60 protein-coding genes (2 of these 60 only partly in view) are annotated in these 55,177 nt (G+C 59.9%); 24 read left to right on the forward strand and 36 right to left on the reverse strand.

The genetic code is table 11. From position 1 onward, the window contains the following. Positions 1–622, forward strand: partial view of a bifunctional alpha,alpha-trehalose-phosphate synthase (UDP-forming)/trehalose-phosphatase gene (locus tag MCUTH_RS04070; protein WP_066955910.1) — the end only. Its footprint begins 1,637 nt before the window's first position; only the last 622 of its 2,259 coding nucleotides appear in the window; its start codon lies beyond the left edge, outside the window; its stop codon occupies positions 620–622. On the opposite strand, the gene sepS is transcribed toward MCUTH_RS04070, so the two are convergent. The 8 genes from sepS to MCUTH_RS04110 form a co-directional block, all read right to left on the reverse strand. Continuing rightward, positions 597–2,192, reverse strand: coding sequence for an O-phosphoserine--tRNA ligase (gene sepS / locus MCUTH_RS04075; RefSeq protein WP_066955911.1), 1,596 nt, complete (start codon positions 2,190–2,192; stop codon positions 597–599). The two genes, MCUTH_RS04070 and sepS, sit on opposite strands and share 26 nt — an antisense overlap. Beyond that, entirely contained in the window at positions 2,189–3,082 is an 894-nt protein-coding gene (gene twy1, locus MCUTH_RS04080) for a 4-demethylwyosine synthase TYW1 (RefSeq protein ID WP_066955920.1), read from the reverse strand. Before twy1 ends, sepS begins: the two co-directional genes overlap by 4 nt. Then, positions 3,063–4,727, reverse strand: a complete 1,665-nt coding sequence (gene argS / locus MCUTH_RS04085) for an arginine--tRNA ligase (protein WP_066956912.1) — start codon at positions 4,725–4,727, stop codon at positions 3,063–3,065. The genes twy1 and argS overlap by 20 nt, the downstream gene beginning before the upstream one ends. A gap of 2 nt (positions 4,728–4,729) precedes the next feature. After that, entirely contained in the window at positions 4,730–6,001 is a 1,272-nt protein-coding gene (gene prf1, locus MCUTH_RS04090; protein WP_066955923.1) for a peptide chain release factor aRF-1, read from the reverse strand. A 107-nt stretch (positions 6,002–6,108) separates the two neighbouring features. Next, on the reverse strand, positions 6,109–6,606 hold the full coding sequence (locus MCUTH_RS04095) for an NUDIX hydrolase (RefSeq protein ID WP_318010067.1): 498 nt from the start codon (positions 6,604–6,606) through the stop codon (positions 6,109–6,111). Then, positions 6,606–7,274: a 7-cyano-7-deazaguanine synthase QueC gene (queC, locus tag MCUTH_RS04100; protein WP_066955929.1), complete on the reverse strand. Its 669-nt coding sequence runs from the start codon at positions 7,272–7,274 to the stop codon at positions 6,606–6,608. Before queC ends, MCUTH_RS04095 begins: the two co-directional genes overlap by 1 nt. Next, on the reverse strand, positions 7,271–7,879 hold the full coding sequence (locus MCUTH_RS04105) for a 7-carboxy-7-deazaguanine synthase QueE (protein ID WP_066955931.1): 609 nt from the start codon (positions 7,877–7,879) through the stop codon (positions 7,271–7,273). Before MCUTH_RS04105 ends, queC begins: the two co-directional genes overlap by 4 nt. After that, positions 7,866–8,279 carry a 6-pyruvoyl trahydropterin synthase family protein gene (locus MCUTH_RS04110; RefSeq protein WP_066956915.1) on the reverse strand — a complete coding sequence of 138 codons (414 nt, stop codon included), beginning with the start codon at positions 8,277–8,279 and terminating at the stop codon, positions 7,866–7,868. The genes MCUTH_RS04105 and MCUTH_RS04110 overlap by 14 nt, the downstream gene beginning before the upstream one ends. 173 nt (positions 8,280–8,452) lie before the next feature. Here MCUTH_RS04110 and MCUTH_RS04115 point away from each other — a divergent pair, with 173 nt between their 5' ends. Genes MCUTH_RS04115 through MCUTH_RS04125 form a run of 3 tightly spaced genes read left to right on the forward strand, consistent with a single transcriptional unit; the run spans position 8,453 to position 11,691 of the window. Continuing rightward, positions 8,453–8,881 carry a 30S ribosomal protein S12 gene (locus tag MCUTH_RS04115; protein WP_066955933.1) on the forward strand — a complete coding sequence of 143 codons (429 nt, stop codon included), beginning with the start codon at positions 8,453–8,455 and terminating at the stop codon, positions 8,879–8,881. A 5-nt stretch (positions 8,882–8,886) separates the two neighbouring features. Then, the gene (locus MCUTH_RS04120) at positions 8,887–9,474 is read left to right on the forward strand and encodes a 30S ribosomal protein S7 (protein ID WP_066955936.1); all 588 of its coding nucleotides are present in this window, start codon (positions 8,887–8,889) and stop codon (positions 9,472–9,474) included. A 24-nt stretch (positions 9,475–9,498) separates the two neighbouring features. Then, positions 9,499–11,691 carry an elongation factor EF-2 gene (locus MCUTH_RS04125; protein WP_066955938.1) on the forward strand — a complete coding sequence of 731 codons (2,193 nt, stop codon included), beginning with the start codon at positions 9,499–9,501 and terminating at the stop codon, positions 11,689–11,691. Between the two features lie 87 nt (positions 11,692–11,778). Here MCUTH_RS04125 and MCUTH_RS04130 read toward each other — a convergent pair whose 3' ends face one another. The 3 genes from MCUTH_RS04130 to MCUTH_RS04140 form a co-directional block, all read right to left on the reverse strand. Continuing rightward, positions 11,779–12,675 (reverse strand): PD40 domain-containing protein, encoded by an 897-nt coding sequence (locus MCUTH_RS04130; RefSeq protein ID WP_066955940.1) that lies wholly within the window; start codon positions 12,673–12,675, stop codon positions 11,779–11,781. A gap of 305 nt (positions 12,676–12,980) precedes the next feature. Beyond that, positions 12,981–13,541 (reverse strand): hypothetical protein, encoded by a 561-nt coding sequence (locus MCUTH_RS04135; protein WP_066955942.1) that lies wholly within the window; start codon positions 13,539–13,541, stop codon positions 12,981–12,983. Between the two features lie 163 nt (positions 13,542–13,704). Next, on the reverse strand, positions 13,705–14,151 hold the full coding sequence (locus tag MCUTH_RS04140; RefSeq protein ID WP_066955944.1) for a protease inhibitor I42 family protein: 447 nt from the start codon (positions 14,149–14,151) through the stop codon (positions 13,705–13,707). Positions 14,152–14,375: 224 nt separating this feature from the next. Here MCUTH_RS04140 and MCUTH_RS04145 point away from each other — a divergent pair, with 224 nt between their 5' ends. Then, positions 14,376–14,969: a hypothetical protein gene (locus tag MCUTH_RS04145; RefSeq protein ID WP_150468672.1), complete on the forward strand. Its 594-nt coding sequence runs from the start codon at positions 14,376–14,378 to the stop codon at positions 14,967–14,969. A 3-nt stretch (positions 14,970–14,972) separates the two neighbouring features. On the opposite strand, the gene MCUTH_RS04150 is transcribed toward MCUTH_RS04145, so the two are convergent. The 5 genes from MCUTH_RS04150 to MCUTH_RS04165 all read right to left on the reverse strand — a co-directional run bounded on the left by MCUTH_RS04150 (position 14,973) and on the right by MCUTH_RS04165 (position 19,074). Continuing rightward, positions 14,973–15,548 carry a class I SAM-dependent methyltransferase gene (locus tag MCUTH_RS04150; RefSeq protein ID WP_066955949.1) on the reverse strand — a complete coding sequence of 192 codons (576 nt, stop codon included), beginning with the start codon at positions 15,546–15,548 and terminating at the stop codon, positions 14,973–14,975. A gap of 90 nt (positions 15,549–15,638) precedes the next feature. Then, positions 15,639–15,815 carry a DUF1059 domain-containing protein gene (locus tag MCUTH_RS11305; protein ID WP_083524756.1) on the reverse strand — a complete coding sequence of 59 codons (177 nt, stop codon included), beginning with the start codon at positions 15,813–15,815 and terminating at the stop codon, positions 15,639–15,641. A gap of 102 nt (positions 15,816–15,917) precedes the next feature. Further along, the gene (locus MCUTH_RS04155) at positions 15,918–16,598 is read right to left on the reverse strand and encodes an ABC transporter ATP-binding protein (RefSeq protein WP_066955952.1); all 681 of its coding nucleotides are present in this window, start codon (positions 16,596–16,598) and stop codon (positions 15,918–15,920) included. 4 nt (positions 16,599–16,602) lie between these two features. Further along, positions 16,603–17,805 carry an ABC transporter permease gene (locus MCUTH_RS04160; RefSeq protein ID WP_066955955.1) on the reverse strand — a complete coding sequence of 401 codons (1,203 nt, stop codon included), beginning with the start codon at positions 17,803–17,805 and terminating at the stop codon, positions 16,603–16,605. A gap of 6 nt (positions 17,806–17,811) precedes the next feature. After that, positions 17,812–19,074, reverse strand: coding sequence for a COG1361 S-layer family protein (locus MCUTH_RS04165; RefSeq protein WP_066955958.1), 1,263 nt, complete (start codon positions 19,072–19,074; stop codon positions 17,812–17,814). A gap of 434 nt (positions 19,075–19,508) precedes the next feature. On the opposite strand from MCUTH_RS04165, the gene MCUTH_RS04170 reads away from it, so the two are divergent. After that, positions 19,509–19,730: a hypothetical protein gene (locus tag MCUTH_RS04170; RefSeq protein ID WP_066955961.1), complete on the forward strand. Its 222-nt coding sequence runs from the start codon at positions 19,509–19,511 to the stop codon at positions 19,728–19,730. Between the two features lie 92 nt (positions 19,731–19,822). Continuing rightward, positions 19,823–20,500, forward strand: coding sequence for a 2'-5' RNA ligase family protein (locus MCUTH_RS04175; protein ID WP_066955964.1), 678 nt, complete (start codon positions 19,823–19,825; stop codon positions 20,498–20,500). Here MCUTH_RS04175 and MCUTH_RS04180 read toward each other — a convergent pair. Beyond that, positions 20,495–20,881, reverse strand: coding sequence for a hypothetical protein (locus MCUTH_RS04180; protein WP_066955966.1), 387 nt, complete (start codon positions 20,879–20,881; stop codon positions 20,495–20,497). The two genes, MCUTH_RS04175 and MCUTH_RS04180, sit on opposite strands and share 6 nt — an antisense overlap. Here MCUTH_RS04180 and MCUTH_RS04185 point away from each other — a divergent pair. The 5 genes from MCUTH_RS04185 (at position 20,880) to MCUTH_RS04205 (ending at position 24,925) form a co-directional block, all read left to right on the forward strand. Beyond that, complete coding sequence (locus tag MCUTH_RS04185; protein WP_066955973.1) at positions 20,880–21,233, forward strand: hypothetical protein; 354 nt, start codon at positions 20,880–20,882, stop codon at positions 21,231–21,233. The two genes, MCUTH_RS04180 and MCUTH_RS04185, sit on opposite strands and share 2 nt — an antisense overlap. Then, positions 21,230–22,843: a methyl-accepting chemotaxis protein gene (locus tag MCUTH_RS04190; protein ID WP_066955976.1), complete on the forward strand. Its 1,614-nt coding sequence runs from the start codon at positions 21,230–21,232 to the stop codon at positions 22,841–22,843. Before MCUTH_RS04185 ends, MCUTH_RS04190 begins: the two co-directional genes overlap by 4 nt. Positions 22,844–22,855: 12 nt before the next feature. After that, positions 22,856–23,329, forward strand: coding sequence for a chemotaxis protein CheW (locus tag MCUTH_RS04195; RefSeq protein WP_066955979.1), 474 nt, complete (start codon positions 22,856–22,858; stop codon positions 23,327–23,329). A gap of 195 nt (positions 23,330–23,524) precedes the next feature. Continuing rightward, positions 23,525–24,013: an SRPBCC domain-containing protein gene (locus MCUTH_RS04200; RefSeq protein WP_066956918.1), complete on the forward strand. Its 489-nt coding sequence runs from the start codon at positions 23,525–23,527 to the stop codon at positions 24,011–24,013. Between the two features lie 66 nt (positions 24,014–24,079). Then, a complete protein-coding gene (locus MCUTH_RS04205; protein WP_066955982.1) occupies positions 24,080–24,925 on the forward strand; it encodes an MBL fold metallo-hydrolase in 846 nt (281 codons plus the stop codon). On the opposite strand, the gene MCUTH_RS04210 is transcribed toward MCUTH_RS04205, so the two are convergent. The 3 genes from MCUTH_RS04210 to MCUTH_RS04220 form a co-directional block, all read right to left on the reverse strand. Next, a complete protein-coding gene (locus tag MCUTH_RS04210) occupies positions 24,922–27,768 on the reverse strand; it encodes a M1 family metallopeptidase (RefSeq protein ID WP_066955985.1) in 2,847 nt (948 codons plus the stop codon). The two genes, MCUTH_RS04205 and MCUTH_RS04210, sit on opposite strands and share 4 nt — an antisense overlap. Next, positions 27,768–28,298: a HEAT repeat domain-containing protein gene (locus MCUTH_RS04215; protein WP_066955988.1), complete on the reverse strand. Its 531-nt coding sequence runs from the start codon at positions 28,296–28,298 to the stop codon at positions 27,768–27,770. The genes MCUTH_RS04210 and MCUTH_RS04215 overlap by 1 nt, the downstream gene beginning before the upstream one ends. 109 nt (positions 28,299–28,407) lie before the next feature. After that, positions 28,408–28,755, reverse strand: coding sequence for a hypothetical protein (locus MCUTH_RS04220; protein WP_066955991.1), 348 nt, complete (start codon positions 28,753–28,755; stop codon positions 28,408–28,410). Between the two features lie 239 nt (positions 28,756–28,994). Here MCUTH_RS04220 and MCUTH_RS04225 point away from each other — a divergent pair, with 239 nt between their 5' ends. The 9 genes from MCUTH_RS04225 to speD all read left to right on the forward strand — a co-directional run bounded on the left by MCUTH_RS04225 (position 28,995) and on the right by speD (position 37,049). After that, on the forward strand, positions 28,995–29,480 hold the full coding sequence (locus MCUTH_RS04225) for a GTP-binding protein (RefSeq protein WP_066955994.1): 486 nt from the start codon (positions 28,995–28,997) through the stop codon (positions 29,478–29,480). 40 nt (positions 29,481–29,520) lie between these two features. Further along, positions 29,521–30,345 (forward strand): hypothetical protein, encoded by an 825-nt coding sequence (locus tag MCUTH_RS04230; protein ID WP_066956002.1) that lies wholly within the window; start codon positions 29,521–29,523, stop codon positions 30,343–30,345. A gap of 266 nt (positions 30,346–30,611) precedes the next feature. Continuing rightward, the gene (locus MCUTH_RS04235; protein WP_066956005.1) at positions 30,612–31,553 is read left to right on the forward strand and encodes a polyprenyl synthetase family protein; all 942 of its coding nucleotides are present in this window, start codon (positions 30,612–30,614) and stop codon (positions 31,551–31,553) included. A gap of 33 nt (positions 31,554–31,586) precedes the next feature. After that, complete coding sequence (locus tag MCUTH_RS04240) at positions 31,587–31,772, forward strand: 2-hydroxymuconate tautomerase (protein WP_066956008.1); 186 nt, start codon at positions 31,587–31,589, stop codon at positions 31,770–31,772. 42 nt (positions 31,773–31,814) lie between these two features. Continuing rightward, positions 31,815–32,162, forward strand: coding sequence for a hypothetical protein (locus MCUTH_RS04245; protein WP_066956014.1), 348 nt, complete (start codon positions 31,815–31,817; stop codon positions 32,160–32,162). 49 nt (positions 32,163–32,211) lie between these two features. Continuing rightward, complete coding sequence (locus tag MCUTH_RS04250) at positions 32,212–32,694, forward strand: DUF2124 domain-containing protein (protein WP_066956017.1); 483 nt, start codon at positions 32,212–32,214, stop codon at positions 32,692–32,694. A 266-nt stretch (positions 32,695–32,960) separates the two neighbouring features. Then, on the forward strand, positions 32,961–35,288 hold the full coding sequence (locus tag MCUTH_RS04255) for an ATP-binding protein (protein ID WP_066956019.1): 2,328 nt from the start codon (positions 32,961–32,963) through the stop codon (positions 35,286–35,288). 44 nt (positions 35,289–35,332) lie between these two features. Continuing rightward, positions 35,333–35,929: a DNA polymerase ligase N-terminal domain-containing protein gene (locus tag MCUTH_RS04260; RefSeq protein ID WP_066956921.1), complete on the forward strand. Its 597-nt coding sequence runs from the start codon at positions 35,333–35,335 to the stop codon at positions 35,927–35,929. Positions 35,930–36,602: 673 nt separating this feature from the next. Further along, a complete protein-coding gene (gene speD / locus MCUTH_RS04265) occupies positions 36,603–37,049 on the forward strand; it encodes an S-adenosylmethionine decarboxylase (protein ID WP_066956022.1) in 447 nt (148 codons plus the stop codon). 869 nt (positions 37,050–37,918) lie between these two features. Here the strand turns inward: speD and frhB are convergent. The 5 genes from frhB to mptA form a co-directional block, all read right to left on the reverse strand. After that, the gene (frhB, locus tag MCUTH_RS04270; protein WP_066956025.1) at positions 37,919–38,806 is read right to left on the reverse strand and encodes a coenzyme F420 hydrogenase subunit beta; all 888 of its coding nucleotides are present in this window, start codon (positions 38,804–38,806) and stop codon (positions 37,919–37,921) included. Between the two features lie 10 nt (positions 38,807–38,816). Continuing rightward, on the reverse strand, positions 38,817–39,578 hold the full coding sequence (frhG, locus tag MCUTH_RS04275) for a coenzyme F420 hydrogenase subunit gamma (protein WP_191092817.1): 762 nt from the start codon (positions 39,576–39,578) through the stop codon (positions 38,817–38,819). Between the two features lie 154 nt (positions 39,579–39,732). Continuing rightward, positions 39,733–40,296, reverse strand: a complete 564-nt coding sequence (frhD, locus tag MCUTH_RS04280) for a coenzyme F420-reducing hydrogenase, FrhD protein (protein WP_066956028.1) — start codon at positions 40,294–40,296, stop codon at positions 39,733–39,735. Between the two features lie 10 nt (positions 40,297–40,306). Further along, positions 40,307–41,674, reverse strand: a complete 1,368-nt coding sequence (gene frhA / locus MCUTH_RS04285) for a coenzyme F420 hydrogenase subunit alpha (RefSeq protein ID WP_066956032.1) — start codon at positions 41,672–41,674, stop codon at positions 40,307–40,309. 237 nt (positions 41,675–41,911) lie between these two features. Further along, complete coding sequence (gene mptA / locus MCUTH_RS04290; RefSeq protein WP_066956035.1) at positions 41,912–42,853, reverse strand: GTP cyclohydrolase MptA; 942 nt, start codon at positions 42,851–42,853, stop codon at positions 41,912–41,914. A gap of 127 nt (positions 42,854–42,980) precedes the next feature. On the opposite strand from mptA, the gene ilvC reads away from it, so the two are divergent. Together ilvC and MCUTH_RS04300 are read left to right on the forward strand one after the other, a co-directional pair. Then, positions 42,981–43,970, forward strand: a complete 990-nt coding sequence (ilvC, locus tag MCUTH_RS04295) for a ketol-acid reductoisomerase (RefSeq protein WP_066956038.1) — start codon at positions 42,981–42,983, stop codon at positions 43,968–43,970. Positions 43,971–44,025: 55 nt separating this feature from the next. Then, positions 44,026–44,517: a flavodoxin family protein gene (locus MCUTH_RS04300; protein ID WP_066956041.1), complete on the forward strand. Its 492-nt coding sequence runs from the start codon at positions 44,026–44,028 to the stop codon at positions 44,515–44,517. Here the strand turns inward: MCUTH_RS04300 and purL are convergent. Beyond that, entirely contained in the window at positions 44,514–46,583 is a 2,070-nt protein-coding gene (gene purL, locus MCUTH_RS04305) for a phosphoribosylformylglycinamidine synthase subunit PurL (protein WP_066956043.1), read from the reverse strand. The genes MCUTH_RS04300 and purL overlap by 4 nt on opposite strands. A gap of 95 nt (positions 46,584–46,678) precedes the next feature. Between purL and MCUTH_RS04310 the strand changes: the two genes are divergently transcribed. Further along, positions 46,679–47,296 carry a translation initiation factor IF-2 subunit beta gene (locus MCUTH_RS04310; protein WP_066956046.1) on the forward strand — a complete coding sequence of 206 codons (618 nt, stop codon included), beginning with the start codon at positions 46,679–46,681 and terminating at the stop codon, positions 47,294–47,296. On the opposite strand, the gene MCUTH_RS04315 is transcribed toward MCUTH_RS04310, so the two are convergent. The 10 genes from MCUTH_RS04315 to MCUTH_RS04355 all read right to left on the reverse strand — a co-directional run. Beyond that, the gene (locus MCUTH_RS04315) at positions 47,277–47,909 is read right to left on the reverse strand and encodes a class I SAM-dependent methyltransferase (RefSeq protein WP_066956048.1); all 633 of its coding nucleotides are present in this window, start codon (positions 47,907–47,909) and stop codon (positions 47,277–47,279) included. The genes MCUTH_RS04310 and MCUTH_RS04315 overlap by 20 nt on opposite strands. A gap of 8 nt (positions 47,910–47,917) precedes the next feature. Continuing rightward, complete coding sequence (locus MCUTH_RS04320; RefSeq protein WP_273258979.1) at positions 47,918–48,202, reverse strand: DNA-directed RNA polymerase subunit L; 285 nt, start codon at positions 48,200–48,202, stop codon at positions 47,918–47,920. A 127-nt stretch (positions 48,203–48,329) separates the two neighbouring features. Further along, positions 48,330–49,205: a hypothetical protein gene (locus MCUTH_RS11875; protein ID WP_191092818.1), complete on the reverse strand. Its 876-nt coding sequence runs from the start codon at positions 49,203–49,205 to the stop codon at positions 48,330–48,332. Positions 49,206–49,436: 231 nt separating this feature from the next. Continuing rightward, on the reverse strand, positions 49,437–50,267 hold the full coding sequence (locus MCUTH_RS04330) for a hypothetical protein (protein WP_066956050.1): 831 nt from the start codon (positions 50,265–50,267) through the stop codon (positions 49,437–49,439). Between the two features lie 456 nt (positions 50,268–50,723). Beyond that, the gene (locus MCUTH_RS12045) at positions 50,724–51,221 is read right to left on the reverse strand and encodes an ABC transporter permease subunit (protein ID WP_263478032.1); all 498 of its coding nucleotides are present in this window, start codon (positions 51,219–51,221) and stop codon (positions 50,724–50,726) included. After that, positions 51,137–51,739 (reverse strand): ABC transporter permease, encoded by a 603-nt coding sequence (locus MCUTH_RS12050; RefSeq protein WP_263478034.1) that lies wholly within the window; start codon positions 51,737–51,739, stop codon positions 51,137–51,139. Before MCUTH_RS12050 ends, MCUTH_RS12045 begins: the two co-directional genes overlap by 85 nt. 235 nt (positions 51,740–51,974) lie before the next feature. After that, positions 51,975–53,027, reverse strand: a complete 1,053-nt coding sequence (locus tag MCUTH_RS04340; RefSeq protein WP_066956052.1) for an ABC transporter permease — start codon at positions 53,025–53,027, stop codon at positions 51,975–51,977. 102 nt (positions 53,028–53,129) lie between these two features. Beyond that, positions 53,130–53,648 (reverse strand): hypothetical protein, encoded by a 519-nt coding sequence (locus MCUTH_RS04345; RefSeq protein ID WP_066956053.1) that lies wholly within the window; start codon positions 53,646–53,648, stop codon positions 53,130–53,132. Positions 53,649–54,001: 353 nt separating this feature from the next. Continuing rightward, complete coding sequence (locus tag MCUTH_RS04350; RefSeq protein ID WP_066956055.1) at positions 54,002–54,847, reverse strand: winged helix-turn-helix transcriptional regulator; 846 nt, start codon at positions 54,845–54,847, stop codon at positions 54,002–54,004. Between the two features lie 19 nt (positions 54,848–54,866). Next, on the reverse strand, positions 54,867–55,177 hold the 3' portion of the coding sequence (locus tag MCUTH_RS04355) for a peptidase (RefSeq protein WP_066956057.1). 142 nt of this gene lie beyond the right edge of the window; only the last 311 of its 453 coding nucleotides appear in the window; its start codon lies off the right edge, out of view; its stop codon occupies positions 54,867–54,869.

Raw genomic sequence — 55,177 nt, forward strand, 5'->3', positions numbered from 1 at the left:
GGATGCCTGGTTCGGGGCGATGGATATTGGGCTCATTGCCGAGCACGGGGTCTGGATAAAAGAGCGGTCCGGAGAGTGGCGGATGTCTGAGGCGCTCTCGGATGAGTGGAAGGCGGAGATTTACCCGCTCCTTGAGCTCTACACGGACCGCACGCCCGGCGCCTTCATCGAGGAGAAGGACTACTCCCTCGTCTGGCACTACCGGAGGACGGAGCCGCTGCTCGGTGCACAGCGGGCAAAGGATCTCAAAGACGATCTCCTGCACCTGACCTCCAACCTGAATGTCGGCGTTATGGAAGGCAACAAGGTCATCGAGATCAAGAACAACGTCGTCAACAAAGGGAGAGCGGCGCTGAACTGGGTCACCCAGCGGGCCTGGGACTTTATCCTCGCCATCGGCGACGATCGGACCGATGAAGACCTCTTTGAGGTGCTGCCGCCCGAAGCCTACTCGATCAAGGTCGGGCTCGCCCCGAGCAGGGCACGCTTCAACCTGGTTGAGCAGCGGGACGTGCTGCCGTTGCTCTGGAGGTGCATCGAGTGCGACAGGGACGGCGTGACCACAAAAAAGAAGAGACAGGGGCGGGAAAAGAGCCTTATTGAGTCGGTTGCCCCAGGATGACGGACCTGACCGTCAAAAAGACCGGTCCACGGAGGTCCACCTTTCTGTTGTGGTCGGTGATATACCGCATCGCGTACTCCTCGATGCGCAGGTTGATGTCCGAGGGGAGTTTTGACATCTTCACCTGGATATGGGCCTCCTCTCCGCACCGTGTGGCCTCCTCGATCCGGGCGGCGGCGAGGTTTGCAACGGCATCGAGATACGTGATGCCGGTGGAGACGCCCTCTGCCCTGACCTTCGCCCACTTCTCGGTGTCCGGGACCCCGAGCACCGAGCCGTCGTGGACGTAGACCTCGTTTGCACAGGCAGGGCCGCAGAGTTTCGTGTTGGACTCGGGCTCCTCGACGATGACTTCGATCTCCCTTCCTGCAATCTCACCCTTCCACGCGGTAAACGCACACGGCCCGGGGGCCGTCGCGTGCTCGGCGGCCGTAGCCCGGATTGCCTCGGCCATCTGCTTTCCAAGAACGGATCTCGGCTCCTCGCGGAGGTGGATGGCGCCGGCGATATCCCGGTCCGAGACCTCCTGCGGGAAGAATTGCGGGAAGCTGAGCTGGCGGATATCGTTTGACTGGTAGACGATCATCGCTAGCCTCTCCACCCCAAGACCGAGGTTCATCACCGGCACGCCGATCCCGTACTCCGCGAGCGCCGAGGGGGAGTAGATGCCGAACGTGGCGACCTCGACCCACCCAAGGACAGGGTGGCGGGCGTAGACCTCCGTCTGGGTCCCGGGCATGTAGTACTTCGACCGCTTCTCGTCGGGCTGGAACCGGAACTCGGTAAACCCGAAGGCCGAGAGGAGGGCCTCGCTGACGGCTTTCCCCTCCTCGAGAGTGACGTCTTCGCCCGCGACGACGCAGGATGCCGAGTGGTAGGCCATCAGGCGGGTCGGCCCCTCCTCCTGCTCCCGCCTAAAACACCGGTCAACCGAGAAGAGCCGGATGGGGAGGCGGCGCTTCTCCCAGAGGGAGGAGAGTGTGAGGAACCAGCCGCTCGTCATGTGGCTGCGGAGGGTGTTTCGCGACGACTCAGGTGCGAGCGCCTTGAATTCGGGGAAGACGGCATCGAGGATGTGCACCACGGTTGCATCGTCCGCACCAAGGACGGTGGCGAGTTCGTGCGTCAGCTCGTCTCCGTCGATCGTTCCCTTCTTGTAGCCGTGGAGAGTCTCGCGGAGCCTCTCTTCGGTCTCGTTCGGGATTGTGCGACCAAGGATGGCCTCGATCTCCTCGACCTGCTTACGTGCAATCCCGACATTCGGACGGGGCAGCCCGCCGAGGTAGAAGACCCGGTCGAGGACGGCCATGGCTTCAGGCCCGAACTGTCGATAGATATCGGCTTCCTCGACGATGATGGGGTTCATCGCCTCGTCAAACCCCATCGAGAGGTAGGTCTCGCGGAGCCGCTGCGTGATCTCAAAGATCGGGTGGGCCGTAGCCCGGGTGTACTTCAGCCGGGGGTATCGCTCCTCAATCCCGGCCGGGGTCAGGACCGACGGCCCTTCGTGCCAGGCGTGTTCGAAGTCTTCTCTCGCTCTCTTTTTGAACTCTTCCACATCGAATCTCATATCTTCCGCTCCAGACAGACGACCCGGCTTGCCGGGCTCTCATCCTTGATGGTATAGTCGCAGTGCTCCGTTATTTTCTCGGCGAACGCCCGAATTTCGTGATGTTCCGGCATTCGGTCCCTCTCCAGTCGATTCCTACTGTACCCCAGATGCATATAACCCTTTACTTCGATGAACCTGGCCCCGGAGTCCTGGTAGATCGCCGCATACCGCTCGGGGGAGAAGTCGTTGTAGCCGCGCACCACGGTGGTCCGGATGGCGGATCGCCGGCCGGCAAGCCCGGCGAGACTCTCGAGGATATGGTCCCAGTAGTCCTCTCTCGGGCGACAGAGGGAGAGGTAGGTCTCCCGGTCGGGGGCATCGAGCGAGACGTAGGTCTGGTAGGGCCGGCACCGGGAGAGAACGTCCGGCCGGGTCCCGTTCGAGACGAGGAACGTTGTGTAGCCTTCGGCGTTGAGACCATCGATGAGTTCCGCAAGGCGCGAGTAGCAGGTCGGCTCTCCCGAGAGGGATATCGCGACCATCGTGGGAGCGAGGGCCTCGGCAAACCGCTCCGGCGCGACGTAGGGCGAGACCTTGTAGCCCGAGAGGGCTTTCTTCTGGAGGCGGCGGAGGTTCGCGATGATCGCTTCCGGCGGGCACTCCTCATCCTCCACAACCTCGTGCTCGAAAGACCGCCAGCAGAAGAGACAGTGCTGGTTGCACTTGAGGGTCGGGGTCATCTGGACGCAACGGTGGCTCTCGATCCCGTAGAACTGCGCCTTGTAGCACATCTCGCCGCCCTTGAGCGCCCGTTTGTTCCACATGCAGGGCTTGACGGCCGCCGAAGAGGCAGGGCTGACGAACTGGTAGCCCTGCCTCTTTAAGGCCTTACATGCTTCTGAGTGCATCGATACCGAGTATCTCTAACGACTCCTGCAGGGTGTTTCTGACTGCATCGACAAGCGTGAGACGGCTGTTGCGGGTCTCGCCTTCGCTCTTCAAGACCGGGTCGTAGTGGTAGAAGGCGTTGAAGAGGTCGGCGAGTTCGCGGGCGTAGTTGGCGAGGAGATGCGGCCGAAGTTCCTCCACGGTCTGCTCGATGACGGCCGGGAACCGGGCAAGGTGTCGGGCGAGCGCGACCTCGTGCTCGGTCTCATAGGTAAACATCGGCGTAAACTCTCCGGCCTTCTCGAGGATGCTGCAGGCCCGGGCGTGAGCGTACTGGATGTAGGGTCCGCTCTGCCGCTCGAAGTCCAGAGCCTCCTTCCAGTCGAAGACCGTGCTCTTCTCCGGGGAGACCTTCACGATGTCGTAGCGGATGGCGGCGATGGCGACCGACTTTGCGATCGAGCGCCGTTCCTCTTCGGAGAGTTCCGGCCGGCGGACGGTCACCTCCTCGTATGCCTTTGAGGTCACCTCCTCGATCAGTTCGTCTGCCGAGACGAATTTGCCTGCCCGGGTGCTCATGGAGCCCTCGGGGAGGGAGACGAACTCGAAGAAGACGATCTCGGGCGGCCGCTCGCCGAGCAGTTCCAGGGTGGCCTGGAGTTGGGCGCCGATCAACTTGTGATCTGCTCCGAGGACGTCGATCATCCGGTCGTAGTTGCGGGCCTTCCAGGTGTGGTAGGCGAGGTCGCGGGCGCTGTAGACCGATGTGCCGTCGCTGCGCCGGAGGATGTACTTCTTCTCAAAGCCTCTCTCCGAGAGATCGACCCAGAGGGTCTCGTCCTCATGGGTCTGAGGCAGGCGCCGGATCCGCTCAAAGATCCGATCCACATCCCCGATCCGGACAAAATCGCTCTCCCAGACGAACCGGTCGTGGTGGGCATTCATTGCGGCGAGGGTCGCCTTGATCCCTTCGGCACAGAGGGAGACGACTCTGCGGAACTTCGCGACGGTCTCCGCGTCGCCCTGCTCCACCTTCTGCATGAGGTGATCGATCTCCTTGGTTATCTCCGGGTTCTTCTCGATCTCACGGTTTGCCGCGACGTAGACCCGGGCGACGTAATGGTCCTCCTTCTCGCCCTCGCTCCGGGGGATATCGAGGCGGTCAAATCCCCATGAGACGATGGCGATCTGGCGGCCCATATCGTTTAAGTAATACTGCACCTCGAGTGGATACCCGGCTTTGCGGAATGCCCGGGCAAGGGTGTCGCCGATGACCGTGTTTCGGATATGCCCGACATGAAGGGGCCCATTCGGGTTTGCGCTCGTGTGCTCGAGTATGACCCGGACGGAGCGGCGGGAATGTTTCCCGTAGCCGGGCTCGAGCGCCTCTCTTACCGCCTCTCCGAGGAGTGACGGGCCGAACCGGAAGTTGATGTAGGGACCGGCGGCCTCAACCTGCACGTCGCCGAGTTCTGGGTCTTTGGAGAGTTTCTCCACGATATCGGCGGCGATCTTCTGGGGAGGGCGCTTCTCCTTCTTCGCAAGTTTGAACGCTATCGTCGAGGCGAGGTCGGCGTGATCCCCGCCTGTCGTGAGGAGGACATCCTCTTCACCGGTGCATGCGCGGAGCATGCGCTCAATCTGGTGGTACTTCTCCTGAAACATCATCAGTATCCGGTCCTGTAACGCAGGATTGCAGCAATCCCGCCGAATGCATTATAGAGCATCGAACCTTCTTCGAAATCATCGGAGATGATCTTGACATCTGTGCTGCTCTGGTCGGCGAGCGCGGTCAACTCGTCGATGATGTCGCTCTCCTCCGCCACATAGAGCTGCCCGCCGTCGTTTGGACAGGTGCCGAAGTCGAGATCCTTGATGTGCTTGCCGGGCTCGAGGCTGATCGTCCGCTCCTCGGTGTAGTCGCTGTTCGGACAGGCAAGTTTCACCCGTGCTCGCCGGAGCCGCTCGGAGAGGAGGAGCGTGTCGACGGCGCCGAGCTCCAGGTTCTTCCTGACGCTCTCCTCGCCGTAGGCTGCAGCCCCGTCGTCCTTGACCAGTTCCTGGAGAAACCGGTTCATCACGTTCTTCTCCTTGATGATATCAAGGCCTTTTAAGGCGTCCGAAGCGTTCTCAACAAGTTCGGCAAGCCCGGACTCGTTCGTATACGAGACGTCGAAGAGCCCGATGATCCGCTTCTGAAGTTCGTGGTGGAGGTAGCCGCCCGCCTCGAACTCCTCTTTGGTCGGGGTCGGGCCGCCGATCAGCACGCCCTTGAACCGCTCATAGAAGTCCTTCTCGGCGAGGAAGACCTCGGTTGCGAGATCCCCGACCTTCTTGTAGAACTCGTTGATGGCGATCAGCCGCAGCCGCTGGAAACGGACGCTCGACTGCCCGCCTTTCCGCTGCTTGCCCGGAACCGTCGAGGTGACGCCGCGGACCGGCTCGATCCGGTTGCCCCTAAGAAAGCCGACGTAGGCTTCGCGCCGGTCGATGACGATGAGGCCGTAGACCTCCTTCTCACCGAGCATCTGCTGGAGGGGTTCGAGTTCGAAGGAGGAACTGCACCGGTACATGTACGTATTGAGCGGTTCGGGCGGTTCGATGATCTCGCACTGAAGGTCGGTGCGGTCGCCTCCGATGTTGATCGTGCCGCAGAAGACGGCTATGCCGTTCTCCGGCGGGCGCTTGTAGTATTTGAGACGGGAGAGGATGGAGGATATGGCACTCTGAACGTTTGTCCGGGTCTGCTTGCTTTTGATGTTTGAGCACTGCCCGAACTCGTCACGGAGCTGGGCGGTCACGTCGGATATCTGCTTGTCCGGGGGTATATAGAGTGTGATCAGCTCGGTACCGCTCCCTTCCTTCTCCGCAAGTCTCTCAAGCGTCTTTTTAAATTCATAGCGCTTTCGCGCCATATCCATCTCTTGCGTCTCTTCCATGGAGTTCACCAAGCTATTTTAGTAATAGTGTTCATATCTCGAAGCTACTATGTGTTTCTCTGGAGAAAGCATAAATATGTGCACACCCCGGTTCTCTTCATCTCCCCTCACTGCAGGCACCGGCAGATGAGGCAGATCGTCTTCGCATCGACGATCCTGCCGTCGGTGATCATTTCCTGGAGATCTCCGATCGGGGTGCGGACGACCTCGATCACCTCATCATCGTCTTTCTCGTAGTCACTGCAGGGTGAGAGCCCCTCTGCGAGGTAGAGCCAGATCCGCTCGTCGGTGTAGCCGGGAGAGGGATAAATCCAGCCTTTCGGGGTGAATCTCTCCGCCTTCATCCCGGTCTCCTCGATCAGTTCCCGGTACGCGGTCTCATGCGGCTCCTCACCCTCGTTGATGGTTCCAGCCGGTGCCTCGAAGATGTAATCGTCGATGGCGAACCGATACTGCCGGATCAGGTAGCAGGTCTCCCCCTCGACCGGGAGGATTGCGACCGCTCCGCCGGGGTGGATGATCACGCGCTCTTTCTTCTCTCCGCTTGGAAGGGTTACCTCTTTCTTCTCAACCGTGAGCCGGCTACCCCTGTAGATCTCCATCATTACTCCTCGTATTCGATCGGGTCCTCGAGTCCGAGCTCTCTAAACGCCTCCCTCCGATAGTGGCAGGAGGAGCAGATGCCGCATGCCCGGTCGTTGGCCTGGTAGCAGGACCAGGTATGCTCGTAGGGCACGCCGAGGCGAAGCCCCTTCTCGATGATATCCACTTTCGACATCTGGACGAAGGGCGTCATCAGTCTGATCCGCGGTTTGGCTGCCGTCCCAAGATCGATCGCCCGCTGGAACGCCTCGATGAACTCCGGCCGGCAGTCGGGGTACCCGGGGTAGTCTCCGGTCTGGACGCCGATGAAGATCGCCTCCGCGTGGCGGGCCTCCGCGAGACTGGTCGCGATGGCGAGGAGGTTCGCGTTCCGGAACGGGACGTAAGTGTTTGGGATCCCCTCTTCTTCTCCGACATACTCCTCGACCGGGATGTTCTCGTCGGTCAGGCTCGAGGCCCCAATCTTCTTGAAGTGTTCAAGGCCGATCTCGACGAACTCCACCGCACCGAGCAGGCGAGCAATCTCTTTGGCGCACTTGCGTTCTTTTACCTCTGTCCGCTGGCCGTAGGTGAAGTGGAGCGCGATGATATCGTAGCCCATATCTTTTGCAACGTAGGCGAGGGTGGATGAGTCCATCCCGCCCGAGAGAAGGCATACCGCTTTCTTCATTTTATCCCCAGGATCTTGTGGAGTTGGACCTGGAACCTCACCGGGAGGTTCTCTTTTACAATCTGCTCTGCGATTGCGCGGCGGTCGGTCCCCTCCACCGGGGAGATGAAGACCTCGCCGCGAATCTCGCACCGGTTCATCACTGCCCGGGCGTAGAGGAGGTCGTCCTCGTCGGCCACCACGAACTTGACGGAGTCGCGGGGGGTGATGTGGGCGAGGAGCCGAAGATCGCTTCTTGCGCCGGACGAGGGGCATTTCACATCCATGCAGATGGAGGCATAGGGTTGCATCTCGCGGAAGTCGCGGGTGCCGTTTGTCTCGATCTCGACGGAATATCCATGAAGGCTGAGTTTCTTTAAGAGTTCGAGAACCTCGTCGTGCTGCAGGAGCGGCTCCCCGCCGGTGATACAGATATGCTTCCCGTTCTGCAGCCAGACCCGGTCGAGGACCTCCCCGACGCTCATATTGCGCCCCCCTTCCTGGGCATAGGAGGTGTCGCACCAGGCACACCGGAGGTTGCACCCTGCAAGCCTGATAAACGTGCAGGGCCGCCCCTGGTTTTTCCCCTCCCCCTGGAGGCTCCGAAAGATCTCACTGACGAACATAGGTGCGCTCTGCGTAACTGGATGCCGACTCCCAGACCCGGATCTTGGCCACGCGGGCGTCAGATCCCTGCTGTGCAGCCATAGCATCGATCATCTCTGCTATCAGCCCGGCAAGGAGTTCGCTCGTTGGATCGCCGGAGGTGGTGATAACCGGGTGGAACTTCTCGATGCATTCTGCCATCGGATCGGCCTCGTTCAGGATCACCTGGTGATCGAACCGGCCGACGACCTCCTTGATGGTGTTGTAGTCTAAGACGATCCCGGTGCGCTCGTCTGGTGTTCCCTCGATCCAGACCTCTACCCGCCACTGGTGGCCGTGCAACCGGAAGCACTTCCCCTGGTAATGGATCAGGCGATGGGTTGCCTCGAAAAAGACCTCCTTGTATATCCGGGTTGTCATCATTGAAGGTTGCCTGTCAGGATATAATATATATCAGCTCAGGATCAAATAACTAGGGCGAAAGATCGGCGTGCAGACGGGTTTCCACAATATATAAATCCGTAACGCGCGTTGTTTTATAGCACACCAGGAGTTACTCCTATCCACAAATTCAACCTATACGAGGGTATTCGATGGGAAATGGTAAATTTGCAGCCCGAAAGCTGAAGCGCGACTCAAAGAAAGACCGGTGGCATGATCCAGTCTACGCCCGGCGCCAGCTCGGACTCGATGTAAAATCCGACCCTCTTGAGGGGGCACCGCAGGCGCGCGGGATCGTACTCGAGAAGATTGGTGTTGAGGCGAAGCAGCCGAACTCTGCAATCCGGAAGTGCGTCCGTGTGCAGTTGATCAAGAATGGTCGTCAGGTGAGCGCATTTGCCGTCGGCGACGGTGCTATCAACTTCATCGACGAGCACGACGAGGTCGTGATCGAGGGTATCGGCGGCAGACTGGGTCGGTCGATGGGTGATATCCCCGGCGTCCGGTACGTCGTGACCAAGGTCAACAACGTCAGCTTACACGAGATGGTCATCGGACGCAAGGAGAAGCCGCGGAGGTAAATTGTATGGAAGAAGCAGAAGCAGTGACTCAGCCGCAGCTCCTCTTTAACCGGTGGGACATGAGCGAGGTGGTGATCCAGGATCCAAGCCTTGCTCGTTACGTGAACCTGCATACGATGATCGTACCGCACTCCTGCGGCAAGCTCGCCGGCCAGCAGTTCAACAAGAGCAACATGCTGATCGTCGAGCGCCTGATCAACAAACTGATGCAGACCGAGCACAACACCGGCAAGAAGGAACTCGCCATCCGCATCGTCCGGGAGGCCTTCGAGATCATCAACAAGAAGACCAAGAAGAACCCGGTTCAGGTGCTGGTGGACGCAGTCGCCAACGCAGGCCCCCGTGAGGAGACCGTCCGGCTGAAGTACGGCGGCATCAACGTCCCGAAATCGGTCGATACCGCCCCCCAGCGGCGTGTCGACGTCGCCCTGCGGTTCATCACCGACGGTGTCCTGCAGGCGAGCCACAAGAAGAAGAAGAGCGTGAGCGAGGCGCTCGCTGAAGAACTGATTGCAGCCGCAAACGGCGATACCCGCTCATACGCCGTCTCAAAGAGAGAAGAGAGAGAGCGTATTGCAAAGGCTGCCCGTTGATACCCTATTATTTTTTGGTGAAGCATGACCCGACGAAAGAAGATGGTTGAGCGGGTAACGGAGCTGATGGACAAGCCGGAGCGGATCCGGAACATCGGTATCGTTGCCCACATTGATCACGGAAAGACTACACTCTCAGACAACCTGCTTGCAGGAGCAGGCATGATCAGCGAGGAGCTTGCGGGTAAGCAGCTCTTCATGGATTCCGACGAGGAGGAGCAGGTGCGCGGTATCACCATCGATGCAAGCAACGTCTCGATGGTCCACGAGTACGATGGCAAGGAGTACCTGATCAACATGATCGATACCCCCGGCCACGTGGACTTCGGCGGTGACGTGACCCGTGCCATGCGTGCGGTCGACGGGGCCGTCGTCGTGGTGGACGCGGTCGAGGGCACCATGCCTCAGACGGAGACGGTGCTCCGGCAGGCTCTCAAGGAGGGTGTCCGCCCGGTCCTCTTCATCAACAAAGTCGACCGGCTGATCAACGAACTGAAGGTGGACGAGCAGGAGATGCAGATCCGCCTCGGGAAGGTGATCGACAAGGTCAACAAGTTGATCAAGGGCATGAACGAGAAGATGTACAACGAGGGCTGGAAACTCGATGCCGCAAAGGGCACCGTTGCCTTCGGCTCCGCGCTCTACAACTGGGCCGTCTCCGTTCCCTTCATGAAGAAGAGCGGTGTCTCGTTCAAGGAAGTCTACCAGAAATGTAACGCCGGCGAAATGAAGTGGCTGGCAAAGAACAGCCCGCTGCACGCTGTCCTCCTCGATATGGTGGTCAAGCATCTCCCGAACCCCATCGAGGCCCAGGACCGGCGTATCCACATCATCTGGCACGGCGACTACAACTCCTCCGAAGGTAAGGCCATGATCAACTGCGACCCGAACGGGCCGGTCTGCCTGATGGTCACCGATATCTCGTTTGACCCGCACGCTGGCGAGGTCGCCACAGGCCGTCTCTTCTCGGGGACGCTGCGCCGCGGCACCGAGTGTTACATCATGGGTGCGGCAAAGCGTGTAAACCGCATCGCCCAGGTCGGTATCTTCATGGGTGCCGAGCGGATCGAGGTGGATGCGCTCCCGGCCGGCAACATCGCCGCCGTGACGGGCCTCAAGGATGCCATCGTCGGTTCGACCGTCACGACGCTCCTTGAGATGACCCCCTTCGAGTCGCTGAAGCACTACTCCGAGCCGGTCATGACCGTCGCTGTAGAGGCAAAGAACATGAAGGACCTCCCGAAACTCGTCGAGGTCCTCCGTCAGGTGGCGAAGGAAGACCCGACTGTGCAGGTCTCGATCAACGAGGAGACCGGCGAGCACCTGATCAGCGGCATGGGCGAACTCCACCTTGAGATCATCACCGGGCGCATCAAGCGTGACAAGGGTGTCGATATCATCACCTCCCCGCCGATTGTCGTCTACCGCGAGACGGTCACGGGCAGGGCCGGCCCGGTTGAAGGCAAATCGCCGAACCGCCACAACCGGTTCTATATCGAGCTCGAACCGATGGACCCCGCTATCGTGCAGCTGATTCAGGAGGGTAAGGTCTCGATGAACCAGCAGGCAATCGAGCGGCGTGACATCCTCGCTGAAGCCGGTATGGACAAGGAAGAAGCCAAGAACGTCAAGGCGATCGAGGGGACCAATATGTTCATCGATATGACGAAGGGTATCCAGTACCTCAACGAGACGATGGAACTGGTCCTCGAGGGCTGGCGTGAGGCGCTCCGCGGCGGTCCGCTTGCCGACGAACAGGTCCAGAACCTGAAGGTCCGGCTGGTGGATGTGAAACTCCACGAGGACGCCATCCACCGTGGTCCCGCTCAGGTCATCCCGGCGGTTCGGAGTGCCGTCAAGGCAGGCATGCTGATGGCCGGCGACTCACTCCTTGAGCCGACCCAGAAGATCCAGATCACGGTCCCGAGCGAGCAGATGGGCGCGGCAACCTCGCAGATCCAGGGTCGGCGCGGCCAGGTCTATGATATCCAGAGCGACGGCGATACGATGACGATCATCGGCAAGGCCCCGGTCGCCGAACTCTTCGGGTTTGCCGGGGATGTCCGATCCGCTACCGAAGGGCGTGCGATGTGGAGCACGGAGTTCGCCGGGTTCGAACTCGTTCCTGGTGGCCTGGTCGACGAAGTGGTCAAGGGTATCCGCCGGCGCAAGGGTCTGAAAGAACAGATCCCCCGGCCGGAAGACTACCTGGAGTAATCACCCCCGATACCCTCTATTTTTCGATCTCCGTTCTGGCGAGCGGACGCTGTGCGCTCTGCTACCTTACCCACCCAAACGGGCTGATCAGTGAAGGGGAGGAATGAACGGCGTCGGGGTTATGACGAAGACCGACGGATCGCTGATATCTCCGGGTCTTGATACTACTGGAATCGTTGGCGTGACCCGGGTCAATCCACCGCTCCTCGGTGTCCCGTCGTCTGATCCGGGCGTAGGTGTTGCCTCTTCCGGTGTCTGGGTGGCTGTCGGTGTCTCGCCGGGCGGCAGGGTCGTCGTTGCGTTCGTCGGAGATGGTATCTCTGGCACCGAAGTCACTCCCGGCGCGGGCGGAGCGGGAGGCTCGGCCGGTCCCGGCGCGGACGGCGCCGCCTCATCGGGCGTCCAGGCGTAGATATCCCAGTTGCCGTTCCGGTAGTCGTTCCAGACGATCATGCTCTCCGTGACGGCGGGGCTCATCTGTGCGCTCTCGTTTGTGGTGATCCGGGTCTCCTCTCCCGTGGCGATGTCGTAGAGGTAGATGTCCCAGTTGTCGTTTCGGTCGTCCTGCCAGACGATCCAGTCCCCGGCAATGGCGGGACTGACCTCATGGCCGGACCCGTTCGTGATTCTCGTCTCCTCGCCGGTGGTAAGATCATAGAGATAGATGTCCCGGTTGCCGCTCCGGTTGTCCTCCCAGACGATTCGGTCGCCGCTCATCATCATGCCGGCAGGGAGCGCCGTCGCGAACTGGTCGGTCTCCGGCGGCGAGAGCACACGCTCGCTTGCTTCCGTCAGGTTGTAGAGGTAGACGTCGTAGTCCCCGGTCCGGTTGTCGGACCAGAGGATGCGATCATCGAGGACCGTTGCATAGACCTGATCGACCGTGGCGTTGGTGATCTGATGCTCGGCCGCTGTTGCGGCACCGACGAAGAGGGCAAGGACGATCAAGCTGAGTATGGGTGCACGGAGGTTGCGTCCACTCATGGTTTATCCCTCCAGGTGGTTTCCAAAAAGGCGTTCCGTCAGGAGGTGCCTTCTTGAAATCCTGTGGTTTGGAGAAAGGATCCCGGAGAGTTCTGCTGTAACCAAACTCTAGCGCGAGAGAGCGAATCCGTTGAACATGGATGATCATGAGGGGGCAGGGCGTACGGGTGTTCCTTCCTCGGGCCGGGGAGTATGCACGGTAGTATATAATACCGACCGCGGTCGTGAGGGTCTCAATGAATGGCCCTTTGGGATGATATGTCCCATCCAAAAGAATGTGAGGTTCTTCTGCTGGCCCAAAGACTCTACTCTCGTCGTATGGTCGCCAAGATCAGCCCCAGGATCCCGATCGCGATCACCGCGATCACTCCGGGGAGTGGTGCCTGTGTCGGGTTCGCGGTGGCCGTCTCTTGCGCCCTCTCGGTCCCGGTTGGCGTCTCCATCGCCGTGGTACTGGTCTCGACCGGTCCGGTGGGGGTTTCTGTCGGAGCGGGGACGAACGTTATGCTGCTATGCTGGATCAGGCCGTCCTGTTTGCTGAACGCGAAGTATCGCCCGTATTTGCCGTTGAGTGTGTGCGCATTGATCGTAAAGTAACCGTCTTTCGGCACGCCGATGGTCCGGATGATCTGCTTCGTGGGATTATCTTCGCGGTAGTGGCGGAGTTCCGTGATCGGGTTGAGCGTATCTGCGTTCCGGAGATTGACGAGGTCGAGGACAAGGGGTTCGCTCCCAACCTCGATGGTCTCACCTGGTTGTACCACCCGCGGGGTGGTTCCCTGTGCGGCTGCCGGGACGATGAGAGCCAGAGCAAGGACCCCGAGAAGAACAAGAGTGCACGAGGCTTTAATTCTCACATCTGTCATAGTTCCACCCTTGTTTTCGCGATATATATGCGTATTGAAACGCCGCCGGGGCGTTTTGGATAAAGATCGGATCATTGATGCAGGGTGAGTGCATCCCGCACCGGGTGCCGGACCCCACTGAAGCGGGGGCCTTTTGCCTGCTTCTTTTAAAAAAGGAATCTGGTTACTCGATGGTGAAAGCCATCGAGAATGTGGTCTCGTTTCCGGTCACGTTCTCCCAGGGCCGCATGTAGATCGCGGAGAACTCGGCAGCACCGGGCTCGGCCGCGGTGTACTCCCAGATATGAACTCCGGGAGCACCCAAGAGTTCGGTCTGGGGTGCATCGTGCGTCTCATTCACGAGCTGGAGTCCGGCGGACGAGGTGACGTTCCACTCGTACCCCGTCGACGGGTTCTCGACGAGGCTGATCGTGATCGCGCTTCCGGCCGGGAGCGTGACGGTCTCGTTGTTGTTCGTCTCGTTGAAGAAGTAACCCTCCACCGGGGTTGGGGTTGGGGTGGGGGTCGGGGTCGCCGGCTCTGCCGGCTGCGACGTGCAACCGGCGCCGAGCATGCAAAATACCAGGAATCCTGCTAGGAGGATACCAACGATGTTCTTTTTCTGAACCATGCGAAAAGGTATCCTGGAATAGGTAAATACTTTTCTTAAACCCCTGGAAATGATATTCGTTCTCCGGGCGTATGGGGATTTGATCATTCCAGAATCTGTCATCTAGCTGAGGATTCATGCATGCCTAAATCGATTTTCGACTGATCAGATCGGCTGTCAAACCAAAATGGAATCTATAAATATTCATTGGGCATTCTGGTCGTCCAGAGGGCACCATTATGAGAATGATATCTTCAGCAGTGATTCTGGGACTCTTTGCGCTGCTCGCGCTCTGCCTCATGACGACGGGCTGTACGGGTACGTCGGATACGACCGACGAAACATCCTCCGGAACCACTCCGACGGCCACCGCCGGCGCGACCGGCGTCTCCGGGGCTGCAAAGGGAAGCGTGACCGCAGTTCCGTTTACGGCGTTGATCCCGTTCCTCCCGGATGCGCCGGCAGGATGGACCGCAGAAGATCCAGTTGGGGCATCGACGACAATAGAGGACGCCCAGTGGACCTGGGTGTCCCGTGACTACAGCAAGGACGATGCCCGGGCGACTGTCGTAATTCAGGACTCAGCCTACTACGACGTGGGTTACTGGGAGATCTGGAACTCGCTTTTCTCGATCGAGACGACCGAAGGCTACTACAGGCGGGGCACGGTCTCCGGCCATCCATCCTGGGAGTCCTTCAGCAAACCCGACTCCTACGGAACCTGGGTCGGCGTGAACGACCGGTTCATGGTCTACGTCAGCGTCGAAGGCGGCTCCAAGCAGGATCTCGATGCGTTCGTGAACGCCGTCAACTACGGCGGCCTTGCAAACCTGAAGTAACCCCTAACCCTTCTTTTTGTCCGGCACGGCGGTGACGATGTAGTGGTAAGGTCCCGAATCCGCGATCGCCGTGACCCGGATCCCTGCCTTTGCCATCAGCGACACCACATACTCCGTGTCGAACTTCTTTTCCGTCGGCGGACCGAGAGGGAGCGGCTCCTTCTTCCAGTCCAGATCAACGATCAGGCCGCCGGGGGCTGCCATCTTCTTCGCGTTTAGAAGCACCCTGACCGGGTCAACGAAGTCGTGGAGCGCGATCCCGAAGAAGACGAAGTCGGCGCACCCGTCGCAGAGGACGGTCTCCTCGGCAGTCCCCTCATGGAGGACGACGTTATCGAGCCCTTCGCGGAGAGCCTTCTCCTGCAGGATATCGAGCGCCTCGGCGTCGATATCGATCCCGCAGACCCGGCCGTGCGGCCCGACCATCCGCGCCGCCGGGAGGGCAAAGAATCCGTCCCCGCACCCGACGTCGATGAACGTCTTACCGGGTGCAAGCCCGAACCCCGCAAGGATAGACTCGGGGTGCTGCCATCGTCTGCGGGCGGCCTCGTCCTCCGGTGTATGCCTTCCACAACGCATACGATGCACCCTATAGACCGCGACGGCGTTTCCTGGAGGAGAACCTGTTTTTCTTCCTGCTAAAAAAAGGCCAGTGGGGGTGGAACCCCCTCATTTCATCGCTTTGCGGACTTTCTCCTGCACTTCGGGCTGTTCCGGGTTCATCTGGTGAGCGGTCTGGATGTGCCCCTCGATGCGCTTCATCAGCTCGTTCTCGTCCTCTGCCTTCTCCTCAAACTCGCACGCAAGACCGAGGTCCTTGCACCTGAATGTCTTTTGCTCCTGCATACGTCTCACCCGGCGGGGTGTATAACAGGTTCAATATAAAAATATTGCCGCTGCTTTTTCACACACAGGGTCCGGCGAGGCCCGGTTGAGAACCTGCGCGGATTATCTGCACTCCGTCACACTCTCGATCAACCCGTCCCGCAGGGTGACCACCCGGCAGAAGTACTCCTTGTGCCAGTCTTCGTGCGAGACCATCACGATCGTCTGGTCCAGGTCCTCGTTTAGCCGGGCGAAGAGGTCGAGGATGCTCTTTGATGTCTGGCTGTCCAGGTTCGCGCAGGGTTCGTCGGCGAGCAGGATGCTCGGACTGTTCACGAGAGCCCGGGCGATCGCCACCCGCTGCTGCTCTCCGCCCGAGAGTTCGCTCTGCCGGTGGTGGATTCGGTCTCCAAGCCCGACCCGCTCCAGGATCTCGGTGCTCTTTTTGAGGTACTCCTCCTTTGGATCCCCCCGGACAAGCGACGTCAGGTAGACATTCTCGAGCGCCGTGAGCTCCCCGATGAGAGCGTAGTCCTGGAAGACGTAGCCAAGCCGGTTCAGCCGAAAGAGAGTCCGACGGTGGTCGGAGAGGGAGAGAACATCGGTCCCGTCGATCGTGACCGCGCCGGTTGTGGGCCGGTCGAGGAGCCCGAGGATATGGAGGAGCGTTGATTTGCCGCTTCCGCTCGCCCCCATAATCCCGACAAACTCGCCCTTTGCGACCTCAAGCGAGACGCCGCCAAGAGCGCGGACCTCCACCCTTCCCATGGTGTAGACCTTCGTGAGATCTTCTGCAACGATCACGTCTTCACCCCCTGATTGCGGAGAGGATCTCCTCCCGGGCGATCTGCCAGGCGGGGATGTACCCTGCCACTATCGAGACCGCAAAGAGGCTTGCGATGCTCTGGAGGATTGATGACACTTCCACATCCGGATAGACCGGGCCGCCGGGGAAGACGAGCGGATAGGCAGTCAGGTAGGTCGTCACGCCGGCGTTGAGCGCAATCCCCACGAGCGCTCCGACGCCGGTGATGAAGAGCACCTGGAGGACGTATGAGTTGATGATGATCTGCTGGTCGATCCCGATCGCCTTGAGAATCCCGATCTGTCGCCGCCTGTTCACGGTGTTGATGAAGATCACGATGAAGATCACCACGATGGCGATGATCAGGCTGACGAGTGTCGAGATGGTGTTGATGATGTTGAAACTCTGGATCGCCTGGTCGACGAACCCCCCGGCCTTCTCCCTGAACGTCCAGACGTTCTCCTGGATGCCATAGGAGAGGATTTCGGTCTTGTACTCATCCTCCCTGCCGTTCTCCTCGGTCTTGACCAGGATCATGGATGCCTGATCCTGTAGCCCGAGCACATCGCTCATCTCCTGGCTGGTAACGAAGGCTGCCGTGTCGACGCCGAACGACTGTGTCTCGAAGATCCCTTTCACCCGGTAGATTCTTGTTTCCCCGTTCGGGTAGGCCACCTCCACCGAGTCGCCGACCGTGACCCCCTCGAGCGTGGGTAGACCGCCCCCTTCTTCTCCCTCTCTCCCCGCGAGGGTTGCGCCTATGACGATTGCGCCGGTATCCCCGTCCGAGAGAAACTCTCCTTCGATCATATACTCGGCGATCCTGGTCACCGACCGCTCATCCTCCGGGGTTATGCCATAGAGCGTGCTTGCGGCGTTCCGGCCCCGGTAGAAGTAGGTCACCCCGGCGGCTATTCGGGGCGATGTGCCGGTAACCCCCGGGATACGCTCGACCTTCTTCTGTAGTTCGGTTGCATCGTTGATGTACTGGCTGCCCTCCCGGGGCTCGATGACCAGGTTTCCCAGATCGAACTCGATCGACTGTGTATCGAAGGTCTTGACGACCCCCGAGATGATGGAGGGGAGGAAGACCAGGTTCACGAAGATGAGGGCGATGATCATGATGGTGAGGATTAACGTCCCCTTGCTCCCGCGCTGGATGGCCTTCCACGCGAGGAATGCAGAGACCTTGAGGCCCTCAAACACGAAATGTCACCCCTCCTGCCGTCTCCGGTACCAGAGGACCGCGATCACAACGGCGATGATGAGAACCGCTGCTGCGATGGCGATCGTGGGTATCGTATTTGATGCCGCGACGGTCAGGTTCAGGTCCTGCCGGGTGGTGTGCACTCCGTAATCATCGGTATACTGAATGGTGAGGGTATAGGGATACTCTCCCTCCTGATCGGCCTGCAGGGTGAATACCGCAGGCCCGTCGTTCCCCGGCTCTATTGTCCCAAGAAAGGCCTCCCTGCTCCCCGGGAGTGGCAGACCGTCGATGGTTGCCCGGACCGACTCGGCGTCCGCCGTCCCGGTGTTCTCTATCCGGATCGTCAGGTCCACCGGGTCTCCGGCGGTGACCCGGGCCGGATCGGTCCTGATGGAGGCGACCCCCATCTCGGCGCGGCCGACGATGGGGACACCGATCGTCGCCACCTGCCGAAACGCCGCGAGATCGGCGCTCCGGTAATCGGTGATGACGAGAACCGGGGTGAGTCCGAGGGGCGCATTTGTATCGGTCTCAAACGAGAGATTCAGCACCGTCTCCTCTCCGGCCCCGAGTTCCGGGATGTAGTAGTTCTCCGAGGTCCGTGGGGTGATCGCGTTAGAGGTTGTGTTGATGGCAACGGTGATGTCGTTTGCACTCGCCTGGCCGTCGTTAATGAGCGTGAGCGTGACGTTGAAGGGAGATCCCGGGTCGACGGTTGTCGGGACGGTCCTCTCCACCCGGAGCGCCGGTTTCTTGGCAAGGGCGTAGGCCGAGTTGACATTCACCGGTATGGGGTAGCGCACATCGGCCGCATCCCGCACGCTGACCCAGATCTCCGGGAAGTAGATCCCTTCTTTTCCCGGAGCGCGTATCTGGAAGGTGAGCGGGATGGACTGGCCGGGACCGATCTCGCCGATATCCTGGAAACTCCCTGTCAGGACCTCGACGCCTTCGCCGTTTACGAGCACGCTCTCGATGTAGGCGTTCTGTGCGGTCTCTGTTGATGTATTCATGTCCAGTCGGATCTCAAGCGGCGATCCGGATGCTGCCGGAGCAGTACTTGTGAGGACCACCGTGATCGTTCCTTCGTCTCCGGGCATCAGGACGGGAGGGGTAACGGTGTAGTTGGAGACGATCACCGACGGTGCCTGTGCGGTTGCCGATGCCGGGATGAGCACCAGGATAAGTATGAGTACGATCGCGACGCAGCCGATCGCTTGCCTCCCCGTGCCTCCCCGGGGGTTTGCCTTGGCCTCCAGGACCATCTCTCTCCTCCAGAATATGGTTCTCTGGAGCCCGAAATTTCTGATGTTTGTATATATGCGTTGTGTCTGTCTCACACTGCCTGATCTAGACGGTGCAATCTGACCTGGATCTCCGAAAATATTTTATTTTGTATGAATTATATTATGGTCGGGGTGCGGATGGGTCAGTGCGGGACTGATTAACCAGATGAGTTGTCGCACTATACCTCCATTGATACAACTGCAACGCTCTACACCTCGCCATACGTCAACTTCCGGGCGTATCCCGAACATCGTGCTGGCCCTCCGTTCTCGTACTTCATTTCAGTTTTTTTGCATGGAGACTGTGCGGATGCACCTTCGTTTCATCGGAGATGGGGGGTGGGTGGTCTTTCGGATGAAGGTCTCTTGATGATGAGCTGCCTTTATCACCCCCGTGGAGGTATACCCCGTCCATGCTACGAGGTGGGGAAGAGACAGAAACGATCCAGTGGTTGGTGACGCTGACGTTTCGGGTGACGGTAAGTGGTGTCCATGCAAAGGATGACTCGGTGGCTGTGGGCCTTGAGCAACTCAAACGGGATCTCTGCAGCGGCGAAGATGTTCCGATGGAGGCAAGTGTACGAAGGGTCACAAATATCGTCGAGGAGGAGCCGATCTTCGGTGTGAAGTGGTGAATCCCGTCTGTTCCGAACCGGGTGCGGTCTGACGGGGGTTGCCGATCCCAAAGGATAACCCTTTTCTATCGCTGTCGCCTGATCAGCCCTCCATGCATGAACTTCCCGATACAGTTGCCATCGACGTTGTCCTTCTGCCGCCGAGACCTATTATGGATACGGCGATCGGCGTGAACCGGACTCTGCTCGCCGGCGCCCCGGACGGTGGGATACGCCTGGGCTGGGAGGACTGCCTCCCGCATATCTCAGTTGCAATGTTCCCGGCAAAGCGAGACGACCTTCGAGAGATCACGAGAACCGTGGATAAGATCTCCCGGCAGTGCTCCCCGATGAGCCTGACGATCGATGCCGTCGCAAAACGCCGCACAGGCGCCGGGAGAACCGTCTCCGTCTTTCACATCCTTCGGACGGAGATCATCCAGCTCTTCCATAAGACGGTGATGAATGCTTTAAAACCGTATTGGGCACTTGATGTGGGACCTGAGAGTTTTGCGGGTGGAGCGTCGGGGTCATCCATCGATTGTCTTACCCGGTTCCCGAAGTTATCCGCGTATGAGCGCTACTCGCCGCACATCACGCTCGGCTACGGTGATCTGCCTGAACTCATCCCCGGAGTCGATCTCCCGCTCCGGTTTGAGGCAACGAAGGCCGCCATCTGCCACCTGGGTGAGCATTGCACCTGCCGGCACGTCCTCGCCGAGTTTGATCTCGGGAACCGGACGCCGGTCCCGCGCAACTGGACTGCCCGAACCCGGGCGGGCAGGCTATAGTAGCAGCCCCTTCACGTACGGCCTTGTGCACAGGACGCACCCGGAGTAGCGGTTGAGCGTTCCGGTCTCCAGAACCTCAACGGTCGGAGGCTCGCTCTGCATCCGTTCTGCAAACTCCGGATCGCGCTCTGTAATCACCCGGAGGAAGACCGCAAGCGGCATGAACGGCCGGGCCTGGACGGGGACGATCTGGAAGTCTGCATAGTCGGCGTCGAGCGTCGAGCTCCGTGCGAGGTCTTCATCGAAGTAGAGGATGACCTCGAATCCTCTGTGTTCCTGCAGGTCTTTTAAGCGGTCGAGCCCGAGCCGCATTCCGGCCGCAAGACCGACCGGTCCGGGTTTTCCCGGTTCGTCGGGGGAGAAGGTTGCATGTTCTGTCATGGAAGACTCCGCGAGAGTTGTTCTGTACGAAGAGATTTCAGTCCTCCGGCGCGTCGGCAGGATCGCCGGCCCGAAGGAGCATCCGCTTTTTCCAGCAGATGGTATGCTTCTCCCGTATTATCCGGCATACTTGAAATTAACGAATGATCGTGATCGAGAAGTATTAATTCTAAAGCCTTGGATACATCAAATACTTCACGATATTCCTGGCGATGTCGAAATAATCTCCCAGAAAGGCCTAGTTTTCGATACAGGCCTTGTTCTGCCGGATATCTCGAAGGGATTACCCGGCCCCGCCGGGTGCCGGGCGACCGGCAATGCGGGTGCCGGGGGTGAGGATGAGCAGAAATGATAAACGCTACACCACCAGAAAACCCGGCGAAGGATGCCGGAGCGTCCGGTGATGAACTCACCCGGTACAGACTTCTCGTCCAGGGGCTTGATTCGATCGAACTTCCCATGCACCTGGTCGACACCGAGTATACGATCCTCTACATCAACAAAGCGGCAGCGAACCTCCTCGGGATGAGGCCGGAGGATGCCGTCGGGAAGCGGTGTTACGACCTCTACCGGACCGGCAACTGCAAGACGGCGCAGTGTCCGTGCAGGGTCGCGATGGAGCAGCGGGTCATTTACCGTTGCGACAACACCTGCGGCGACGTGATCATAGACTGCACCGGGGCCCCGCTGACCGACGAGCGGGGAAGGGTCGTGGGGGCGATCGAGTACTTCCCGGATGTGACCGAGAAGAAGCGTGCGGTCGCGGATATCCTCCGCGTGGCTGCGGAAGCGCGAGAGGGGAACCTGAAGGCCCGTGCCGAGGCAGAGCGGTACACGGGCGATATCCGGCAGATCGCCGACGGGATAAACGGGATCATCGAGGCGGTGACGGAGCCGCTCGAGGAGGCGATGAGGCTTGCCGACGCTTTTGCCGCCAGGGATTACACCGTCCGGTTCAACGAGGAGATCCATGCCGCCGGTGAGTTCGGCAAGTTCAAGGAGGCGCTCAACCAGATCGGGATTGCCTTCTCCACGAACTTCATGGAGCTCAACCGTGCCGTAAACCGGCTGGAGGCCGGAACGTCGGAGATGACCAAAGGTTCCGACGAGATCGCGAAGGCCTCGGAGCAGGTGGCGCGGACTAGCCAGCGCTGCGCGGACCTTGCGAAACAGGTCCTTGCGGAGATCGAGGGTGTCAACCGGCAGATCGCCGATCTCTCCGCATCCAACGAGGAGGTGGCGAGCACTGCTCAGGACGTATTCGAGCGGGCTCAAAGGGCCGCGTCCCGGGGCAAAGAGGCTCAGGCTCTCGGGAACGAGGCCGAGAAGAAGATGGCCGAAGTCGAGAAGATCACGGAGCAGAGTGTTGCGGAGATCAAGCATCTCGACGCTCAGATCCACGAGATCGACAAGATCGTCAAGATGATCAACGACGTCGCGAGTCAGATCAACCTTCTCGCGCTCAACGCCGCGATCGAGGCTGCCCGGGCAGGAGAGCACGGCCGGGGATTCGCTGTCGTCGCGGGAGAAGTGCGGAACCTTGCCGGGGAGACGAAGAGCGCGACCAACCACATCGAACAGGTCATCGATGCGATCCAGGTCAGCAGCGAGAAGACGGCGTCTTCAATCCTCTCGGCGAGCGTCGAGATCGGTTCGGGAGTCGAGAGCGTGAACCGGACAATCGGGGCCTTGAACGAGATCATCGACGAGACGATGGCCGTGACCCGGAGCATCGCGGAGATCGCGAAGGCGACGGAGGACCAGGCGGGGACCGCGAACCGGGTGGTGCAGGCCATGAGTGAGGGGACCCGACTGACCAACGAGATGCAGTCGCAGATGGAGAGCCTCGCAGCGCTCGCCGAGGAGACGAGCGCCTCGGTCGAGGAGATCGGGAGCGTCACGCACGAGATTGGTGAGATGACGGGGCACCTTCGGGAAACGATGAACGGTATCAGGATCTAGGGGGACGGGCGGGTGGCAGCGCTCATCGACGTGGTGGAGTTCGAGATCGGGAACTCCCTGTATGCTCTCGATATCGGTGTCGCTCGTGAGATCGTCGAGATGATCCCGATCACCCCGATCCCCCGCTCCTCCCCGTACCTCGCCGGCATCATCAATCTCCGGGGAGAGATCACGAACATCATCAACCTCGCACTCCTCCTCGACCCGGCATCGGCCGCGGAGATCTCCGACGACCAGAAGATCATCGTTCTGGTCCCGGATGCGGCCGCGGGCTCGAACGTCGGAGTGATCGTGGATGAGGTCCACAGTGTCATCAAGGTCTCCGAGGAGGATATAGAGGTCATGGACGACTCGATCTCACATATGGCGTGCATCAAGGGGGTCATCAAACTCAGCCGCGGCGAGGGTGCCGGGCAGACGGGGAGGGATCTCGTGCTCTGGATCGATATCGTCAAACTCCTCGGGGATCTTGTCGCCCACGACTGAGGGGCGGTATAACCCGCCTGCGGGGGACGACCCCCATCCCTTTCCTCCGATCCTCGCCGTCGTCTGCATCTTCCGGCCGGACTGTGGGATAGTACATCGTGCCTGATCTCGTGAAAGGAGGTGTTGTACCACAACCGTCCCGACGGGTAAGCCTTTTTTCCCATCTGGTCCATTCGAAGCGATCGTACGATGAGCATGATTCCATCCCCGGCGGCATGCTTCGGGTCCCTGGTCCGTGAGATCCGGGCGGAGACCGTCATCGCCGCCCCGCCAGAGGCTGTCTGGCGGGTGCTGACTGACTTCGCGGCCTACCCCGACTGGAACCCATTCATCCGGTCGATCGAGGGGAAACCCTGGGTGGGGACCCGTCTCTCGGTCGAGATCCGCCCGCCGGGCATGAAGAGCATGCGGTTTCGGCCGAAGGTGCTGCGGGTCGCGAAAGGTCACGAGCTCCGGTGGGTCGGCCGTGTCCTGATTGCGGGGCTCCTCGACGGCGAGCACCGGTTCACCATCATTCCCGAGGGCGACGGCTCCCGGTTCGTCCAGGCCGAGGTCTTCACCGGGCTGCTGGTACCCATCGTCGCCCTCACTGAGACCCTCCGGGCGACGCAGCTTGGGTTCCTGCTGATGAACCGGGCGCTCAGGGAGCGGGTGGAAGGGAGCGCCCTCCGGAAACCTTCTTAACCGCTCTGTGCCCACTATCTGCATGGATTCGTGCGCGGTGAATGCGGCGTTCGGGAGGCGCTGCGGATGAGGCTTTCGGTCCTTGTCGATAACGTCGCCCTCACCGATCGCTACTTCCTCGCGGAACCCGGGCTCTCGATCTACCTTGAAGACGGCGAGACCCGGCTCCTCTTTGATGCCGGCTACTCGGGCATTCTCGTTCCCAACGCCCGGAAGATGGGGATTGACCTCCTCAACGTCGAAGAGATCGTCCTCTCCCATGGTCACCTCGACCACACCTGGGGCCTTGACGCCCTCATCAGGCTTCATACCGAGGCAATCCTTGAGGGTCAGAGGCGCGTTCCGCCCACGTTCGTCGCCCATCCCGACGCGTTCCTCACCCGGAGTTGCGACGGCGTCGGAGAGATCGGATGCCACCTCTCGGTCGAGGAACTCTTCCGGCACGGTAAGGTCCTCCTCACGACGGGCCCTCTCTGGTTGACGAAGAACCTTGTCTTCCTCGGGGAGATCGAGCGGCGGTTCGAGTTCGAACAGACGCCACCGATAGGCTACGTCTACACACCGGACGGCATCCGGGACGATACCGTCGTCGACGATACCGCGCTCGCCTGCAGGACTCCGGAGGGGCTTGTCGTCATAACCGGGTGCTCTCACTCCGGCATCTGCTCGATCGTCGAGCAGGCGCGTGAGGTCTGCGGCGATGACCGGATCCTCGACGTCATCGGCGGGTTCCACCTCCTCAACACCCCTCCTAGGCAGATGCGCGGAATCCTCGACTACTTCTCCGAGGTGCAGCCGGCTGCTCTTCATCCCTGCCACTGCACCGACCTTGCGGCAAAGATTGCACTTGCAAAGGTTGCGAACGTCCGCGAGACGGGTGTCGGGCTGACTCTCGAGTACGGGTTCGGCTAAGTCCTCTTGAGTCCCGGAATCTCGCCGTGTTCCGCCTCATACGCCCGAGCGGCCTCCGGGGCTCCGAGGAGGAAGCGGCGGATGTTGTTGTAGACCGATGGGTGCGCTAGAGGATCGATCGAAGTGAGGAGATCCGCGAGGACCGCGACGGTCGGCACCCGGTGCTCTGGCTCCATCGCGTCGATGAACGCGAACGCATCGAGAACCCGGACGGTGCTGTACTCGTTGATCGGGGCAAGCCGCCTGAGGATCTCCGAAAGGTAGGTCCGCCCTTCATCGGTCTCAAGCGACCGCTTCCTGTTTAATGCAAACCGCCCGTAAAGGGCCCGCTGCTGGTCTGCCTGCTCGATCGCAAAGGCGGGCGACGACTCGATCCGCTGCAGGATTGGGACGAGGTCATCGCAGTCGCTCCCGGCGACGGCGGCGAGGAACGACTCCCAGGCAACCGGGTTTTTACTCGATTCGGCAGCAAACTCCTTGAGAACCTCCAGTCGCTTTGGGGCGCTGCTCTCAAGGATCAGCCGGAACGCGGTGAGGCGGTCGGTTGCGTTCGTCGCCTCCTCAAACTGTCCAAAGAGCAGTTCGTGGATCGTTGGCGAATCCAGGGTCGCGAGGATGGCGAGGCAGATGTTCTTCCTCTGCCGCCGCCGGATTGTCGCGGCCTCTGCCTCCAGGCTGGCCGACCTTCCGGGAGCGCTCTCTGCCGCCGCCTGCCGGTAGATCGCGAGGAGGGCATCCTCGCCCCGTGCGGCGATCGATGCGTATATCTTCTGCCGGGCATCGTAGAGCGCCCGGTAGCGGTGGCGGAACCGTTCGTCCTCGACCGAGGGGAAGATGGTCAGGAACTGCCCGCCTGCCTCGCCCATGAGGCGATCGTCGCCGAGGAGCGCGATGCAGAGGTCGGTGAACCGCTCCGAGACCTCTGCCTCCGGGTCTTTGAGCAGCCTGAGCATCTGCTGGTCGGCGAGCGCAAGGAACGCGGTGAACCGGCCGACGATATCGCCATCCCTCGTCACCTGTAGGTAGAGTTCGTCCTCCGGCGGCCGGTATGCCACCTTCCCGTAGAAGGAGTAGCCGCGGTTGAGGGAGAGGAATGCGGGTTGGTCGACGTCATCGAGGACGATCTCCCCCTCTTCGTCCGCGATCCGGACTGTCCGCTCCAAAATATCCCGGCCGCTCTGTTCGACGAGCGCGAACCGGAACGGGAACTCCCAGATGCGGCCGCCCGGCGAGCGATTCTGCCGGTAGGAGAGGGTGAGCCGCCGGAACTCCGGGTCGTAGGTCCGCGTCACGGCAAGGACCGGATACTCTTTCTCCTTCAGCCAGACCGCCGCCATCCGCGAGAAGTCCTGGCCCGAGACCTCTTCCATGCAGCGCATCCAGTCGGCCCGCGAAGCGTTCGAGTGCCGGAACCGGTCATGGTAGCGGGCGAGCCCTTCGGCAAACGTCTCCTTCCCCATCAGCGTCTCGATCATCCTGACGAACTCGGGGGCTTTGACGTAGGTGACGCCGGTGATGAGGTCGTTTGGGTCGTTGAAGCCGTCCGGCTCGATCGGCATCGAGCCCGCGCCCCGATCGAGCGTGAGCGTCCCGGCCGCAGGGTCAAGGAGGTCGAGGACGGTCTGGAGGCGCGAGTAGGCCTCCCCGAAGAGGAAGGCATGGTGCTGGTTCTCGATATGGACCGTCACGGCCTCATTCAGCCAGATCTCGAACGGGCTCCACCCCGTCACCTCGGAGCCGTTCTCGTTGTGGTAGTACTCGTGGACCTTCACCCGGATCATGTACTCGAATGCCGGGTCGGTCGTATCGGGTCCGGGCATGAGCCGGTTTGCAGCGATCGTCGTGTTTCCGACGTTCTCCATCCCGCCGAAATCGGAGTTCTGCATGGCTATCTCCCGGTAGACCGCACCGGTGTAGGCGTAGCCGGGGGTGATCTTTGTAATCAGTCCGGCGAGCCTCTTTCTCGTCTCTACAAGTGTCTCCTGATCCCCGGAACGTTTTGCCTCGTCCCGCACCCGCGTAAGACGCCAGATCTCCTGGCGGATCTCCCGGTCGCGGTACTGCTCACGGCCGGTGAAGAGGTGGACCCACATCACGGCGTCCGCGAGGATATCGAGCGCCCGCTCCGCCCCTTCGGGATCGGAGCCGGGTTTTGCGAGGAGTTCCAGCGTGAACGTCCGGCCGTCGGGGTACTCGAACTCCCGCCGGTAGGCATCGTAGCACCCTACCCCGAGGAAGAAGAGGTAGGGTGCCATCGGAGTTGTGGTGTTCTCGTATCTCTGGATGGATCGGCCGGGAGCGCAGGGGATCCGTGGTCCCACCGGGTCGCCGTTTGATATGGTATTCGTGTACCCGTTATCGGCGATGATCGTCGTCGTGTAGGTGCACTTCGCGGTCATATCGTCAAGACAGGGGACCAGCCGCTGGAACCCCCACTGCTGGCACTGGGTGATCTGGGTGGGCGGTCCTCCAGGGCAGAGTCCGTCGTAGTAGAGCCCTTCAAGGACGTGGCTGCTCGGGCGGCAGATCGTCTCGGTCTCGAGGGTGAACCGTGTTCGGGGCGGGACGGGGGTCTCGAAGGCGACGGTGAGGATCGCGGCTTTTCGGTCGTAGGTATGGGTGACGGGGTACTCGGCGCACTCGACCCGGAGAATGGCCAGGTCCCGGGCGTTCAAGGCGAGGGACGAGAGCGGTGCATCGAGGCTCTCGGCAGTGAGGGCTGAGACGACCCGGGTATGGCCGTCGTAGACGTCGAAGATGAGGTCCATGTGGACGACCCGAACGGGGAGCGCCCCAAAATCCTCCGGATAGTAGCGAAAGAGCCGCTGCTCTACGTAGTCCATCAAAGTTCCGCCTCGCCGGTGATCTCGCGGAGCGCACGCCGGATCGCGGTCCTGACCTCGGGCTCCTCCTCATCCTCGAGCGCTGCTGCGAGGGCCGGGACGGCACGCGCATCGTGGAGTTTCCCGAGGGCCTCGGCCGCGGCGGACCTTACATCCTTCTTTTTATCCGATAGAAGTGGACAGAGCGGTTCGACCGCGCGGATATCACCAAGTTCGCCAAGCGACCAGGCGGCTCCGCGCCGCGCCCACCGGTTGGAGTCGGCGAGGAGGAGAAGGAGCGGCTCAACCGCCCGGGGATCTCGGAGTTTCCCGAGTGCCTGTGCCGCGACCCAGCGGACCTCGTTCTCCCGGTCGTTGAGGGCGGCAATCAGCGGCTCGACCGCCCGGGGATCGGCGCACCCCGCGAGTGCCTCGGCCGCCCGGAGCCGGTATGGGGTGCTTTCGTCGGAGAGCTGCTCGATGTATTTGCCGATGTACTCTTCACGCCGCTTCTCTTTATCTTCTATGAGGCGTTTTACTGAGCGTTCCATCTCATCTCACCAGTGGATGCTGCATGGGAATATCACTTGCCATATATATGTGCCGGGCACGAGGCCCTCAAGCGCGGCAAGTTATGAGTTATGCCGCCGCTTGAGGTCATCATACATTCTCGTCCTCGTCTATAACGTCGAATGCCACGACTCTATAGTTGTAATACCTTCCATCGGGTGCGGTGAATGAGAGGAAGACCATCAGTCCGTGCTCGTCCGATATCCAGAGTTCTCCATCGTCATCAACGGTGTAGTACTCGAAACCGAACTCGGTGAGAGCCTCCTCGATGGCATTGTCGACCTCCATCTCCTGGACCATCTCAAACGTCGTAGCCAGGGGATACTGCCGCTCTTCGAGGGCAGAGATCTGGAGTTTTGCACGTTTCTCTGCAAGGAAAAGGCTATCGAGAGTGGCTATGATCTCCTGCGCGACGGCATTGGTCTCCTCGGACCCCATATCGGTACCCTTGGATCTATCGGTATATCTTTCTTGAGACTCGGGGTGGGCCATCACCCCCAAGGAGCCGGATGCTGGCAACCTGGTGCAGACGCATCCGCTGGACCCGGGAACGATTTCACCTCCCTTCCCCTGGGCGGTGGAAAAAACCGTTACTGACCGGCCGGAACAGAGATTTATCCCGCCGAACGCGCTCGCATAACGAAACCCTAAAACATCTCCGCGCCGATACAAGGCTGATGGCAGAAGGCAGGCTCAAGATTGTCGTTTTCGGTTCATTCAATGCAGGTAAATCCAGTCTCATCCAGGCACTCGATCCCCAAAGCCGCCACATTGAAGCGGCCTCAAGTGAGGGGCCGACAACCGTCGCCTTCGATTTCGGCAGACTGCAGGTAAGAGATCAGATGGTCTACCTCTTCGGAACGCCGGGGCAGGAACGCTTCGAGTTTGTCCGGCAGATCCTCTCGCGCGGAATGGACGGCGCGATCATCGTTGTGGATGCAACCAGGGGGGTGGACGCCATGACGCGCCACCTGTATGCGCAGCTGAAGGCCCTCGGGGTGCCGCTTGCGTTCATGGCAAACAAGTGCGACTGCCCGGGCGCAATGCCCGAGGCCGTCAGCCAGGCTCTCCCCGGGGAGATGGTGCACCCCATCTCGGCACGGAACGGCGAGAACGTCCATGCAGCGCTCGATGCCTTCATCACAACCCTGATCGCCCGGTAGCGATCACTTTTACTCCCTCCGGGTCGTTCTTTCTAAGACAATGATCCGCAAAGAGAACTATATCAGGGAGGTTGTCGGGTTGATTTCGGGCCTCCTCGTGAGCGGGGAGGCCGCGGATCTCCTCGCCTACCTGGTTGCGGAAAGCCGTCTGCCGGGAGTGCGGGCGAACCTTGAGCTTGCCGGAGCCTTCAGCGAAACCGTGCGCGAGTTTGCTGCTGCTGATTCCGACATCCAGCACGTGCTCTGGGACCTCTGTGTCGAGTTCGCTTCTGTTGACCCCGAGGATGCACCGGCAGATGACCCGCATGAGTTCCTCTCGATCTGCGGCGTCCTGGGGATCGGGGCGATCGGATCCGTATCCCCGGCGTGTGCGGATAAGGCGGTCGCATACCTTGTGGAGGCCTCCACCGATCCGCGGTGGCGGGTTCGAGACGCGGTGGTGACGGGGGTCCGGGATCTTCTTGCCCGGCAGCGCGATACAGCCGTCCCCAGACTTGAAGGCTGGGTGGAGGGCGGTTCCTGGCTTGCGATGCGGGCTGCAGTTGAAGGTGTGGCCGCACCGGATCTGCTCGCCGAGCCGGAACTCGCAGAGATGGCGCTGCGGCTCCACCGGAAGGCGTTGATACGTGTATATATGGCGAAGGAGAGGGGTTCCGATGATTTTCTCGCGCTCAAAAGAGCGCTTGGCTCTACGCTCAGCCAGGTCGTCACCGCTCTCCCCGGGATCGGCTTTGAGTACCTGCGGCAGCTTGCGACCCTCGATGATCAGGATATCCGGTGGATTGTGCGGGAGAACCTCAAAGAGGATCGGCTTGCGAACCGGTATCCTGAGACGGTGGAGCATATCCGGGCACAGCTGACTTAAGAGGAGTGCGGAGAGCGCCTCGTGCCCAAAGGTGCATGGGGTGTTCTCCAGCAGCCGCAGGAGATTGTCCTCTCTGAAGCCGGGAGAATGGTCCCGATGGGCATGCTCTCTCCTCTGCCGAAATGCGCTCGTCGCCCTCACACCCCGTATCGCTGCCATGCCTCCGTAACGTGCGGCGCCTTCATCCCAGGTTAGATGAATGTACCCCGGGCATGTCGACCCACACCTTTTTACGCGGCGGTATCTTAGGGGTGCACGCTTGCCCCATGATGCCGTTTCGCCAGTTCCTGGAGTTTGTCAAACCTGCCGTCAACCAGCGGATCGAGGAGGTCGCGAGAGGTGAGGGGGATATCGACCCCGCCGTGCTCCCTCTCCTTACCAGGGGAAAGCGGATGAGGGCCGGGCTCCTCCTCCGTATCTACGCTTGCCTTGTCCCGGGATGGCGTACCTCCCTCCGCCAGGTGCTCGATCTCGCCTGCGCCGTCGAGTTTGCCCACGCAGCAAGCCTGATCCTCGACGACATGCTGGACGGCGATGCCACTAGGCGCGGTCTCCCTTCTCTCCATCTCACCCGGGGAGAGGGGCGGGCGGTCCTCGAGACCATCGGCATCCTTGCTCTTCCCTACGCGCTTGCCGCGCCCTACGGTGCCGGATACGTCGCGATGCTCGCATCGGCTCAGCGGCGCATGGCCCGTGGAGTGGCCTGGGAGATGCTCGGGGGGCCGGATCTCCCCGCATCGGAACGTTACGATGCGATCGTCACCCGAAAGACCGGGTGTCTCTTCTCGCTTGCTGCGGCCTGGGGCGGCATGGCGGCGGGAGCTGATGGTGAGGTCGTTAGGGCGCTTGCTCGGTACGGTCTCTCCACCGGGAAGGTGATGCAGATCGCAGACGATATCACGGACCTGGATGCGCTTGCTAACGGCGTCCGCCAATCTCGTCCGGGATCTGAGTCGCTTCTCCTCCAGTCCGTCATGGAGCGCTCCCATCCGCCGGGGGCCAACGGCACCCGGGAGGCACTTGAGCGGGTGCTTGAGCGGGAGATCCGTGATGCGGCCGCCGGGATCACGGGTGATGGCTGGGGGCGGGTGCCCCTTGAGGCAAAAGTGGCTTTCCGGGCGACGATCTACGATATTGTGGGGCTTACTCTCGGGAAGGAGGGGCCGATTGGTGGGGATACGCCCCGCGCTCTCTTCCCGCAACGCTAAATACCACTCTGCCCAACACTCTTTCCGAGATACATGCCGGTTGTAACCATTCGTATGGCAAGCGGAAGAACGCTTGAGCAGAAACGGATTCTTGCCGCCGAGATCACCGCCGCGATAACGAGGACGCTCGGTGTCGACCCGGAACAGGTTTTCGTCTTCTTTGAGGAACACGATAAGGAGAATATCGCACAGGCGGGGAGACTCTTCTCGGAGTCGTAGTTCTTTTACCGGAGGCCTTCATCCTTCCGGGAGTGAACGGATATGGCACGTGAACTTGACGAGAGGGATTTTGCTATCCTGCGTAAACTGGCCCCCGAGTACAGCGGCATCCTCTGTCCGGAGTCCGGGCACGAGTTCCGCTCGGTCCTCCCTCCGGTCTCAAACCACATCGCCGTAGACGCAGAGGACTTTGCGGAGCGGGTGGGTCGCCTCTCGGATGAGGATTGGGGTTACCTTGCCGACCAGATCCTCTCCGGCCGGGAGGACCTCGGATGTATGCCCGAGGAGGATATCGATACCATCCTCGCCCGGATCCGGGAGGCTGTCTCCGAGGAGGCGGCGAAACAAATAGAGAGGCTGTACCACCTCTCTGGATGCGGATTGCTGTAGAGATTGGCTACCCCAAAGCAGAATATGTCTCGGGGACAACAGATTCCTCATGGAACTGATTGAAGAACTCTCCGGCGTCCCCGGGATGCTGCGGCCATTCAAGGCATATCTCCGTGAAGCCGGGCTTGGTGCGGGCGACCAGGTCGCATACTATGGCTGCCCCGGCACCTGCACTCCCTTCATCGAGCTTCTGGGGTTCGCCGTCCGGGACCTACCTGTCGAACAGGTGTATGTGCCCTACGTTGACGAAGCGCAGGCAAGGGCGATCCGCCCGGTCGAGGGTGTCGGGATGCAGGCCTCGTCCGATGTGGTTAGAGTCGACCCGAAGGTGATCGTCCTGATGGGCGGGCTTGCCATGCCCGGGGTCCCGGTCACGAAAGAAGCGGTCCAGTCGGTCGTCGGCGCCCATCCCGGCGCGAAGATCGTGGGTATCTGCTTTATGGAGATGTTTAAGAAAGGGGGATGGCTTGATGCCTTCGACTTTGACCTGATCATCGATGCCACCCTCAAGCCGGTCAGGATCTGGCGGTGAGCGCTCTCCCGGGCGGCGGTGCATCCCGGGAGAGTGCCCTCTGAAAGACCGGAGATCCTTTGTACCGGAGTAGGGGGGGCAGCCCCCGTCCTCCCTCTCCCGACCAATGAGAAATTCTCCTGGATGCAGCCGATTTTTACAAATGACCTATTTTTTATAGGTTGTAGAATGAATCTATTCTTACAGTCCGCTTCACTGAAGCGGTAGCGTGCCGCCGCTCGCCCGTGAAATCCCGGTGCCACAAGAACGCATCCTCTGGTGAAACCGTGTTGACAGACCTTGCCAAAGCTCTCAAAGCGATGGGGTATAACGATGCCGAGATACCGACCCTGGTGAGATCATTCCCTCCCGCTGTCACCCGGTATCTGCAGGACTTCCGGTTGCAGGAGGTCCGCGACATTGTCGAGACCCTCCTCTACATCTACATTGCGCAGAACAGTTCATCGTCCCGAGGGGAGGGCGTGGGCGTGGTCGAGCAGAGTTGCTACGCCTATACGTCGGGGCCGCTCTTCGTCCTTGCGCAGGCCGGCCTCATAGACTCCGTCTCCTGGCACGGGATGAAGGTGATCAGCGCAACGGCCGCAGGAGTTGAGATTGCCCGCCCGCTTGTCGAGGCCCGGATTCGGGCGCTGGATATCGAGAGCCTTGCCCATGATATCCATGAGGTTGTCCCGACCCTCCTTGCAGGGACCGTGCGGGGGTCATACGTCAACAAGACCTTCCCGTCCACGCTTCCCCGCACCGAAGAGACATTCATCGGTTTTCTACTCAACAATTGTCCGGGGCTCTTTATCGAGTGCGAGCGGTTCGCGGCCCGGCTTAAGGACGCCGGATGTGCGGTCCTTGCCTATGCTTACGATCTCGACACGGTCGCGCCTGATGGCGTCGTCTATACCTTCCCCCCGGAGTTTGCCTATATCCTCAAGAGGATGCTTGAAGCGATCGATCCCGATCTCCGGGAGCACTACGATATGCTCCTCGAATCGTTCTGCTCGACATTCACTGTTCTGCGTTATCTTGCCACTGGCGAGGACTACGACCGTATCCGGGCGTCACCGGGCCACCGACGGGAACTCTCGCGGGTGCTTTCGGTCCTTTCCGACGCAATCTACGTCCTCGAGCAGGTGCCCCAGGCCGATGGGGTCGACCTCTCCCGTTTCATCATCAAGGACCGGGACCTCTACGACGCGCGCCTTCGCGACCTCGGGCGGGAGTTGATGGCCGAGGTCGCAGAGAAGATCGTCATAGACCGATCCACCCCGGAACCCGTGGTAGTACCGGCTCTTTGCAAGGGCGAGGTCAGCCCTGCTCCTGACCCTGCTCCTGAGAGTCTCCCGGTCGCGCCGCCCATACCCTCTGTTGAGGCGGAAATGGAGGACGAAGAGGAGGACGAAGAGGACGCGTGGGACGACGTCTCCTTTGGAGACGAAACGGATGAAGAGGAGGTTGAACCGATACCCCCGGATATCGTGCTGCCCGACCCTTCCCCCTCGACCCCGGCTCCGGCGGTCGTCCCCCGCCCCGGCGGCCTCGATATCTTCCTCGGTTACGCCCAGGACGGGCGACGGGTTTACTGGTCGCCTGGGCGGCTCAACAACGGCCACATGATCATCCTCGGCGGTTCGGGGGCCGGCAAGACCGAGACGATACGGTGCATCGCCTCGGAACTGGCGGCACAGGAGATGCCGGTCGTCCTGATCGACTTTCACGGGGATATGGCCGCGAACAGCGGGAATATCCGGTCCTACAAGATCCGCGAGGGCGGGCAGTACTACTTCAACCCGCTTGAACTCGATCCTTCGATCGACGAGATCACCCCGCTCCGGGCCACTTCGGACTTCGTCGATGCAATATCGATCAACTTCCCGACGCTCGGGATCCAGCAGCGCAGGAAGATCAAGAATATCATCAAGGACTGTTACCGGATGTCCGGGATCACGGGAAAGACAGAGACCTGGACGCGGGTGCTCAATTTCGACGACATCGAAGACGAGATCATGAACTGCGAGGATGAGGCGATCCCGGCCTACCTTGAGGATATCTTCGACTACAAGCTCTTCTCGGGTGAGGAGAAGATCTCGATCCCCACGATCCTCTCCGGGGGAATCACCCATATCAACCTAAACGCCCTTCCGGAGAACCTGCGCTACCTCTTTGCGGACCTCTTTCTCAGACGGATCTACTACACCCTCCAGGCGATGGGCGAGATTCCGCGTGGGACGCCGGACGAGCGGGCGAAGTTCCGCCTCTTTGTCATCGTCGACGAGGCAAAACTCCTGGTGAGCCAGAAGAGCGGCTCAAAGACGGCGATCAAGGCGGTTCTCAACAAATATGCGACCGAGATGCGGAAGTTCGGGGTCTCGCTCATCCTCGCCTCGCAGCTCATCGCCCACTTCAACGAGGAGATCCTCGCAAACATCGCCGTGAAGTTCTGCATGCGCTCCGAGAATAAGAAACAGGCCCAGGAGAACGCCAAATTCTTCGAGGTGAGCGAGAAGGATCTCCTCAACTTCCAGCCCGGGGAGGGTATTCTGATCATCGGTTCGGAGAAGATGAACGTCAGGATCGTCCCCTCGACCGAGCGGAACCTATAGACCCGGGAGAACCCTTATTCGGTATCCCGGTGGAATACCTCTTCATGACAGGACCGGATACCCTCGATGAGTACCGCGGGAAGAGAGACTTTTCCCGAACGCTGGAACCTCCGGGTGATGCGGAGGCCGTGCTTCCGTCTCCCATCTTTGTCATCCAGAAGCATGATGCGAGCACGCTCCACTACGATTTCCGCCTGGAGGTCGATGGTGTCCTCAAATCGTGGGCCGTCCCGAAAGGGCCGTCTACGAACCCGAAGGAGAAGCGTCTTGCGATCCCGACGGAGGATCATCCACTTGGCTATGCCGGCTTTGAGGGCGTCATTCCTGAGGGTAGTTACGGGGCCGGGACGGTTCTCGTCTGGGACCAGGGAACCTACCGGAATCTCACGCAGAAGAGCGGTCGGGAGATCCCGGTTGCCGAGGCCCTCCGGCAGGGCCATGTATCGGTCTGGCTCGAGGGGAAGAAACTCCGGGGCGGGTTCTCTCTCACCCGCTTCAGGACCGGAAAAGGCGAGGCCTGGTTGCTTGTGAAGAAGGACGATGCCGAGGCGGATCCTTCCCGGGACCCGGTTGCGGCTGAGCCCCGATCGGTCCTCTCTGGCCGGACGCTAGAGGAGGTCGCGGCGGGGAAGGATGAGTGACGGGCGAGCCGCCGCAGGGGAGAGGGACCCGATCTCTTAGCGCTGAATGAGTTTCTCAATCCGGCCATTGCGCCGGGCACCGGCGCGCGCCCGAGCGTCTCCCGATGGCCCGACGGGGGGTGGAGGCGTGCGGCAGGCCTATCGGGGGTTTCCTTCAAGGCGCGGAAGTGATAATCCAGAGTGCGCGGCGGGCGACAGAGATCACCCCTCTTTTGGTCCGGCAGAGGTGGCCCTGTAGTCACCGCCCCCTCTGGCTTTCGGTCGGAGTACTGGCAGGTGCGGCGGTAAAAATTTCAAACATCGGCTTAATGATTTTTATGGTGGGAAATGGGACCAGAATCCCTTACTGGAAAAAGTACTTTCTCTGGCGGCCTTGATCGTTCCTGAACCCCAGGATCTGGGTTCATGGGTCAAGGCCCGGGGGATGGGGATATTCGCATTTTGTGTTACGTAGATCATACTTTTTTCATACTTAAACACGAATTGGCCAATTAAAGTCACCAATTTCAAAAACTGTCAAAATTATGGCGCAGATTTCTGGAGATTCAAGGATTAATCTTGCCGAACTGCGAAATAACGGTTATTCTTCATGAGCACTATGGATAGTTTTAAAATCTGAACTATCAAAAACTACAGAGATCATTCGATCAGAGTTTGTCTCGAAGGTGAGATCATGGCAAGTAAGGTAATGACAAACAACGCTGCCGCAGGCGGCGCTGTGACACAGGCATTAAGCGACGCAGAGATTGTTGCACAGTTCAAGCAGCGTGGTTGCTGGGGGCTGTACACAAGCGTGGATTTGAAGGGATGCGATCCGGCATCGATAAGAGATCCAGAAAAGATTCACCAGTTCATCATCGAACTGTGCGACCTCATCGACATGAAGAGATTCGGCGAACCGCAGATCATCCACTTCGGCCCAAATGAGAGGGTAGCAGGATTCTCCATGACTCAGCTCATCGAGACATCGCTGGTCTCCGGCCACTTCGCGAACGAGACCAACGCAGCCTACCTCGATATCTTCAGCTGCAAAGAATATGAGCCTTCGAAGGCAGCCGAGTTTTGTAAGGACTTTTTTGGAGCACAGTCAGTGACCTACCAGGTACTGTTCAGGGACTAAATACGAACAAGGCACCCGGCAAACGCATTAATAATACTCTGTGACGGCAAAGAGCCGCTGCCATCTCCCGCCGGTCTAACTGGAAGCCGCGGCGAGGCGGCCCCCACCCTCGATTTTCTTGGAGTAAAGCGGTCCGGACGGTCGGGTCTACGTAGCTGGAGAATCTGACAGGTCTGTTTTGTAAATACCCCGCTGCACGAATTCTGCGGAGATATCGCCATTAGTGGTGTGCGACGTTCCGCAGGAACGGACTTGAGCACCGCTAGGTGCACTTAACAGTGCTCGAACTCCAGTTGTTTCAGCAACCTTACTGCAATGTTCGAGTTGCTGCTCTCCCTGACTTGCTGATTCCCGTTGATTAAACCAGGCACGGATTCCTACCGGACATCGCATTACAGGGGGGAGGGGACAGGGGAGGGGGGGAGCATCCCCCCTCCCCTGAAACCCCACCCCAAAGCGCGATACCCCAGTGGTCCAGTGTACTGGACTTTATCCTCGTTTGCGCTGTTTTCGTCTGCAATTTCGTGCATCGGTTACATGGAAACGAGGTAAAATCATTCCACTGCAGAAGACTCATTCTGTTAGGGATGGTGCCGCACTTCACGCAGCCCTCCACAAAATCCACGGACGTGGCTTACACCATTTCGGCTGTTTTTGTTGTAACTTCATCAAATGAGACTGATACCCCGGTTCTCTAACCGGTCACCCGCGAAACCGTTTTTGGGTTCTCAAGATCCGCCTGCACCCTTTTTGGGCTATTTAACTTGGCACGGCCGATCTGCAGAGCCAGAACTATCCCGGGGATGTCTCTTTACAGGGGTTAAATACAGGGATTAGAATCCGGCCGGGCTCGATCGAAAAAAAGGTGTTTAGGGGGACTCGTAGGGGTTCCGGAGACCCTTCGGGGTTCCGTCCGCCCTGATTCCCACGGTCTTGCGCTCGTCGACGTGCTTCTGGTTCTTCGTGATCTTCTCGGTCGCGAGCTTCTTGACGAGGTCGAGGCCGGGCTTGACCTGGTCGATGGGCTTCGTCTCGAAGAGACCTGCGGCCAGGGCGCCTTCCCAGACTTCGTTACCCTTCAGGCTCCGGACAAAGACCGTGCTCCAGCCGTCGGGGCTGCCGACGGACCCGCTCGAGATGTCGGCGAGGTTCGCGACGTAGTCCAGGCAGACGTGGCAGCCGGGCTGCACGTACTTGTGGATCAGTTTCGGGGGCATCTGGCTGACTGCACCGCGCTCGGTGTAGACCGTGAACTTGCCCTTGCCGATGTCCATCTTCTTGACGGACTCCATCTTCTGGTTGCAGTGGTCCTCGACGATCGCCTCGAGCGCCTGGTAGGAGAGGTTCTCCATGCAGAAGATACCGAGCGCGAGGGCGATCTTGTCGTCGACGTCGCGCAGGCCGATCGGGTAGACCTGCGCCTTGCGGGTCGCCTGGATCTGGCAGGGCGTACCGACGATACCGACGCGGTCGAAACCATAGCTCCGGGTTACCTCCTTGATCAGGTAGAGGTTCGGGCTGATGGTGTAGCGCGTTCCGGCAGCGGCGAGAAGTTCGGCCTTAGTGGTCGCGACCATGGGCTCCGGCCTCCAGGGCTCATCGCTCGGCCCTGCGACGATGGCACCATCGATGATACCCTCTTCGAGCGCGTACGCGAAGAGTGTCGTGATGATACCGCCGTCCTGGGACTTCTTTAAGATGTCCTTGTCGGTCGAGCGTGCCGAGATTACGGACTTGTAGTTGCCGAGTACATCCATCTTTCTCACCTCACTGCATGGCTCCCTTGATGGCATTGATGATGCCCTCGTAGTTGTTCATGACGTCGAAGTTGAACCAGCTCCTGGGGCACTGCGAGTAGCAGGCGCCGCACTTGATGCACTGGTCGCGGTTCACGTTCGGCTTGCCGTACTCCATGGTAACGGCGCGGACCGGACAGGTGCCGGCGCAGGTACCGCATCCCATGCAGAGGCCCTGGTTGATGACATCGTACATCAGGTCGCAGCCGCATGCCGTGTCGCCGCGCTTTGCAAGCTGCATCAGCGGGGTCAGGTAGGCGGTGGCGAGAGCCTTCTGTTCGTCGTTGCCCTTCAGCAGCAGGTAGGCCATGACGGCGATGTTCCTGACCATCTGGGGGCACGGGGGACAGGACGGGAGATAGAGGTCGACGTCGACGATCTCGCTGATCGGCACGAACGCCTCGTGGCCGGGCTGGTTCCACTGGCCGCCGCGGCAGAACCGGGTGATGTTGCCGTATGCTGCACAGGCGCCGTAGGCGACCAGCACCTTCGACTTTTCTCTTGCTTCCTTCAGTTCCTCTATCGAGAGTTCGTCGTTCAGACAGCACGACCCCTCAACCAGGCATACGTCCATCTCGGGGACGTGGCGGGTGTCGACCAGAGTCAGCGCATAGACTAAGTCTGCGTAGTCATCGAGCAGCTTGAAGAGACCCTCGTAGTTATCTGCAATCGTTACGAGGCATCCCGTACATCCGCTCAGGTGTAATTCACCTATAGTAATCTTTTCTGCCACAGGCTTTTCCTCCTTTTGTACAACTTCCACCTTTTCTTTTGTAATTACATCAGAGGGCTTTACCGCGGGCTTCTCCTGCACGTTCACTGTAGCAGGCTTTGCCTCCGGTTTCACCTCCGGCTTTTTCTGCGGCTGGCTCGCCGCTGGTATCACCTCAGGTTTGCTCTCCGGTTTTGCCTCCGGTATCTTCTCCGGTGGTTTCTCCCGGTGACGCCCAAAGATGCGTTTCTTGATGGTTGATAGCAGCCCCATATTCTACCCCAATTTCATCCAGTACGATACGTACTGTTTTGGGAATGGCACCCTCAACCTCCTCAGTGAGCCCTAGTTCAAACTCATGGCTAGCGACACGCTTGGGCTGGCAACCGATGATCGTGATATCAATGACGTCTTTTAATCGCTGTAGTGGCTCGGAAAGGTCCCACGAATGGGCATCCCGGTAGGAGCCCGGCGGCAGGTCCTCGGGCCGGAGTTTCGTCACATCACCGGGTTTGGCGCCGAAATCGACGATATCGATGATGATCAGCTTCTTGACCGGCACCTCCGCATCCTCCATCAGCGTAAAGAGGAAGTGAGGGGCGCCAAGGCCGGCGTCGATAACCTTGACGTTGTCGGGCAGTTGTAGTTTCTTGAGTTCCTCGACGACTGCAGGACCGAAACCATCGTCTCCGAAGAGGGGGTTGCCGCATCCTGCGATCACGATCTCACGGAATAGCATGCGTGTACGCTCACTGAATGAGTTTCTGGGCTACCAGTCTCTTGTCTTCGTCGATCACAATCATGTGCGTCGCACAGGAGACGCAGGGGTCGTATCCACGCATGATGACTTCCGCGAGCCTCCAGGGCGCACCGGTCAGCGCACGGCTGCAGGTGGGGAAGTTCCAGGTGGTCGGGACGAGCATCGAGAAGTACTGCACCCGGCCGTCCTTGACCCGGGCAAGGTGGATGTCTGCACCACGGGGTGCCTCGTTCGCGGCCCATCCGAGGGAGCCGTCGCCCTGCGGGATCTCATCGGCGACTACCTTTCCAGAGGTGTTGAGCGCATCGAGTGCGTCGATGATGCCGTAGGCAGTCTCGGGGAACTCCATCTGGCGGGCGATCTGCAGGCCGATGGTGCCCTTCTCGTCGAAGTTCTTGAAGATGGCCTGACGTGCACGCGGTCCGACCTCGACGGGCTGGCCGTCGTAGAGCGGGACGCCGGTGCAGGCTTCCATCTGAGGCCATGCCTTGGTGCCAACGGGGGAGGTACCGCCGATTGGGTAGTTCGGGTCGGCCTCGGTGACTTCGACCTCACCCATGTACCAGTCCCAGGGGCGGACTTCGGTGAACCGCTCGGGGAACCACTTCGGGTCCTCGTCGAGGCTCGAGCTGCCGTAGACCGGTGCGACGGCCATGTAACCCTGGTTGTGGTAACCGAGATCCTTCGGGATCGGGACTTCGACGCCGCCGACCTCTGCCCAGTCGCGCTTCTGGTAGTTCCGGAAGACCGCGATCATGAACTCCATCTGTTCCTGGACGAGGACACGAGCTTCCTTCGCGAGGTCGTAGATCTTCGCCTTCGCACGCGGGGTGATGTTCTTGTACATACCGCCGACGCGTGGGTTGCTCGGGTGGATGGCCTCTCCGCCGACCATCTCGCCGATGGTCTGGCCGATCTCACGGATCCGCTGGATCCGGAGTGCAACGCTCCTGACCGGTTCTTCCTTCGAGAACGGGTTGATCTTCATGTCGGTCCCGGGGAGGTACATGTCCGGGAGGGCCAGGATGTTGTGGATGGCGTGGCTGTGCATCCGGTTGGCACACTGCAGGATGTAGCGCAGGAGTTTTGCGTCCTCGGGGATCTCGCACCCGATGGATGCCTCCATCGCCTCGGTAGCCGCCAGGGTGTGTGCAATGGGGCAGATACCGCAGACGCGCGATGCAATCTTTGGAACCTGATCCATCGTCTTGCCGATGGCGAGCTTCTCGACACCCCTCACCGGGGTGATGCTGAGCCAGTCTCCACGCTCGATGATGCCTTCATCGTTGACCTTCAGAACGAGCTTTGAGTGGCCTTCATGTCTCGTAGTTGGGGAAATCTCTACAACTTTCGACAAATATATCGCCTCATTCCGATATTTGGTGTTCTGAACACTATACCGGTGTTATGCAGATTTGTTACCACACAATGTTGTACTGGAAACGTACGCGAGTACGTCGGAAAGAAGTATGACGAAAACAGAGTTTATAGCTTTCGCTCTAGTGTCTCTCGAAATAATACCTTTCGTAAAACGCGTACCACTTGATGATAATATTGATTTACATAATATATTGTGCAAAAAATATTATCAGTTTTATAGTGCGCCTTTGTCCATCTCCGCGACGAGCTCCGCTATCGTTGCCTTTCGCTCCGCGTAAGCATTGTGCTGATGAATGCTCTCCTCATTCGTCTGCTTAATCGTGACTACAGTATCTCCTGGGAGATACCTGAACTGCGCGATTACCTTGCGGGCCATTTCGCGAACGCAGTCCTCTACGAACCGCGGGTTCTTGTGTGCTTCCATCACCACGTAACTCTCGTCCCCCCGCTTGAGAAGTTCGTAGATGCGCGCACTCATGGAATCCTTCAGGATCTTGATGATCTTCTCGAGGCTGACATGCTGATCGTCATCTGTCTCAATGCAGAGGAAGCCCCGACCGCGCTGGTTGTGCGTGGCCATCGGCACCTCCTTGAAGAATGCCTCGATCTTTTCCTCCTCCACGCCAAGGTTCTCGAGGACATGCAGGGCATGATCCTTCATGATGTTCTGAGCGCAGGGGCAGGCGGTCATCCCGGTTACTTCAGCGCCGATGCTCTTTCGGATGATCGGGTTCCCATCGTTTCTCTGGGCTACTGCACTTGCGTGGACGTTCACGACCTCATGACAGCTCGTCTCGCTGACCGGGGTCTCGCGTCTGACCATGAACTGGCTCCGCATCCGGACCTCGGTCCGCTCCGCGTACTCATGCCGGTCGAGGAGTTTCCTCGCCACTGCACTGCAGAGTTCCTCGATCCCGTTGACATCACCGTCGATGGCATGTTGCAGCACGTCATCGATCACTTCGAAGTTCCGGGAGAGGTTTGCACCCTTGAGACTTCCCGGAAGATCAACGAAGACGTCAAAGACGGAGATGAATATGACCGGCCGTTTGCCGGGTCTGGCGACTTCAACAAGTTTTTTGACGTTCTTCACACCCACCCGGGTCAGGTTGATGCGAACCTCGGGCAGGCTGGACTGGACATCTGGCAGATCCATCACAAATCCTCAATCACGTATTGGGATCAAGGTTTCACTTCATCAACCTTAAAATGACCCTCCGGAGGGAGCAGTTCTGCTATATAGTATTTATCAGGTCTGCTGCCCAACCGAGTGTGAGAGAACTATGGTACAGAAATACTACGAGTCTGACGCAGACCCCCGCACCCTGGAGGGCAAGACCATCGCCGTCATCGGTTACGGCTCTCAGGGCCGCGGTCAAGCGCTGAATCTGCGCGATTCCGGCTGTCAGGTCATTATCGGACTGCGGCCGGGCGGCAGCTGGCAGAAGGCATCCGAGGACGGTTTTGAGGTCTACCCCGTGGCTGAAGCGGTCAAGCGTGCCGATATCGTCCAGATCCTCCTCCCCGACGAGAGCCAGGGATCCATATACCGCACGGCAATCGGCCCCTATCTCAAAGAGGGCGCCTGCCTGATGTTCTCACACGGGTTCAACATCCACTACGGCCAGATTGTCCCCCCACCCACCGTCGATGTGGTCATGGTCGCCCCGAAGGGGCCCGGGCACATGGTCCGGCGGACCTACGAGGAGGGAAAAGGCGTTCCTGCGCTCATCGCCGTCCATCAGGACGCAACAGGGAAGGCACGCGCCATCGCGCTCGCCTACGCCTGGGGAATCGGCGCGACCCGTGCGGTCGTACTCGAGACGACGTTTGCCGAGGAGACCGAGACTGACCTCTTCGGGGAGCAGGCCGTCCTCTGCGGCGGGGTGACATCGCTCATCAAGGCGGGGTTCGAGACCCTGGTGGATGCCGGGTACGCGCCCGAGATGGCGTATCTTGAGGTCCTGCACGAGATGAAACTCATCGTCGACCTGATCTATGAGGGCGGGTTTACGAAGATGCGCGAATCGATCAGCAACACCGCCCAGTACGGCGACCTGACCCGCGGCCCCCGGGTCATCGGCCCTGAGGCCTACGCGGCGATGCAGGAGATCCTTGAGGAGATCCAGAGCGGCGAGTTCGCCCGGGAGTGGATGCTTGAGAACATGGTGAACCGCCCGGTCTTCACCGCGCTGACAAAAGCGGACGAAGAGCACCTGATCGAGCAGGTGGGAAGGGAGATCCGCGGGTTCATGCCGCAGTTCAGGAAGTAATACTCCTCTTCTTTTTGGATCCTCGTTTTTATACTAACCTGTCATATCCCCTGGTATGGCTGTCTGTATCATCTACCACTCGGAGACCGGCAACACCCGGACCGTGGCCGAGCGGCTTAGCGCGGAAGTCGGCGGCGATCTCGTCGCGGTCCGGGACCTTGCAGGGTACTCGAAGGTGGGGATGTACCTCCGGGGCGCTCCGCGAGCCCTGCGTGGGGAACTTGCCAGGATCGAGCCTGCCGTCATCGATGTCTCCGGCTACGACATTGTTGCTCTTGGAACCCCCGTATGGGCGGGCAACCCCACCCCTGCGGTGAACGCGGCAATCGGCGCCCTTGTGGGCATCGAAGGAAAGGCGGCCGTCGTCTTCTGCACCTCGGGCGGGATGCCGGGTAAGACGCTTGAAGCCGTAACAGCGATGCTTTCAAACCGCGGCGCCGACGTCAGGGGTGCGGTCTCGTTCACGGTGCAGGATCTGCGGCAGGGGGCGCCGATCGATGCCCTGGCCGATCTCGTCCGGCAGCTGGAAAAAGAGAAGGTCGTTTAGAAACGCATCGTCCGGGTCGTGGTGGAGAGCGCGGTCTCGAGTTCTTCCGGCGTGATGACGACCGTCTCGCCCTTCAGCCGGAGGGTGAGGGCGTCGCCTCCGACGGTGCCGATGATCCGGTACTCCACCCCGGCGAGGGCCGACTCATCCGGAACCGCGACCAGGAACCGACCGTAGGTCTCGGAGAAGAGTTCTTCCAGGGGATCGCCGGTGAGGGTGACGTCCGCACGCGGCGCGATCTTTGCAAGCGCGGCAAGAAGGCCGCCCCGGGAGAGATCGGTTGCGGTGGTGCGCCCCTCCCTCACAAGGTCGCGAACGACGGCAACGACGGCCGGATCGGCCATTGCGGGTGCGGATCCTCCGCATCCGGTGACTGCGTCGAGGACCGATCCGCCAAAGTCCGGCTCGGTCTTCCCGATCAGGGCAAGTTTCTCCCCACTCTTTGGCGCCGTCCATCTCCGGATCTCGCCCCGTCCGACCATCCCGAGCGAGGGCGTGGGCTTGATCTGCGTACCAAACTCGTCGCTTTCGTTGTAGAGCGAGACGTTGCCGCCGACGATCGGGGTCTCAATCTTGCGCGCCGCATCCCCGAGCCCGAGGATGGATTGCTCGAGCTGCCAGTAGGTCTCCGGGTGCTCGGGGCTCGCGAAGTTCAAGCAGTCGACGATGCAGAGCGGGTCGGCGCCGAGACAGGCGAGGTTGCTCGCGTTCTCGATGACGGCGTTTGCCGTCCCTTCAAAGGGCTTTAAATAAATGTGCCGGGGGTTGCACCCGCAGGAGAGGACGAGGGCTTTATCCTCCAGTCGGAGGACTGCTGCGTCGTGGACGAGCGAGACCGACTGGAGCTGGACGTCTTTGTCGTACTGCTCGTAGACCCAGTTCTTCCTGGCCACGTCGGGGTGCGAAAGGACCGCGAGCGCGAGGTCTTTTACCGGCATCGTCGGGCGGACGAATGGGGTTTCGGCCGAGTACGGCTTCTTGTCCCAGGCGCAGAGCGGGGCTCCGCCGACGAGGAGGTCGATCGGGAGATCGGCAACGGTCTCGCCGTGGAACTTCACGATGTAGCGGGGTTCTTCGATAACCTCACCGATATCGCTCCAGCGGAGATCATACTTCTCTGCGATCTCCCCCATCAGGGCGACGTCTTCGGGCGCCACCTCGATGAGCATCCGTTCCTGGGACTCCGCGAGCATGATCTCGCGCGGCGTCATTCCGGTCTCGCGAAGATGGACCCGATCGGCGTAGATGACGGCGCCGAACGTGCTCGCCATCTCGCTCGATGCTCCTGCAAGGCCTGCGGCCCCGAGATCGCGGCAGGAGAGGACCTTCCCGGTCTCCGCCATGGCAAGGATTGCATCGATGAGGAGCTTTTCCGTGTATGGGTCGCCGACCTGAACGCTCGGCCGGTCGGCAGCCTCCGCATCCTCTGCAAGGTCGCGGGATGCGAACGATGCGCCGCCAAGCCCGTCCCGGCCTGTCGAGGAGCCGATCAGGACAAGGTGGCTCCCCGGCCGTTTTACCCGGGCGGTGATGTAGCGGTCGGGTTTGACGGTCCCGACGCAGACGACGTTCACGAGCGGGTTTCCCGAATAGGATGGGTCGAAGACGAGTTCACCACGGACGACCGGCACACCGATACAGTTGCCGTAATCCCCGATCCCGGCGACGACGTGCTCAAAGAGGTAGCGGTTCTTCTCGCTTGCGAGGGGGCCGAAGTAGAGCGGGTCCATCAGGGCGATGGGCCGGGCGCCCATTGAGAGGACATCGCGGACGATCCCGCCGACTCCGGTGGCGGCGCCGTCGTAAGGGTCTACGTAACTGGGGTGGTTATGGCTCTCCATCCCGATGGCGAGGGCACAGGTGTCGCTGAACCGCACGATCGCGGCATCGTCTCCCGGCCCGAGGAGCACCTCGCTCCCGGTGGTAGGCAGCGTCCGGAGAAGTGTTTTGGTGGACCGGTAACTGCAGTGTTCGCTCCAGAGGTTTTCAAAGCAGGCAATCTCGACGTCGGTTAAGTCCCGTCCGAGGGTTTTGCGCAGCAATTCAAGGTCCTGTGCCGGCAACATACTGTAAAACTGATGGGTTGCCTATCTACATAAGTATGTGCAAGCCCGGGAGTTTGGGGAACCACTTTTTGACGTCGCGCGACCAATACTGAGGCATGACTCCTTCATACGAGGATCTTCTAAAGAAGGCTTATACCAATATCACGGAGCCGACGGAGTTTGAGGATAGGTTCACGGTTCCGACCGCCCGCGTCTTCATCGAGGGGAAGACCACTGTTCTTGAGAACTTCGCAGAGATTGCAAATACTCTCCGGCGCGACCAGGATCACCTCATGAAGCACCTCCTCGGAGAACTCGGCACCGCCGGCAAGATCGAGGGGACGCGAGCCATCTTCTCGGGGAAGTTCGAGCAGGAACAGATCAGCACGATCATCAAGGGTTACGTCGACGACTACGTCATCTGCTCCGAGTGTGGAAAGCCGGATACCCGCCTCGTCAAGAGCGACCGGGTCCTGATGCTCCGGTGCGACGCCTGCGGTGGTCACAGACCGGTCCGGAAGAGAAAGGCGACCCAGGACTCCTCTGCAGCGGTAAAGCCGACCGAGGGGGCAGTCATGGAGGTCACCCCGCAGTTCCTCTCGAAGCGCGGTGACGGCGTCGTGAAACTCGACCGCTACACAATGTATGTCGCAAACGCAAAACCGGGTCAGAAGGTGAAGGTGAAGATCACCCGGATCGCCGGGACGATCATCTTTACCGAGCGCGTGGACTGAGCACGCCTTTTCTGATCTCCACCCACATCCCCTCCTCTTCTTCCCGGATACGGGCGTGGGCGAGACCACTCTCTCTAAGTTCCCGGCGGAGCGTCTCGGGAGTCGCCTGCCCGCTTCGCCGGGCGACGTCGTCGTCCCAGTTCGGGTTTCGCCGCCGCATCTCAGCAAAAATGGCTTTTTTGATCTCGGGGGTCCCGAAACTTCCGCCGACGAACGCAACGCCGCCGGGTCGGAGGACCCGCTCGATCTCGCGGAATGCCTGGGGCCGATCTTCCCAGAAGTAGATTGAGCCCCGGCTGACGGCGAGGGAGACGGAATCGTCCCGGAGGGGCATACAGTGGACATCGCCGGTGACCGGGATTACTCTGGCCGGCAAGTCTGCGGCAGTCTTTTGGGCAATCCGGGACATCGCCGGGTCGGCATCGAGCGCGATGACGGAGAGGTTGCTCCGCTCGGCGAGCGCGACGGCAAGAAGGCCCGGCCCGCTCCCGATATCAAGCGCAAACCCGTCCCGTATCCCGGACCACTCGAGCGCCTGCTCGGCGATGACGGGATAGATGGGGGCAAAGACCTCCCGCGCGATCCGGGCGAAGCCCTCGGCGCTCCTCTTCATGGGCAGTCTTATGCGGTATCGAGGGTTTTGACCTGCCGGAGGAGTTCTTCAGCTACGCTGGAGAGCCGCTTTGCAGCATCGGTGACTGCAAGGAGAGGGGGCCGGCCGTTAATTGTTGTGACGACCAGTTCGGGGTCGGTGAACTTGAACGCCTGACGGCGCTGCGCCACGTCCACGTCGGGATCGTTCAAGAGTTCGGCGGCGAGCGCGTTGATATATGTGTTGCCTTCGCCTTCAAAGAGGATCCGGGCCTTATCGTCAGTCAACTCCAGGAGTTTGATCTTCATGGCCATACGCAACTATGTTTGGTTTTGTGAGGAGTATATAGGTATGGGTGGGTCCGGATCATCCTCCGCTGCGTCAGTGCTTCAGGAGCGCTGTGGCCGGGGAGCCATGCCGCGTGATGATCCCTCCCGGTCCTTATGACCCGTGCACGTCCGGCGCGACCAGGTCGCGGAGTTCCCTGCGGTCGCGCGATGTGTCCCAGACCCCGGGTTCATCATCTGCCCGCGTGATGATCATGGCCTCTGGATAATCTTCGAGATCCAGAAAAATTATCACCTCGTTTACCGTGACCACCTTCGGCGACCCGTCAACGAGATAACCTGTCTCAAACGTCGTGGGGATCGGGAAGTTCATCGCGACGTAGGTGCCGTTCTGTTTCATGGCCTCCAGTTCCTCCGGCGAGAACCCCGTCTTGTACTGAGCAGAGATGCACCGGATCTGCTCGCCGCATTCTGCTTCGATGGCGGGATACCCGGGGTCTTCCGGGTGGAGGAAGACGCTCAGGCCTCCTGCGCGGTGAATCTCGATGTAGGGGGTATCCTCCCCGGGGTTGTCTGCCGGACGAGGCGTCCAGTCCCCCGGCATTCCCGGCAACGCCTCGCCATGATCCAGTCCGAGGAAGAAACCTCTCCCAACCTCCCATCCCGCACCCTCCATCCAGACAACAATCGCTTCTGCCGGTATGGTTCGATTGTTCAGGGCGGCCAGATGCATCTTGAGGCGTACCTTCTCCCCCATCCGAAGGGTGAAGGAGTCCGGGACATAGGAGACGCATACATCATCGGGCAACCCGTCGGTCCGAACGACCCTGACATCAATACTGGTGTCGGCCTCCGAGGAGACGATGATCAGGAGGGTCGCCGATGCATTCGATCCCAGAATGAGTGTCGGCGCTCCCGGGCGATCGACCCTCACTTCCTCAAAGCCCGAGGAGTTCCCCGTATCGAACTCAAAGAGGAAAGGAGGAGCCCCCTCCTTGCCAGCAGGAGCGTTGATGATCGGCTTATCCAAGATGTCTGGCTGGAACGTGGGGGGTCGGTACCGAAGTCACATCGCCAAGTACCCCCTCGCTCGTACACCCGGCCATAAGAAGGACACACCCCAGAATAGCAAGAGAGAGCATAGGGGCCGGCACTGTCTTTTTAAGCCTGCTCCTTTCCTTTTCCATCGTCTCTTCACTCCTCCCGCTGCGGGAACGTGCATTACGTCCCCCAATTTGCTTCCGGTACTCGCTACTACAGCCTAAAACTGACTCGCCGTCAGGCAATATGTCCATAGGACTGCCGAACCCGCGCTGTCCTGCCGCCTCTCTTCGCAAATCCCATACATGGACTGCGTCCCCTCATAATTTCCAATCCAATCAACCGCATACTTCCCGGCGTTTCCCACCCGGCATTCACCCGGTTTCGGCCTGATCTTGCCCTGGTGCAGGATGAAGTCCTTGCTGATGTTGTGGCAATCCGAACCCGAAAACTCGAGGCCAAACCGTAATGTAACTGTATTTTCAACACCACGCATATCCCCATCGGGGGCGTACCAGAGCAAGTTTGATGTGGAATTTTCGAACTCTACCCGGCTCCAAAAGTTCCGAAGGTTTGAGTCGTCGCCCATCCAAGTATCCTCGCGATTTTTCGTAGCGCCCCACTGCCACCAGTAGTAATGATCTCTGCCCTGCTCGTCGGTCAGGTCTAACGCATAGAGAACCAGTGCATTGTCGGAATCTGCCAGGACCACGCCGTCGTTGTTCCCGATTTCCAGACTGCCGCTCCATGCCGACACATACCGGATATTCGGCGTCGCACCCGCCCCCTGAGAGGGACCGCGGGTTTCGTCAGGGATGTGCAGTCTTAATGCGCTCACGGCCTCCGGACCGTATTTCTGCTCCATTCTCCCGGCGTAGGCCATAAATTCTTCTTCAGACATGCCTGAACTATTGGGGGCAATTCGCAGCGTTTCCTGAGCAGTATTCGCAGAGAGAACTGCCTCGGCACCCACCGCCAGCACGAAGGCTACGCCTGCGATCAGCAGCGCCACGAACAGGACACAGATGCCGATCAGAAATGTTCTTTTCATGATTCTTCACTTTCGTTCATGCATACACAAGATCACGGAGCCGCAACGACTATCCCCGATGACAGTCAACAGCCCTCTGCCCTCGAGCACGCGGTGGGGGTCGGGACACGACGCCAATCAGGCTTCCCGGCTCCCTCGGGATTCCGCATGCGGCTTCCCCGATTGAGGCGTCAACGTTCCTCCTCATAACGTTTCTGTGCATTCCCTTGAACTGTCATCGCGGTTCAGGCCCGCCGGTTCTCCCAAATTAACAGCGAACAGTCTGATTCGTGAGTGGAACGGCCGATCTCTAGTCGAAATTTGCCTCGGCCGGCACCTCGCGGGTTTGAGAACACACCCCGACCGAAAACCCGAATAAATTCATCTGATACTTAAATCCTGTGATACTGTTGGCCAAATTCCTTCACGGCTCCTCGACGTATAGGAAATGCGCGCTGGCCGGGCTGCCCTCTACCGTCACCGGACATCCATCCGCATGAACTTCCCGTATGCGGCAGCGAAGAAGACCGACGTGAAGGCGACCAACGCCGCGATGCCCCTCCAGATCCTGCTTGTCGCATCATCAGGCGACAGATCCGATGGATCGACAACCGTCCATGCCACCGCGTAATAATTCACCATCGGTGAGAAGAGGTTGACCGTATCGGTGACGAACTGCATCTTGTTCTGGTATGTTTTCATCTCCGCGTCGTATCGGTCGCACTCCTCCTCGTACGCTTTCAGCACTGCTATGTCGCCTGAGATATGGGTCCTCCCGTCAGCGTCCGTCCAAGCCGGCATTTCCGGTCTCTGCGGCGGGTCGCCCGCGGCCACGCCCCCGAGAATCATCCCGAACAGTTGTAGCACGTAGGCGAGGGCAAAGAAGAGTGCTAGACCGTAGACCATCGCATGCCCGCTCTCTTTTGTGACGACCGAGAGAGCAAGAGCGAGGGCGAAGAACGCCAGCAGGTACATGAGTGATACGAACCCGAGAGCTCCGATAGCGAAAACCTCGTCCGGCGTCGGCACGATCGAGCAGACGAGGAGCACGCGAGGGTGATGGCAAACGCGATAACAAGAGCAACCCCGAGAGCTGCAGCCCCACCGAGCGCTTTGCCGTTGATGATCTCGTCCCGGAAGATCGGGTGGGCGAGGAGCGTCTTTAACGTTCGGGTCTCCTTCTCCTTTGATATCAAGTCAAACCCGGTCGCAATCGCGAGGACGCCCCCGAACGGTACCAGGGAACTGACCAGTTGCATGAAGATGAAGAGGATCGACGGCCGGTCGGGCATCATGCCGGGTCCGGTGGAGTCCCCCGCTGCCTGTAACTGCTGGTTATACGACTCGAGACTCTGGTTGTACTGGTCGATCCCCTGGTGCATGCCGAGCAGGGCAAACATCAGGAGCAATGCAAGGATCACCAGGAATTTCCGGCTGGTGAGGTGGTCGGTAAACTCCTTCCCGGCCACGGTGAAGATTCGTTCTGCTGTCATGAATTCACTCTGTTATCCTCGTCGCTCTAGAGCGAGCCCCCGTCAATGGTCACGGCACACAACTCGTTCTCCACGCTGACCGGTATCACTGCCATACAGACAAGGGCGGCGGCAGCGCATGCTCCGAACATTTTCTTCTGTTTCATGATGGTTTCACCTCATCTTCACGGAACCCTAGCAGTCCGGCGGGGAACCGGGAAGAGGACACACTTCTCCGTGCCGCCGCTCCCCGCCCTCACCGAATGTCCATCCGCATGAACACCCCGTACGCGGCGGCGAAGAAGACCGACGGGAAGACGATCAGACCCACGATACCTGCCCAGACACTGCCAAGAGATTCCGGAAGCGATCGCTCTTGGGGCGCAGAAATGACATCGGCTACAGTCTGGTAACTCTTCTGCGGCGAGAGAAGCGTGACCACATTGGTGACGAGTCTCTTCTTCTCGGTATACGCCGCCAGGTCCTCCTGATACTCTTTCAACGCTTCGTGCCGAGCGGAATCAGCACCCTGGGCGACATACGACCCGGTTGCATTGGAGACGTATGTGAATGTGAGTTCCTTGACCGCCGGTGTTTCGGGGCGTTGCGGCGGGTCGCCTGCGACAAGCCCTCCAACCGTCGCCCCGAGCACCGGGAGGAGCGACGAGACGACGAAGAGGACCACGAGGGTGAAGATCAACGCGTTGCCGCTCTCCCGGGTGACCGCCGAGGTCGCTAGAGCGACGGTAAACCAGGCGATCAGGAAGAGGAGCGAAACTACCCCGAAGATCAGGATAGCGACGACCTCGCCCGCCGTCGGGACGATCGAGAGCACGAGGAGGATGGCGGTGATGAGGGCAAGGGCAAGCCCCACGACGACTCCCAGGGCGGCGGCGCCCCCGAGTGCTTTGCCGACGATGACCTCGTCGCGGTAGACCGGGTGCGCAAGGAGGGTTTTGAGCGATCGGGTCTCTTTCTCGCGGGTGACCAGGTCGAACCCGGCTGCGATGGCAAGCAGTGCGCCGAGCGTCATCGTGGTCCCGGTCATGGAGCTGAAGACGTATAGGATCGAGGGCTTGCCCGGCATCTCAAGCCACCAGGCCCCGAGTTCCTGCAGGTCCCGGTACTCGTCTGCCGCCTGCATCGCTTTGTTGTACGAAGCCAGGGCGTCATCGTAGCGCTCGATCCCTTGGGCCATACCGACCATGGCGATGATGAGATACAGGGCGAAGATCAGGAGGAACCGCCGGCTCGTGAAGAGGTCAGAGAACTCTTTTGCGGCTACAATGAGGCTGCGTTCTGCGGTCATGGGATGTTTTCTCTCTGGTTTCCGGTCCTGACGCCAGATCTCCCCAGGTCGATCGGTAACCCAGTCAAGAACAAAGGGTGCCGTTTACGGCACCCGAGATCGTTATGTTTGCAGTTTAGTTGTTCCATCAAACCAGGTATTTCCGGCAAGACTGATCTTCTCGACGACAACCCGATAGATATCGCCTTCCTGGAGACGCTGGTCGTACCGCACGTGACGCTCACCGTTCTCGGTGAACGGGAGCCATGGCCCATCGTCCTGCGCGAGGACGCGGTTGTTGCTGTCGACCAGTTTCAGTCGCAGGTCGCTCCATTCGCCGTCGACCTGATAGAACTTCATGTCGACCTGAATGGAGTTGTAGACGCCGGAGGGCACCGCAAACTGAAAGGTCCGACTGGGCTGCGATTCAGTGATGGTACTTCCAAAGGGAAATGTAGCGACATCCTGTACACCAATTTCTCCTAAAATCTCTCCAGAAAGCACATCAACATCCGTGGCATCGCCCGCATCCGATGATGGGGGCTGGAGATATACGGCAAAGTCGGCCACTTCTTCCGCCGAAACTCCCCCAAAGCAGAGCAGCACGAGGAGTGCGGCTATGCCAATCTGCAATAGTTTCATGGTTTTCACCTCATTCACGCGTGCTCCGGAAGGCCGTAGAACCGCAACGGCTATCCCCGATGGGAGCCAACAGCCCTGTTGCCCTCCGGGCACGCTGTGGGAGTCCGGGATCCGACGTCAATCAGAGTTCCCCGCCCCCGCGGGATACCGCATGCGGTATCACTGATGGAGACTTCGCTGTTCTTCTTTATACCGTTTCTCGGACAAACGCCGATTCATCCGGGCGTTCATAGACCTCAAGTTCATGGAAAAGAGCTGGAGTGCTGGTATCAGAGCCTGGTACTCCGGTGCTTCTCCCAAAGACTGGTGTGCAGGCGGAGTGCGCGCACTCGGGGCCGTAGCGAGGCCGGGCGTCACGACGAACGATCGCCAACGTGGGGGACCGGGTCAAACCTCAGTTGAGAGAGGAGGCCGTCGATATCCCTCCCCGGGGCTGATCCCTCCAGCGGGTGCTGCCGCGCTCCGGGCCGGTTCGGTATAATGATCCGCATGTCCGTCAGTATACGAGAATAGTTCTCGGCGAGAGTATACCGCACACACCGCCCATCCCTCTCTGCGATCACAACACCCAGATCTTCCAAGTATCGTAGGTGCTCATAAACTGTAGTTCCTGATAACTCGACGTTTTCTGCAATCTCTTCGTTGCATGCGCCTTGATTGAGATAGATTTCTGTTATAATTCTCCGCAGACTCTCGTTCCTCAGTGCGATGATGAGGGTCTCCTCCTCGGCCGAGTATGGAGCATCTGCAACGAAGTAATGAGTCCTCCCTCTTTCCAGTATCGTCTTTAAGAGACCCACGGATTCCATCGTTTTCATATGGTAATCAAGCGTCCCTCGCGTCAGAGGCACACGCCTCAATATCTCCCTGAAGTGCAATCCCGGGTTCCTCTTGACAAATCTCAAGATCTTGCGTCTCTGCGGACTCTCAAGGGCGTTTTCTTTGCAAATCCGTTTGTACCCGAGGTATCCGGCGGCCTTCAACGGAATGAGGGTCTCGATCGGGGCTGCCGTCAACTGGGGAAATACAGACAGCAGCAGAAAGAGCCAGAGCGGTATCGGGTCTACCTCCTGCACCTTCTCGCCCGATATGGACATGCCGGGCTCTTGCCCGACGTTTCTTGAGGGCCGGACCGTGTATTCGGTGGCATCGGCAACCGCTACCAGCAGCACCAGAAAAAGGATCGAGAGGATAAGCAACCGGAGATGTCCACCGGGCCTAGTATTGGTAGAGGTTGAGGGTGTATGATCTCTCTGATGATACCTTCTCGCCGTAAACATCGAGCGTCCAGGTTCCCCGGTCCACATAATTGCCATCTGGGTCAATGTCGATATGAATCTTGCCATCCATCATTCCGTCGCTACTGTCGCGGAACGTGCCGATCTTGCTTCCCGAAGGGGTGTAGATGGTCAACGCCAGAGAATCGGAGGTCGAACCCCAGTTAAGGTATACCTCAAGGTACTCGACGCCGCTTCCGACATAAAATTGGTGCCTGTTGGTCTCGCCCTGGCCGACGGTGTCGGAGAGCC

This window comes from Methanoculleus thermophilus, assembly GCF_001571405.1.
GTDB classification, from domain to species: Archaea; Halobacteriota; Methanomicrobia; order Methanomicrobiales; family Methanoculleaceae; genus Methanoculleus; species Methanoculleus thermophilus.

What these genes read in the sequence shown, in the direction of transcription:
- sepS (WP_066955911.1), bottom strand. Translation starts at nt 2,192, where the DNA reads ATGAGATTCGATGTGGAAGAGTTCAAAAAGAGAGCGAGAGAAGACTTC.
- twy1 (WP_066955920.1), bottom strand. Translation starts at nt 3,082, where the DNA reads ATGCACTCAGAAGCATGTAAGGCCTTAAAGAGGCAGGGCTACCAGTTC.
- argS (WP_066956912.1), bottom strand. Translation starts at nt 4,727, where the DNA reads ATGTTTCAGGAGAAGTACCACCAGATTGAGCGCATGCTCCGCGCATGC.
- prf1 (WP_066955923.1), bottom strand. Translation starts at nt 6,001, where the DNA reads ATGGAAGAGACGCAAGAGATGGATATGGCGCGAAAGCGCTATGAATTT.
- MCUTH_RS04095 (WP_318010067.1), bottom strand. Translation starts at nt 6,606, where the DNA reads ATGATGGAGATCTACAGGGGTAGCCGGCTCACGGTTGAGAAGAAAGAG.
- queC (WP_066955929.1), bottom strand. Translation starts at nt 7,274, where the DNA reads ATGAAGAAAGCGGTATGCCTTCTCTCGGGCGGGATGGACTCATCCACC.
- MCUTH_RS04105 (WP_066955931.1), bottom strand. Translation starts at nt 7,879, where the DNA reads ATGTTCGTCAGTGAGATCTTTCGGAGCCTCCAGGGGGAGGGGAAAAAC.
- MCUTH_RS04110 (WP_066956915.1), bottom strand. Translation starts at nt 8,279, where the DNA reads ATGACAACCCGGATATACAAGGAGGTCTTTTTCGAGGCAACCCATCGC.
- MCUTH_RS04115 (WP_066955933.1), top strand. Translation starts at nt 8,453, where the DNA reads ATGGGAAATGGTAAATTTGCAGCCCGAAAGCTGAAGCGCGACTCAAAG.
- MCUTH_RS04120 (WP_066955936.1), top strand. Translation starts at nt 8,887, where the DNA reads ATGGAAGAAGCAGAAGCAGTGACTCAGCCGCAGCTCCTCTTTAACCGG.
- MCUTH_RS04125 (WP_066955938.1), top strand. Translation starts at nt 9,499, where the DNA reads ATGACCCGACGAAAGAAGATGGTTGAGCGGGTAACGGAGCTGATGGAC.
- MCUTH_RS04130 (WP_066955940.1), bottom strand. Translation starts at nt 12,675, where the DNA reads ATGAGTGGACGCAACCTCCGTGCACCCATACTCAGCTTGATCGTCCTT.
- MCUTH_RS04135 (WP_066955942.1), bottom strand. Translation starts at nt 13,541, where the DNA reads ATGACAGATGTGAGAATTAAAGCCTCGTGCACTCTTGTTCTTCTCGGG.
- MCUTH_RS04140 (WP_066955944.1), bottom strand. Translation starts at nt 14,151, where the DNA reads ATGGTTCAGAAAAAGAACATCGTTGGTATCCTCCTAGCAGGATTCCTG.
- MCUTH_RS04145 (WP_150468672.1), top strand. Translation starts at nt 14,376, where the DNA reads ATGATATCTTCAGCAGTGATTCTGGGACTCTTTGCGCTGCTCGCGCTC.
- MCUTH_RS04150 (WP_066955949.1), bottom strand. Translation starts at nt 15,548, where the DNA reads ATGCGTTGTGGAAGGCATACACCGGAGGACGAGGCCGCCCGCAGACGA.
- MCUTH_RS11305 (WP_083524756.1), bottom strand. Translation starts at nt 15,815, where the DNA reads ATGCAGGAGCAAAAGACATTCAGGTGCAAGGACCTCGGTCTTGCGTGC.
- MCUTH_RS04165 (WP_066955958.1), bottom strand. Translation starts at nt 19,074, where the DNA reads ATGGTCCTGGAGGCCAAGGCAAACCCCCGGGGAGGCACGGGGAGGCAA.
- MCUTH_RS04170 (WP_066955961.1), top strand. Translation starts at nt 19,509, where the DNA reads ATGCTACGAGGTGGGGAAGAGACAGAAACGATCCAGTGGTTGGTGACG.
- MCUTH_RS04175 (WP_066955964.1), top strand. Translation starts at nt 19,823, where the DNA reads ATGCATGAACTTCCCGATACAGTTGCCATCGACGTTGTCCTTCTGCCG.
- MCUTH_RS04185 (WP_066955973.1), top strand. Translation starts at nt 20,880, where the DNA reads ATGGAAGACTCCGCGAGAGTTGTTCTGTACGAAGAGATTTCAGTCCTC.
- MCUTH_RS04180 (WP_066955966.1), bottom strand. Translation starts at nt 20,881, where the DNA reads ATGACAGAACATGCAACCTTCTCCCCCGACGAACCGGGAAAACCCGGA.
- MCUTH_RS04190 (WP_066955976.1), top strand. Translation starts at nt 21,230, where the DNA reads ATGATAAACGCTACACCACCAGAAAACCCGGCGAAGGATGCCGGAGCG.
- MCUTH_RS04200 (WP_066956918.1), top strand. Translation starts at nt 23,525, where the DNA reads ATGATTCCATCCCCGGCGGCATGCTTCGGGTCCCTGGTCCGTGAGATC.
- MCUTH_RS04205 (WP_066955982.1), top strand. Translation starts at nt 24,080, where the DNA reads ATGAGGCTTTCGGTCCTTGTCGATAACGTCGCCCTCACCGATCGCTAC.
- MCUTH_RS04210 (WP_066955985.1), bottom strand. Translation starts at nt 27,768, where the DNA reads ATGGACTACGTAGAGCAGCGGCTCTTTCGCTACTATCCGGAGGATTTT.
- MCUTH_RS04215 (WP_066955988.1), bottom strand. Translation starts at nt 28,298, where the DNA reads ATGGAACGCTCAGTAAAACGCCTCATAGAAGATAAAGAGAAGCGGCGT.
- MCUTH_RS04220 (WP_066955991.1), bottom strand. Translation starts at nt 28,755, where the DNA reads ATGGGGTCCGAGGAGACCAATGCCGTCGCGCAGGAGATCATAGCCACT.
- MCUTH_RS04225 (WP_066955994.1), top strand. Translation starts at nt 28,995, where the DNA reads ATGGCAGAAGGCAGGCTCAAGATTGTCGTTTTCGGTTCATTCAATGCA.
- MCUTH_RS04230 (WP_066956002.1), top strand. Translation starts at nt 29,521, where the DNA reads ATGATCCGCAAAGAGAACTATATCAGGGAGGTTGTCGGGTTGATTTCG.
- MCUTH_RS04235 (WP_066956005.1), top strand. Translation starts at nt 30,612, where the DNA reads ATGATGCCGTTTCGCCAGTTCCTGGAGTTTGTCAAACCTGCCGTCAAC.
- MCUTH_RS04240 (WP_066956008.1), top strand. Translation starts at nt 31,587, where the DNA reads ATGCCGGTTGTAACCATTCGTATGGCAAGCGGAAGAACGCTTGAGCAG.
- MCUTH_RS04245 (WP_066956014.1), top strand. Translation starts at nt 31,815, where the DNA reads ATGGCACGTGAACTTGACGAGAGGGATTTTGCTATCCTGCGTAAACTG.
- MCUTH_RS04250 (WP_066956017.1), top strand. Translation starts at nt 32,212, where the DNA reads ATGGAACTGATTGAAGAACTCTCCGGCGTCCCCGGGATGCTGCGGCCA.
- MCUTH_RS04260 (WP_066956921.1), top strand. Translation starts at nt 35,333, where the DNA reads ATGACAGGACCGGATACCCTCGATGAGTACCGCGGGAAGAGAGACTTT.
- speD (WP_066956022.1), top strand. Translation starts at nt 36,603, where the DNA reads ATGGCAAGTAAGGTAATGACAAACAACGCTGCCGCAGGCGGCGCTGTG.
- frhB (WP_066956025.1), bottom strand. Translation starts at nt 38,806, where the DNA reads ATGGATGTACTCGGCAACTACAAGTCCGTAATCTCGGCACGCTCGACC.
- frhD (WP_066956028.1), bottom strand. Translation starts at nt 40,296, where the DNA reads ATGCTATTCCGTGAGATCGTGATCGCAGGATGCGGCAACCCCCTCTTC.
- mptA (WP_066956035.1), bottom strand. Translation starts at nt 42,853, where the DNA reads ATGGATCTGCCAGATGTCCAGTCCAGCCTGCCCGAGGTTCGCATCAAC.
- ilvC (WP_066956038.1), top strand. Translation starts at nt 42,981, where the DNA reads ATGGTACAGAAATACTACGAGTCTGACGCAGACCCCCGCACCCTGGAG.
- MCUTH_RS04300 (WP_066956041.1), top strand. Translation starts at nt 44,026, where the DNA reads ATGGCTGTCTGTATCATCTACCACTCGGAGACCGGCAACACCCGGACC.
- purL (WP_066956043.1), bottom strand. Translation starts at nt 46,583, where the DNA reads ATGTTGCCGGCACAGGACCTTGAATTGCTGCGCAAAACCCTCGGACGG.
- MCUTH_RS04310 (WP_066956046.1), top strand. Translation starts at nt 46,679, where the DNA reads ATGACTCCTTCATACGAGGATCTTCTAAAGAAGGCTTATACCAATATC.
- MCUTH_RS04315 (WP_066956048.1), bottom strand. Translation starts at nt 47,909, where the DNA reads ATGAAGAGGAGCGCCGAGGGCTTCGCCCGGATCGCGCGGGAGGTCTTT.
- MCUTH_RS04320 (WP_273258979.1), bottom strand. Translation starts at nt 48,202, where the DNA reads ATGGCCATGAAGATCAAACTCCTGGAGTTGACTGACGATAAGGCCCGG.
- MCUTH_RS04330 (WP_066956050.1), bottom strand. Translation starts at nt 50,267, where the DNA reads ATGAAAAGAACATTTCTGATCGGCATCTGTGTCCTGTTCGTGGCGCTG.
- MCUTH_RS12045 (WP_263478032.1), bottom strand. Translation starts at nt 51,221, where the DNA reads ATGTACCTGCTGGCGTTCTTCGCCCTCGCTCTTGCTCTCTCGGTCGTC.
- MCUTH_RS12050 (WP_263478034.1), bottom strand. Translation starts at nt 51,739, where the DNA reads ATGACAGCAGAACGAATCTTCACCGTGGCCGGGAAGGAGTTTACCGAC.
- MCUTH_RS04340 (WP_066956052.1), bottom strand. Translation starts at nt 53,027, where the DNA reads ATGACCGCAGAACGCAGCCTCATTGTAGCCGCAAAAGAGTTCTCTGAC.
- MCUTH_RS04345 (WP_066956053.1), bottom strand. Translation starts at nt 53,648, where the DNA reads ATGAAACTATTGCAGATTGGCATAGCCGCACTCCTCGTGCTGCTCTGC.